This window comes from Clostridium perfringens (assembly GCF_016027375.1).
Taxonomy (GTDB): Bacteria; Bacillota; Clostridia; order Clostridiales; family Clostridiaceae; genus Sarcina; species Sarcina perfringens.
This window is the reverse complement of the sequence record NZ_CP065681.1, coordinates 3,027,373-3,085,043: the sequence shown is the minus strand read 5'-3', so window position 1 is coordinate 3,085,043 and position 57,671 is coordinate 3,027,373. Positions and strand designations below refer to the sequence as shown.

Below are 57,671 nucleotides of genomic sequence, written 5' to 3'. Positions count from 1 at the left end.
AGATAAGGTTTATTATAAGACTTTAGGAGATAGTTCATTAACTTTCAATAAAGATGATTATTATATAAAAATAAAACCAAATAAAGAAGAAAGAACTCTTACAATATCAGATAAAGGTATTGGTATGACAGAAAAGGAACTTGATGAGAATCTAGGGGTTATAGCTAAGAGTGGTTCTTTACAGTTTAAAAAAGAAAATGAAATCAAAGATGGTTTTGATATTATAGGACAATTTGGAGTTGGATTCTATTCAGGATTCTTAGTTGCAGATAAGATAACAGTAATAACAAAAGCTTTTGGAGCAGATAAAGCATATAAGTGGGAATCAGATGGAGTGGATGGATACACAATTTCAGAAGCTGAAAAAGATTCTTTTGGAACTGATATAATTTTACACCTAAAAGCAAATGATGAGGATGAAAATTATGATGAGTTCTTAGAAGAATATAAATTAAAATCATTAATTAAGAAATATTCAGATTTCATAAGATATCCAATTAAACTTGATGTTACTAAATCAAGAGTTAAAGAGGGAACAGAAAATGAGCATGAAGAATATGTAGAAGAAGAAACAGTAAATAGCATGGTTCCTTTATGGAGAAGAAATAAAAATGAACTTACTGATGATGACTACAATAATTTTTATGTTGAAAAGAGATTTGGATTTGATAAGCCTTTAAGACATATGCACATAAGTGTTGATGGTATGATAAGCTATAATTCAATTCTTTATATTCCAGAAAATATACCATATGATTATTACACTAAGGAATATGAAAAAGGATTAGAATTATATTCAAATGGTGTTTTAATAATGGAAAAATGCTCAGAGCTTTTACCAGATTACTTTGGATTTGTAAAAGGTATAGTAGATTCTCAAGATTTATCACTTAATATTTCAAGAGAAATGCTTCAACATGATAGACAATTAAGCCGTATTGCTAAAAATATAAAAACTAAAATCAAAAATGAATTAGAATCTATGATGAAAAATGATAGAGAAAGTTATGAAAAATTCTATAAATCCTTTGGTAGACAGTTAAAATACGGAGTTTATGATGATTTTGGTATGAATAAAGATGAATTAAAAGATTTATTAATGTTCTATTCATCTAAAGAAAAGAAAATGGTAAGCCTAGCTGAATATGTTGAAAGAATGGCTGAAGACCAAAAATATATTTATTATGCTGTTGGTGAATCAAATGAAAGAATAGAGAAAATGCCACAAACTGAAATGGTATTAGACAAAGGTTATGAAATTCTTTATTTCACAGAGGATGTAGATGAATTTGCAATAAAAATGCTTATGAACTACAAAGAAAAAGAATTTAAATCAGTATCTAGTGGTGATTTAGGAATAGAATCAGAAGAAGAAAACAAAAAGGAAAATGAAGAAAACAAGGGTATATTTGAAGCTATGAAGGAAGCTTTAGGAGAAAAAATAAGTGCAGTAAAAGCTTCAAGTAGACTAAAGAATTATCCAGTATGTTTATCTTCAGAAGGTGAAGTTTCAATAGAAATGGAAAAAATATTAAGTGCAATGCCTAATAATCAAGGAGTTAAAGCACAAAAAGTATTAGAAGTTAATACAAATCATGAAGTATTTAACTCATTAAAGGATGCCCTTGAAAATGATAAGGATAAATTTAACCTATATACAAAATTACTTTATAACCAAGCTTTACTTGTTGAAGGATTAAGCATTGAAGATCCTGTAGACTTCACAAATGATATATGTAAACTGATGAAATAATTTTAACTTGAGGTACATCGAAAGGTTTAATATTAACTTTTTGATGTACCTCAATTATTTTTTGATAAATACTCTATGAAATATGTACTTTTATACAATTAAATCACTTTGTAGATTGCAGAAGGATTTTATGGTATATTTTAAAGTGTGAAGGAGTGATTTTGTGAAAGTTACAATTAAAGATGTGGCTAGAGAAGCCAATGTAGCCCCTTCAACTGTTTCAAGAGTTTTATCTGATAGCCCCAAAATTAGTGAAGAAACTAAAATAAAAGTAAATAAGGCTATAAAAAAATTAAATTATAAACCCAACGCAATAGCTAGAAGTCTTGTTAACAATAAAACAAAAATATTAGGGGTAGTTTTACCTAATGAGGCAGATGATTCATTTAAAAATCCTTTTTTCGTAGAAGCAATGAGAGGTATGAGTATGTCAGCAGAGGAAAATGGATACTATATCATGTATGCTTTTAGTAAAAATGATGAGGACGAACTAAAGACTATAAAGGAATTTTCAAGTAATAATCTATTAGAAGGATTATGTTTATTATCTGTTAGAGAAGAGGACAAGACTATAAAATATTTAAAAGACATAAATTTCCCTTTTGTAGTTATTGGAAGACCAGATGAAGAGGATGTTTTATGGGTTGATAATGATAATTTTCAAGCAATGTTTAAATTAGTTGATAAATTTATAAAAGATGGACAAAGTGATATAGCTTTTATTGGGGGAAAGAAAAGTTGGAATGTTTCTAAAGATAGATTAAGTGGATTTAAAGATGCTTTTAAGGCAAATAATTTAAATTATGATAAAACTATGGTTATTGAGGGGATAGATTTTTCAGAAGAATGTGGGTATTTGGCTATGAGGGAGATAATATCAAAAAGAACTCCTAAGATAGTTGTTACAACAGATGATTTACTTGCTTTAGGAGCAAATAAATTTTTAAATGAAGAGGGAATTGAAGGAGTAAAAATAGTAGGTTTTAATAATACACCTATGACTAAATATCAAAATCCACCAATTTCATCTATAGATATTAATGCAAGAGAATTAGGGTATGAGGCAACTAAGCTGCTTATAGATTATTTAAATGGAAATTTAGTAGGTAGAAAAAAATATTGTATAGTAGATACTGAATTAATTGATAGAGGATAGAATTCCTCATGGAATTTGGGCAAACGTTTGCACAAAAATTTGAGTATAGAAGAGAAAATAAAAGATAAATAGAGAAAATAATATAAATTTTCTCTTAAATCAATTTTGTAAAGGATTTAATAATCTGATATTATAAAAATATAAAATGAGACTTAATTCAAAGGAGCCTAGCGAACTTTGAATTTTAGCCGAATTTATCTAGTGCTTAGCAATTCTTGATGACAGCTTGAATAAGCTGGAATCTTAGAATTGATAGCCAATAGGAAAAATAGAGACTTAATTCAAAGGAGCTTAGTGAGCTTTGGATTTTAGCCTTATTTTAAAATCTGTTTTTTAGGTGATTCTAAAAAACAAATTTTTTTGAATTGTGGGCAAACGTTTGCACATAGTTCAAATCTAAAATTCAATCAATATACGTAAACATAAGGAGAAAATATGAATAAAAAGTGGTGGAAAGAATTAATTGCTTACCAGATTTATCCTAAGAGCTTTATGGATTCTAATGGTGATGGTATAGGTGATATTCAAGGTATAATATCTAAATTAGATTATTTAAAAGATTTAGGTATTGATTTAATCTGGCTATGTCCAATGTATAAATCACCAAATCATGATAATGGTTATGACATTAGTGATTATAAAGATATTTTAGATGAATTTGGAACTATGGATGATTTTAATGAATTGCTTAATGAGGTTCATAATAGAGGGATGAAACTTATTATAGATTTAGTAATAAATCATACTAGTCATGAACATCCATGGTTTATAGAATCAAGATCTTCTAGGGATAATCCTAAAAGAGATTGGTATATTTGGAGAGAAGGTAAAGGGGATGAGGAACCAAATAACTGGGAAAGTATATTTAAAGGTTCAGCTTGGGAATTCTGTGAGAATAGTGAAGAGTATTACCTGCATTTATTTGCTAAAGAGCAACCAGATTTAAACTGGGAGAATAAAGAGGTAAGAAATGAACTATATAAAATGATAAACTGGTGGCTTGATAAAGGAATTGATGGATTTAGAGTTGATGCTATAAGTCACATAAAAAAAGAAGAGGGTCTTAAGGATATGGATAATCCAGAGGGACTTAAATATGTTTCATCCTTTGAAAAACATATGAATGTAGAGGGAATAAATTCTCATCTTAAGGAACTAAAAGAAGAAACTTTTTCAAAGTATGATATAGTTACCGTTGGAGAAGCAAATGGAGTTAGTGCCAATGAAGCTGATCACTGGGTAGCTGAAGATGAGGGGACATTTAATATGATATTCCAATTTGAGCATCTTAATCTTTGGAATTATGAAGAGGGACAAGGATTTGATGTGAAGGCATACAAAGATGTTTTAACAAATTGGCAAAATTCTTTAGAAGGTAAAGGATGGAATGCACTTTTCATTGAAAATCATGATATACCTAGAGTTGTTTCAACTTGGGGAAATGACAAGGAATATTTAACTGAATGTGCAAAAGCTTTTGGAGCAATTTATTTCTTACAAAAGGGAACCCCTTTCATATACCAAGGGCAAGAACTTGGTATGACAAATGTTAAATATCATAGCATATCTGAGTATGATGATGTTAAAACCATAAATACTTACAATGAAAGAATTGAAAGTGGTGTTTCAGAGGAAATAGCATTAAAAGAAGCTTGGGTAACTTCAAGAGATAATTCAAGAACACCTATGCAATGGAACGCAAATAAGAATGCAGGATTTACTTGTGGAAAACCTTGGATAGGAGTTAATGAAAATTATAAAACAATAAATGTAGAAGTTGAAGAAAGGGATGAAAATTCAGTTTTAAACTTCTATAAAAAGCTTATAAAACTTAAAAAGTCTAATGAAGCTTTAATCTATGGTGTATATGATTTAATCCTTAAAGAGGATGAAAATATCTTTGCTTACACAAGAACTTTAAATAATGAGAAGTTCTTGATAATGGCTAATTTAACTGGAGAAAATGCCAAGTACATGTATGAGAAAGAAAAACTTAATTCTAAGGATTTAATTCTTAACAATTATGAGGTTTGTGAACATAAAAACTTAACAGAGTTTACATTAAAACCTTATGAATGCAGAGTATATAAGCTTTCTTAAAGAGATTATTATATTTTTATTTATAATAATTCTAAAAATTTAAATTAAAACTTTAGAAATGAATGTAATCTAAGTTTTTTTTAGAGGTTTTTATATTAAATAAAAATAAATATAAAAAGATTAAAATAAACTTAAGGTTGATTTTTAGTTTTGTATTTTAGCTAGATCTATATAAAGAAAAAATTTAATATTTGGAGTTTATATAACCAATAACCTTGGAATGAATGTTATAAGAATAATAAATGGAGGGATTTGAGAATGAAGAAATTTAAATTAGGGTCTTTTGATTTCTGGCAAAAGTTTGGTAAGGCATTATTAGTAGTTGTTGCTGTAATGCCTGCTGCCGGACTTATGATTTCAATAGGTAAAGTAATGGGAATTTACATTGATGTAGATTTCATAAAAACTATAGCGAGAGTTATGGAGGATATAGGTTGGGCAATAATTGGTAACCTAAACTTACTATTTGCCGTTGCAATAGGAGGATCTTGGGCTAAAGAACGTGCTGGGGGAGCTTTTGCAGGTACCATAGCATTTGTTCTTATTAATAGAATCACTGGCGTAATATTTAGCGTAAGCAATGCTATGCTAGCTGGAGATTCAACTGCTACAGTTCAATCTTTTACAGGGCAAACACTTTTAGTTAAAGATTACTTTGTTTCAGTGTTAGGTGCTCCAGCACTTAATATGGGTGTATTTGTTGGTATTATTTCAGGTTTCTTAGGAGCAGCTTTATATAATAAGTACTATAATTATAATAAATTACCTAATGCATTAGCATTCTTCAATGGTAAACGTTTTGTACCTTTCATGGTTATAATAGGCTCAACAATTTCAGCAATAATACTTTCTTTTGTATGGCCATTTGTACAATACGGATTAAATACTTTTGGTCAATGGATAGCTACATCTAAGGATACAGCTCCAATAATAGCACCATTCTTATATGGTACATTAGAGCGTTTATTATTACCATTTGGATTACACCATATGCTTACAGTTCCAGTAAACTATACAGAGCTTGGTGGAGTTTATCATATACTTACAGGTCCAACAGCAGGGCAAGTAGTTGCAGGACAAGATCCATTATGGCTTGCTTGGATAACTGATTTAAATAACTTTAAGCAAGCAGGAGATATAACCTCATACAATCAACTTATAGGGTCAGTGGTACCTGCTCGTTTCAAAGCAGGACAAGTAATACTTTCAAGTGCTTCATTAATAGGTGTAGCATTAGCTATGTATAAAAATGTTGATCCAGATAAGAAGAAAAAATATAAATCAGTATTTTTCTCAGCAGCCATAGCAGTATTCTTAACTGGTGTAACTGAACCAATTGAATTTATGTTTATGTTTATTTCACCAATATTATATGTAGTTTATGCAGTAATTGCAGGTTTAGGATTTGCCATAGCTGATATAATAAACTTAAGGGTTCATGCTTTTGGATTTATAGAGCTTATAACTCGTTCACCACTTATGATAAATGCAGGCTTAACTAAGGATTTAATAAACTTTATAATAGTTGCAGTAGTATTCTTCTTCTTAAATTACTTTGTATTTAGTTTCTTAATTAAGAAATTCAAAATAGCTACACCAGGACGTATGGGTAACTATATTGATAATGAAGATGAAAATGCAAATAAAGCTTCATCAAATAGCAATGCTTCAATGGATGAGTTAGCAGTTAAAGCTATTGAATTACTAGGTGGAAAGGAAAACATAGTAGATGTAGACGCCTGTATGACTCGTCTTCGTGTTACTGTCAAAGATATTGAAAAGGTTGGAGATGAAAAAGCTTGGAAGGATAATAAAGCCTTAGGTCTTATAGTTAAAGATAAAGGGGTTCAAGCTATATATGGTCCTAAAGCAGATGTATTAAAATCAGATATTCAAGATATCTTAGGTATTTAGGAGATTAAAAATGAAATTACTTACTTTAAACTGTCATTCTTGGCTAGAGGAAGAACAATTATACAAAATAAAATACTTAGCAAAAACAATAGTTGAAGAGAAATATGATGTTATAGCTCTTCAAGAGGCTAGTCAAAGTATTAAGGCTAGTATTAAAGAAGGAAATTTAAAAGAAGATAATTATGGATTAGTATTAATTGAAGAAATAAAGAAACTAGGTGGAGAAGAATACCACCTAGTTTGGGATTACTCCCATATTGGATACGATATATATGAGGAAGGTTTGTGTATATTAACTAAGCATAAAGTGGTAAATAGTGAAAGCTTTTATATATCAAAAAGTCACTCTAAAACCTTTTGGAGATCAAGAAAAATAGTAAAAGCAACAATAGATATTAACAATGAAAATATAGATTTTTATTCTTGTCACATGGGATGGTGGCATGATAAAGAGGAAAGCTTCACATTTCAGGTTGAAAACTTACTTGCACATGCTAAGGAAAGCAAAAATAGAGCCTTCTTTATGGGGGATTTCAATAATAATGCCTTTTTAAAGAATGAGGGATATGATTTTCTTAAGAGTAATGGGTTAATTGATACTTATGATTTAGCGGAAAATAAGGATTCTGGTGTTACAGTTAATAAAAATATAGCTGGATGGGAAGATAACACTGGAGAATTAAGAATAGATATAATTTTTACTAATAGAAACACAAAAGTTTATGATAGTAGGGTTATATTTAATGGAAAAAATAAAGAAGTTGTATCAGATCATTTTGGATTAGAAATAGAAACTATGTAAAGTGATTTAAAATTTTAATTGTGGAAAGTAAAATTTGGATTTTAGTATAATAATATAATATTTTGTTGGAAAATATAAATTAAATTATTTCTGTTAATTCTGTTTTAACTATATAATATTGTATTAGAAAATAGTTTTAAGAAAGATAGTACAAGTAATAAAAGTTACTTGTACTATTTTTGTTTTTAAGAGGAACTTTTTATTTTTTTAGAATAATTTTTAGGGGAAAGAAAAAAATTACTAGAATACTTTAGAAATTAAAGAAAGATAAAATAATATTTCTAATTCATAAAATTTATTTTATGTCCTTATAATAATGAGTTTTCTTTGAAAATTTGTATTAAAAATACAAATTTTAATAAAAAATACAAAGATTTTTTATTATTTAAAAATCATACATAATTTCAGAAGTAAAATTTTAAGAAAATAGTACCTTTTTTTAACATATAAATAAATTTGAATTTTTAGTAAATGTTTTCATAACTGTTATAATGAAATTGTAACTAAACATTTAAGACAAAATTAAGTTAGACTAAGAGATGTTGAGAGAAAGTTCAACTTAAAATTATTTAGGTTGAGCTTTATTTATTTTTAGGGAACTATAAACTTCAAATATAATTCCAGTAATAATCGAAAAAGTATAGGAGGAATAACTATGAAAAAAATATTAAACGTAGCACACAGAGGATTAAGTGGATTGTATCCAGAAAATACTATGATAGCTTTTAGGAAGGCAATAGAAGCAGACTGTGATGGTATAGAAATGGATGTTCATCTTACAAGGGATGGAGTTCCAGTTGTAATTCATGATGAAGAAGTTGATAGAACAACTAATGGAAGTGGGTATGTAAAGGACTTTACTTATGAACAATTATGTAACTTAGATGCTGGAATAAAATTTTCTGATGAATTTAAGGGAGAAAAAATACCTACATTAAAAGAGTTTTTTGATTTTATGAAGGATAATGACAAACTTATAAATATAGAGCTTAAAAATAGCATCATACATTATGAAGGTTTAGAAGAAAAGGTTTATAAAGAAATAGAGAATTATGGATTTGAGGATAGAGTTATAATATCATCCTTTGATCATTATTCAATAAGAAAATGTATAAGACTTAATAAAAATATAAAAACAGGAATACTTTATTGGGATTGTATCTTTGAACCATATAATTATTGTAAGGTTGTTGGAGCTTCAGCACTTCATCCTGAATTTAATAGTATAACAGAAGAAATAGTTAGGGATGCCCATGAAGATTTTCAACAAGTAAATGTATACACAGTAAATGAGAAAAAAGATATGGAAAAAATGATAGATTTAAACGTTGATATGATAATAACCAATTATCCTAATATTTTAAAAGAAGTTTTAGAAAATAAAAATAAATAAATATAATAAGGGTTTAATAATTTATTTTTTATAGAGATTTAAGAAATAAAATTTTAACTATGGTAGATGAAATAACAAAAGAGGGGGTAGAAAGGGATGAAAAATAATAATGCTAAAAAATGGATTACTCTTTTAGTTTTATGTGCTGGTGGAGGAATTATTTATAGATTACCTTATTTAAGAGAGGTTTTTTATATACCAATGCAACAAGCTTTTCATTTAACAAATTTTCAAATGGGTTTTTTAACAAGTATGTATGGAATAGTTAACTTTTTACTATATATACCTGGTGGAGTTATAGCAGATAAATTTTCTTATAAGATACTAGTTCCATTTTCTCTTATAGCCACAGGGCTTTTAGGATTTTGGTATGCAACAATACCATCATACACAGTATGTTTAATCATAAATGGAGCTTGGGCAATAACAACAGTATTTACATTTTGGCCAACTATGGTTAAGGCTGTCAGAATGCTTGGAGATAGTTCAGAGCAAGGTAAGTTATTTGGTATTTTAGAAGGGGGTAGAGGAGCAGCTTCTACAGTTGTTTCATTTATAGCCTTAGGAATGCTTGCAAAACTTGGAGAAGGTTTATTAGGAATTAGATCAATAATAATATTTTACTCAGTAGCACTTATAGTTATTGGAATTATAGCTTATTTCTTATTAGATGATTCTAAAGAAGAAAAGGAAATAAATAAACAAACAAGAGGAGATATTGTGCATGGTATAAAGAAGGTTGTAAAAATGCCAGAAGTTTGGTTAGTAGCAGCCTTAGTATTTACAACTTATGCAGCATTTTCAGGACTTGCATTCTTAACACCTTATGTAACTGAAATATTTGGTATGTCAGTAGCCTTAGGAGCATTTATAGGAATAATAAGAAGTTATGTAATTATGATGCTTGCTCCACCTATATCAGGGATTATTGCAGATAAAATGCATTCAACTATTAAATTTATGATAATAGGACTTACTTTATCAATAATATTCACTTTAGTATATGTGTTTATGCCAGGAAAAAGTGCATTTATAATACCTGTACTTATTAATATGTTAATCTTATCAATAATTTTACTTGGAATGAAGGGGGTGTTCTTTGCACCACTTGATGAAGTTAGAGTTCCAAGAGAATATACAGGTATTGCAGCTGGTATAGTTTCATTTATAGGATATGTACCAGATATGTTTATAAACTCTTACTATGGAGGACTTCTTGATTCACATCCAGGAATAAAGGGATATAATCTTATATTCTTATCAATGATAGCACTTTGCGTAATAGGATTAATCTGTGGAATTGTCCTTTATAAATTAGTTTATTCTAAGAAAAAAGAAAGTGTAGGAGAAAAGGAGCTTGAAGTAGCAAAGCTTAATTCATAATAAAAAAGGGGTTGTATCAAAATATAATAAAACTTACAAACATATTCCGAGAATTACTAGATTTCGCTAAGAATTTATAATCATTACTTCGAAAATAATTTAAATTCTAAAGCTCATCTAGATATTCTCTTCATAATGTTTGTAAGTTTTATAAAAAATTATTTTGATACACGCCTTTTTTTTATTTTATTATGGTTTTACATTTTATAAAATTTGTTGTGAAATTTTTGGGATTATTACATTTTTAAAAATATATCAAATATAACAATTGTTCATAGATTTTAATAAATACATAATTATGCCTATAATAAATATAAACTAACCTTTTTATATGTAAGAATATAATTTTATTTATAAAGATTTTTATTTTAAAATTAATAATATATAAATAAAATTTTTAGCTAATTTTATATGGAAAGGAAGGCTATTATGATTAATTTAAATGAAGAGCAACAAAAGGTTGTAAATGAACAAAAAAATAATATTATTTTGCTTGCCTCTGCTGGAACAGGAAAAACTAATACCTTAGCAGAGAGAGTCACTTCCATAATAAAAAATGGAAATTCAAAGCCTTCAGAAATTTTATGTATCACTTTTACTAATAAGGCATGTAAAGAGATGAGTGATAGGGTAATGAAAATAGTTGGGGGAGAGGCTAAGGAGATAACTATAAGAACTTTTCATAGCTTTTGTTTTGATGTAGTTAGAACTTATGCAAAGAGAAATACAGATATTTTTTCAGATTTCACAATATTTGATGAAGATGATTGTAGGGAAGTTATAAGTAAATTAAGTTATTACTATGCTACAAGCAATTTAATGGCTACTAATATGCAATTTCAAAAGGTTATTGATTTTATAAAGGTTGAAAGAGCAAGAATAGAAACTTTAGATGATAGAGTTTTAGATGAATATAAAACTGTAATTGATGAAATTTTTAAATTTAGAGAAGAAAAAATAAATCAAGTTTGTACTAACAAAGGAAACTTAAATTTAAACCTTAAAAATTATATTAAGTTTCATGGTCATGAATTAGTAACACTATATGATTCTAAGCTTAGAGAGGATCATGCTTTAGACTTTAATGATTTAATAATACTTACTAAGGAATTATTTAAGGATGAAAAAGTTGTTAGGGCTCTTAAAAATAAATTTAAGTATATAAATATAGATGAGGTTCAGGATACAAGCATTATAGAGTATTCAATAATTGAGAAGCTTTTTGAAGGAAACAATGTTCTTATATGTGGAGATTTCTTTCAAACCATATATAGTTGGCGTGGATCTGACCCAGAAATGATTTTTAATAAATTTAAAGAGAAATATACTCCTGTAGAAATTGTTTTTTCCAAGAATTATAGAGCCACCAAAAATTTAAATAAGGCTTCCTTAGAATTTTTGAACAATGCTTTTTCTAGCAAAGTTTCTACTATGTATAAGGACGGGATTTTAGCAGAATCAAAAGAAGATGGTGAGAAAATATTATTAAAGGAAACTAGAGGATTAAGAGAAGAGGCTAGGTTTATCTTTGATTATGTAAACAAGCTATGTGAAAAGAGTGAAGATTTAAAAAGAGTATGTGTTCTTACAAGGGATAATAACTATAATATAGGACTTAGTGAAGAGCTTTATCAAATCGGTGGATATGAGGGAGCAGATTTTGAGTTTATACTTGTAGATCAATTTAAGTTTTTTAGGAGACAAGAAGTTAAAGATATATTAGCCTTTTTAAAATTAATAGCTAATAGGTATGATTCTTTAAGTTTAAAGAGAATAGTTAATAGACTTCCAACAGGAATTGGTATGAGAACCTTAGAGGCTATAGAATCTTATAAGTACAAAGAGGTTGGTATAAGATTAGCAGATTATATAGATCCTCTTGTATTAGAATATGGAGAAAAATTTTCTCTACTAATAAATGCGTTTGAAAAAGAGAATATAATAGTTTTTGATGTGGAAAGTACAGGGGTTGATGTTACAGAGGATGAGATAATTCAAATAGCAGCCATAAAATTAAATAAGAAGGGGGAAGTAGTAGATAAGTTTGAAAAGTTTCTAAAGAATAAGAAACCAGTTAAGGATTCTTATTATGTTCATGGTTTTTCAGATGAAATGCTTCAAAGAATTGGAGAGGACAAAGAAAAAGTTTTAAAGGAATTTGTGGAGTATTCTAAGGACTCTATAATAGTAGGGCACAATGTTCAATATGATATAAATATACTATGTAGTGAGCTTGAAAGAAGTAATCTAGGAAAGCCTAAGTTTAAAACTTTTTATGATACTTTAGATATATATAGAAGATTTTATCCTGGAAATATAAATTATAAGCTAGAAAATCTAAGTAATGTTTATGATACTAAACATAAGCCAAGCCATGATGCTATGGATGATATTATTGCTACTGGTGAGCTTCTAGTTAGAGCAATAAATGAAAAGATAAAGGAAACTTCAATGGAAAGAATGGCTTTAATGTCAAAACATTTAAAAGCATTTACGGCTATTAGTAAGAAATTAAATGAGCTTTTTCAAATAGCAGAAAGCAAAAGACCTTACGAATTAGTTGCCTGTGTAATGAATGGTTTTAATATTAAAAGTATGTATGCTGGAGATGAAAACAAAGAAAAATTAAATAGATTAAGAGATTTATATGCTTTATTTAGAGATTTAGATGATAAGAGCAAAGGTAATAGAGATGCCCTGTTAGATATTATAAGAATAACAGGTCTTTCTAATGGAGAGTTAGAATCTTTAATAATAAATAGAACTAAAAAGCCTAGAATACCAATAATAACTGTGCATCAAGCAAAGGGCTTAGAGTTTGATACTGTATTTTTAGCAGGAATTCAAAATAATACATTTCCTTCTTATATGGCTATTAAAGAGGGAAATCTAGCAGAAGAAAAAAGAGTGTTTTATGTGGCAATAACTCGTGCAAAGAAAAGATTAGTTATAACATATAATTCTCAAGGAAAATATGGACATAGAAATGAAATAAGTCAGTTCATAAATTATATTCCAAAGGAGTTCTTTAAAATTATATGAGAAATATTTTAATTAGATATATAGTTTTTATAGGTTAAGAAAAGCTGAAGGTTGATATACTTCATATAAATCTGTATAATAATTCTGAAACTAAAGGATGGAGTGGATTTTAAGATGAGAATGAGAAGAAAGCCTTGGGCTAGACCAGAATTAGAAGCATGTGACTTCTTTGTAGCTAATCCAAAAGAGAATAAAGGTAATTGGAAAAATACTTTTAAAAATACAGAAAACCCAATATATTTAGAATTAGGATGTGGAAAAGGAACATTTATGGCTGTACATGGTTCTGACCATCCAAACATAAATTATATAGCAATAGACATAAAAGATGAAGTTCTTGTTTTAGCTAAAAGAAATATAGAAAAAGCATATGAGGAGAAAAATAAAGCCTTAGATAATGTTAAATTAATGCCTCAAGAGATTGCTTTAATAGATACTATATTAGATAGCAATGACAAGATAGAAAGAATTTATATAAACTTCTGTAATCCATGGCCTAAAGATAGACACAAGAAGAGAAGATTAACTCACACAAGACAGTTAACAAAATATAGAGATTTCTTAGTTGAGGGTGGAGAAATCCATTTTAAAACTGATGATGATGAGCTTTTTGAAGAATCTTTAGAGTATTTTAAAGAGTGTAATTTTGAGATAACTTACATAACTCGTGATCTACATAACAGTGGATATGAATACAATGTAGTAACAGAGCATGAAGAAATGTTCTCAAAACAAGGAATAAAAATAAAGTTCCTAATAGCTAAAAAGCTATAATTTTACTTGAGAGTTTAAATTTATAAATATTAAAAATAAGATATCTAAAAAAGGACCAATGATTTATTGGTCCTTTTATTTTGTTATTTATTAAAATTGTTCTTAAATTAAAGCATAGATTAGTATATTATTTATCTTTTTATTCATTTAAAATCAATCCATATTTCTTCATTAACACTAAGTATATAAATGATAATAAACATCCTGCTAACCCGTATATAGCATCAACAATATCTTTCGTGTTTATAATACTTAAAAATAATTCATATACAAAATTTCCTAAAATTAAACTTATACCTAATGCAATTACATATCGAAATTTAACATCAAATAAGATAATAATATAACCATAAAACAAGTAAAAAAGAATACTTAAGGAAAAGTTTGATATATGTGAAGTAATAGTGTTACTAATGAATACAATATCACTATTAGAACTATTAATCCATCTAATAATAATTAAAATGAGACAAAAACAAACTAGTGAAAGATAACATATATTAAATTCTTTTTTTATATTGTATTTATATTTTAGTTTCATAGTATTTCTCCAATTTATATGTACTTAATAATATAATAAAGTTTTAATTCTATTATAATACAGAAAATCATTTTACTTTACTTGTTTTGGTGTTCTTGTTTAAAAATTGTAATATAGGTTTATTTATAAGTTGTTTATTATGAACTTGTCTAGTTTCTAGATTTAAGTGATAAATTTTAGAAACATAAAGAACTTTAAAAAAGTATATTTATTACAAAGATGAAATGGTATACAATGTATCTGAAGTTGCTTAGGAATTCTATAAAATTAAGTCAACTTTTAGTTAAATAGTAAAGAATAGAATTTAAATAAATTTAGTTTTTAATTAGTGTTGATTAAAAAATTACTTAGGTTTTAATTATAACTTAAGAAGCACATTAAATTAAAATTTAGTTTTAATTTAGGAAATAACTAAATAATAAATATTTGAACTTGGGGGTAAAGAAAATGAGTTTATCAACTAACGAATTAAAAGAGATTGTAAGAAAAATTGGTAAAGATTTATCAGCTAAAATAGAGGACAAGAAGTTACAAGAATTATTTTATAATTGCTTTATAAATACAATGGATACAACTGTAGAGGTTTCAGAGGGAGATGCTTTTGTAATTACTGGTGATATTCCTGCAATGTGGCTTAGAGATTCCACTTCTCAAGTAGAGCATTACTTACCATTTGTTAATGAATATCCAGAATTAAAGGCTATTTTTACTGGATTAATAAATAGACAAATAAAATGTATATTCATAGATCCATATGCAAATGCCTTTAATAAAGAGCCTAATGGACAAAAATGGGACAATGATATAACTAAGGATAGTCCTTGGGTTTGGGAAAGAAAGTATGAAATAGATTCACTATGTTATCCAGTTAGATTAATACATAAGTATTGGAAAGAATCTGGCGATGAAACTTTCTTTAATGATGATATTAAAAAAGCTTTCAATATGATAATAGATCTTTGGAGAGTGGAGCAGTATCATAGAGAAAAATCAGATTATAGCTTCCAAAGATTAAATTGTTCAGTAACTGACACTTTAAGCCATGAAGGATTAGGAACTCCAGTTACTTACACAGGAATGACATGGTCAGGATTTAGACCAAGTGATGATGCTTGTGAATATGGATACTTAATTCCAGCAAATATGTTCGCTGTAGTTGCCTTAAGATATATTTCAGAAATTGCAGAGAAGGTTTATAAGGATGAAGAGCTTAAAGAAAAAGCTGATAGTTTAAGAGAAGAAATAGATAATGCTATAGAAAAACATGGAAAAGTTTATAAAGAAGGATTCGGAGAAGTTTATGCATATGAAACTGATGGCATGGGTAACTATAACTTCATGGATGATGCTAATGTACCAAGCCTTTTATCAATACCTTATTTAGAGTACAAAGGAATTGAAGATGAAGTTTACCAAAATACTAGAAAATTTATTTTAAGCAAAAATAATAGATTCTTCTTTGAAGGAAAAGCTGCTAAAGGAATTGGAAGTCCACATACTCCAGACCAATATATTTGGCACATAGCTTTATCAATGCAAGGGTTAACAACAAATAATCAAGAGGAAATAGATCAGTTAATTAAATTATTAAAAGAAACTGATGCAGGAACTGGATACATGCATGAAGGTTTCCATGTAGATGATCCAGCTAAGTTTACAAGAGATTGGTTTGCATGGTCAAACTCATTATTCTCACATTTTATATATGAGAAAGTTATAAATAAAAAATAATAAATTTGCTTGTTTTAACTTAATTAGTGGTTATTTTAAAGAGTTATACTCTTTAATACTATCTCCAGTGTTGTTTAAAATATAAAATTTTATTACTCTTAATAATCCTCTAATTAAGTTAAATATATATTTATAGATTTTAATAGGCTGTATAAAAATAATTATAAAACTTATAAATAAATTCCGAGAATTACTGAATTTCGCTAAGAATTTATAGCAATTACTTCGAAAATTTTACTAAAGCGAAAAACTCCCTTCGGTCAAACAGTTTCGCTTCTTAACGTAAAATCTTCTACGTAATAGCTTAAATTCTAAAGCTCATTCAGATATTCTCTTCATATTATTTATAAGTTTTATTATAATTTATTTTTATACAGCTTTTTATTATTTTCAGAGTTTTATTGTTTAGGGTTTTATTTGAATAGAGTTTGGAGAAAAAGGTAAAAATATACTGAGGTGAATTTATGAAAAAGGTAAGCCTAATTTTAATAAATATAATCTTAGTATGTAACTTAATAGCTTGTGGAGCACAAGGAAATGAAATTGCCATAAATTTTATTGATAATGAAATTGAAGTTGAAGAAAATGAGAAAAGAGATATAACAATACAATCGAAAGATAAGTATAAGCAGTTTAGAAATAGTAATACGAAAATAAAGAAAGAAGATTTAAAAACTTATTTTCATAATGATAAAACCTTAAAAGATTTTGAAGTTCCAAAGAAGAACATAGAGGAATATGAAAATTGGTTTATAAATATGGCTAGAGATAGAGGTGAAAGTGCTAAAGATATTTCTGATGCCTTTAGGTCAGTAGATATGTTAATAGGAGAGGATATAGTTAAATTCCCAGTTATAATAGATACTGTTATTTTTAATGATAGAGAAGCTTATGCCATAGCTTACTTATGTGAAGAAGGAGAAAATTTAGATATGGAAGCTCAGGAGGCAATGGAATTAAAAAGATTTGATGAAGTATTAATAATTGGAGTATATAAGGATTCTTCTGATATATTTTATAAAGATAAATATAGTTTAAAATAAAATTTGGTTGAAAAATATATTCTACTTAAACATTAATTATTTTGTAGATTTTTATGAAGATATTATACTAATAATTTAAAGATAAAAAACTTTATTATACATAAAAAACTTAATTTTATAATTTAAAAGAGAATATTTATATTAGTGTTATTTCATTATTTACCATAATAATATTTTCTTTTTATGAGAAAAATAAAATTGAATTTAACTAACTAAGGAGGAATATATTTATGCCAAAGGATAGTCAACCAGATAATAAGGTAGCAAGAATGGAGAAATGTAACTTTCAAACTCCAATAACTAGCGAAGAAGGAAAAAATCATAATAGAACAGCAAAAAAACATTCTGTAAAGAGAGAAGGATTCCAAAGTCCTCACATAAACTAACATATAATCTTCTATATTAAAATATGGTTTTAGTCCTATATTAGTTTTGTATAAAACGTTGGTACGACGGGGTTAGCTTGAGAAAACTTGTACCCTTGGGTATATTTACCAAGAATCTCCCACTTCTGTAAGTGGAGAGTAGTTCACTTGTGAAATATAGAAAAGAAAGCTTAAATAAAAAAACTTCCTTTATTTATAGGAATTAGAATCAAAAAATGTTTAATTTTTGAAAAAATACTTGAATAATAAGTAACAGTATGTTAATATAATATTAACAGGTTAAAGCATAAACCTAATTTCCCTATATTTCATATATATATGCATTTGTCCTATAAGTATCCCTTAGCTTATAGGACTTTTTGTTATATATTGAAAATTAATGGAGGCTTTATTATGGTGAATGAAAAGTTTGGCATACTAGCAAAAATATTTTTATTAATTTTAATATTGGTACCTATAACTTTTAGAGTTTATGATCTTTATTATTTAAATTCAAGTTGGGATATAAATTCTAAAGTTGTTAAAAGAGGGAAGGTATATAGAGACTATATTAAGGAAAAGAAATTAACAGGAGTTCCTAATATTTATTATAAATATAATTCTTTAACTCCAGAAGAAATGATGACTTTAGATGTTTTAGCAAATACTAAGGGATATAACATAGAAGAAGTTTTGCCTGAAGTTGAAAAATATGTTTTATCCCAAAATAATGAAAAAAATGGAGCGAAACTTAATGAAGATGAAAAAATAGAAGTAAATCAATGTGTTAAACAGATAAAAGAGGGAGTAAATGAAAACTTAGAGAAAAATTCATCTTATATATATTGGATGAAAATGCTAATGTCAGTATTTACTGCATTAATGCTGGTTTTAAGCATATATGCAATTTATATGACTATTGTTTTTATAAATGAAAAGTAAGATGAAAGTTTTAGAGATGTTTTAAGTTATTGTTGATTTTTAACTAAGTTTATTAATTGAAAATCAACAATAGCTTAAAATAGAGATTTATTTTAAAAATCCAATTCTGTCTTTAGGGTATACAGTAAAAAGAGCTTTCCCATCTAAATTTTTTTTAGGAACATAGGGGTTTTCCCATCTTCTTGCATCTTCTGATCTTGCTCTATTATCACCAAAAAATAGGTAATTTCCTTCAGGAACATAAAAAGTTTTATTCATTGATTCGTTGTTTTTCACATAAGGTTCATCAATAAAAACATCATTTACATATAAAAGCCCATCTTTTACTTCAACTTTTTCGCCAGGAAGACCAACAACTCTTTTTATAAGCAATTCTTCGGAGGATTCATGACTGAATACAAAGATATCCCCTCTATTTATACTAGTGTAAATTTTACTCACAATTACTTCATCTTCTTCCATTATTGTAGGTCTCATAGAACCAGTAGGAATATAAGCTTTGAAAATTAGGTAATTGGTTAAAAAATAAGAGCATAAAAAAACTATTACAGAAAAGAGTATTAAATTTTTTATTTTTAAGTGTGATTTTTTATTTAATGTAGATATATTGCTTTCAGATAATAAATTCATAAATATATTATGTTGCCTTAGGTACTATATTTCATTAAATTTAACTAAATTTGCAACAAGGACACCTCCTATCTTAAGATAATCATACCATAAAAACCAATATTTGGAAATAAAAGAAATAAAAGTAAATAAATTGAGGGGTTTTAATTATATTTTTATATTCATATATAAAATATAAGAGCAAAAATTTAAAGGATTAGTATTCATATGAATGAGATTTCAGATTTGGCAAAGATAACTTCAATTTTAGGAATTGCTGCTACCACTTATTTAGTCTATGAAAATAATAGTATTTTTATAAATGAATATGAATTATTTACTAGAAAAACTCCTAATTCCTTTAGAGGATTTAAGATTTTACATTTAAATAATTTATATGGAAAAACCTTTGGAAGTGAAAATTATAGGCTTATAGAAAAAATAAATTCTTTAAAACCAGATATTATTGTTACAACTGGGAATATGTTAACTTCATCCTTAGATAAGGATTTTGTTTTTTTAGAACTATGCAAAAATTTAAGGAGCTTTTATCCAATTTATTATTCTATAGAAGGATGCAAAAATTTAATTGGGAAAAAGTATGAAAAATATAGAGATTATTTAAAGGGGTTAGTGGATATAGGGGTGATACTTTTAAATAATAGTAAGGTTTCACTTATAAAAAAGGAAGATAAGTTAAATATTTATGGAATTTACATAGAGGATGAAATAAAGTCTTTTTCTCTTAAAGAAGGATTTAAGAAGGAAAAGATATTTTCAAAAGAAGATGTAGTAAATAAATTAGGAAGTCCTAATAGAAGTGAATTTAATATTGTGCTAGCAAATGATGTAATAAATTTTGAGGCCTATGTAAAGTGGGGAAGTGACATTACTTTTTCAGGATATACTAGAGCCATAAATAGATATATATTTAATAACTTAATGGAGAGAAAAAAGGGGATTTTCATAGAAAAAGATTCATCTATGATTTTAAGTAGAGGGCTTGGAAATGATTTTTTAAAAATGAGAATTATGAATAGACCTGAAATAACCTTGATTACAATAAGGTAATATTGCTTAGGTTTAAACAATGTTAATGCTGTGTAAAATTTTATTCAAATATCCATAGACAGTAGAATATAGGGCGTGAAAAGGTGATAGAATTTAAGAAACATAATTAGACGTAATTTAAAATAGCTTTAAAAGGGACTGTATCAAAATAATAAATAAAAATTTATTTTGATACCCCTAAAAATATATGACTTAAAATTTTTCTGCTAAAGAGAGTAAGCTATTAACTCATAAGATGAATGTGAAAGTTTTTAAATCAGAATATTAAGGAGTGCAATATAAATGCTATATTATAAAGTAGTAAATAATAAATATCTCCATAAAGATAAAGAATGGATTCTGATGCTTCATGGAATAGGTGGAAATTTAAATATATTTAAAAAGCAAATAGATGTACTGTCAGAAAATTATAACTTACTTTTAGTAGACCTTCATGGCCATGGAAATTCACAAAATCACACTTTGAAAAACATGAAAAAAACTAAAGGTGAAATATCTTTTAAATATATTTGTGAAGATATTGTAGAGATATTAGATAAGTTAAATATAGAAAAAGTAAACGTATTAGGTATATCCCTTGGTACTATAGTTGGAATGCAATTTGAAAAATATTTCCCTAATAGAGTTTCTTCTATGATATTAGGGGGAGGAATTGTAGGTATGAACTTAAAGTCTAAATTTTTCTTGAATTTAGCCTTAGTTACAAAGAATATTATTCCAAGGGAAATATTTTATAAAATTGTAGCTTATATGTCAATGCCATGTAAAAATCATAAGCTTTCAAGAAATATATTTTTAAAGGCTGCTGAAAAGTTAGATAAAAATGAACGTTTTAGATGGGTTGAGCTTATGAGGGAACATTTAGAGAATTATAAGTATGTAAAGAATAATGTAAAGAAAATCTTTATTATGGGAGATCAAGACCATGTTTTTCTTCCTACTATAAAAAAGTTTGTACCAGAAGAAGATATTGTTGTAATAAAAAATTGTGGACATATATGCAATATTGATTCCTTTAAAACTTTTAATCATCTTACATTAAACTTTTTAATAAATAATCACGGATATATGTTTGGGGCAAAAGAAAGAAGAAAATATGTTTATAAGTATAACTTTACATAAAATATATTCTGTGATATTTTGGAAGGAAAATTAAAGAGAGTGTTTAATTAATAATAAGTAGATATTTAAAGGGGGATTTTAGTATGAGACTAAAAAATATTTGCTTCATGGCTATGGCTACCATATTATGCACCTCAGTATTAACAGGATGTGGTACAAGTAGTGCAAAGGAAGATTCAGATAATGAACTTTATATTATAACAGAAGATAAATCTTCAATATCTTTAAGCAATTCTAAACCAGGTATGTTTGGAGTCACTGAAGATGGAGAAATATTTATGGAAAAAGGATATGAAGGAAAAGTTGCTTATATAGATAAAAAGGGAAAAAAATCTATAGGTTTTAAATTTGATAAAGGTAGTGAGTTTTCTTATGGAATGGCTGGAGTTAAGGAGGGAAATACTTACAAGATAATAAACAAGAAGGGTAAAACCTTGGTAGAAAAAGAAGATGGGGTATTATCACCTTTAAACAATAATCTTATAAGATATGAAAAGTTAGCTAATGAGATTTTAAATAATGAAAATACTACAGAAGCAATTGAAAGCTTAGCTCAATCTGGTAAAACTTTAAAAACTACTGGAATACTAAATACTAAGGGTGAAGTTATTGTAGAACCAGGAAGATATGATGAAATTATAAAGGATATTGGAGAGGGATATATATTAGTTAAAAAGAATAAAATGTATGGTCTTTTAAATGCTGAGGGAAATGAAATAATCCCTTGTGAATACACATCAATAGGAGAAATAAATGAAGGATTCATTCCTGTATCAAAGGGTAATCTTTGTGGAGCACTTAATGAAAAAGGAGAAATTATAGTGCCAATAGAATATTTCTATGTTGGATCTATGAATGAGGGGGTAGCTCCAGCAAGATTAGATGAGTCTGGGATAGGATTTTTAAATAAAGAGGGATCTTGGGCAATAATGCCAGACTTTGATGGAGTAACAGCAATGAATAATGGGGTTGCTTTTGCTAGAAAAGATAATAAGCATATAATAATTGATAAAGATGGGAAAGAAGTAGAAACTAAGATAAACTTTGAGAATAAAGTATCTATAAATGGATTTAGTGATAGTGGCTTAGCAGTAGTTGATATATTAGATGGAGAATCAAAATATATGTCTGTTATAAATACTAAGGGTGAAGAAATTAAAAATCTTGAAAAGAAAGATTACTCAGCCTTAGAGGTTTATCCAAGTGGATTAATAGTTTCTGTGAATCAAGAGGGGAAAAAAGGTTTACTTAAAGAGGACGGAAGTGTAATTTTAGAAGAAGAGTATAATGATATAAGAGTTATATCAAAGGATGTTATTTTAGTAGATAAGGACGGAACATATTCATATATTGATTCAACAGGAAAAACATTATATTAAATATTGGTCTATGTTCTAGGAGAATTTTTATTTTTAGTTAAATGTAGATCTAGAGTAATTTCGAAAATACTTTAAGACATAGAAAAATATTAAAAGTCATATTAAAACTTTTATTTAAGGGTTTTAATATGGCTTATTTTTTATCTAATATATTATTAGTGGATATATTGGATATATATATCTAATATAAGCATTAATGGGGAGAAATGAAGAATAAGTTACTGGAAATATTACAAAAAGAATTCTATAATTTAGTATAAGTAGTTATATAAAATAATATTGTTGTAACTAATAAAATGAAATTATTGGGTAAAATTATAAGAGAAATAGGAATATGCTAAAACCTTAATATAAAGCTTTATAGGGAGGATTGAAAATGGAGAGTAAAGAAAATAGTAAAAAGTCTTCAGAAGCAAAGAATAAACTAGAAAAAATTTATAGTACTTCCCTGCCTGATGGATATAGATTTACTGATTTTAGAATTGGTGATGAGAACAACTGGGCATATATTCAGTATTCAGCAGGTGTTTTTAAAGATTATCAATTAGCAATTAGAATGATTTTTAAAGAGGAAAATAGCTTAAAAGGAAATTTTAAAAATCGTTGCGTATTTCTTGAAAATGAAAATGGAGAGAGAATTGGAACCATAATGATTGTTCCAAGCCTTTCAGAGGAAGCGGGAGTTCAAGAAATTAAATATTTAGCACTTCTTCCTAAATATCAAGAGCAGGGTTTAGGCAAACTTCTTATATCAAAGGCATATAAAATGGTTGATGATGTAGAAGGAGCTACTAGAATTAATTTAGAAGCTTATAATGATAAATCTATAGTTCTTTTTGAGAATTTAGGGTTTGAAAGATCATGATAATTAAAAAAACTCATTCCAAAAAAATCTTAAAAGATTTAGATTGGAATGAGTTTTTTTATTTTTTAAAGAAAACTTGATTAATTATCTTAGCAATTTCTTTAACTGTTTCAACATTAGATTCTATATTCTCTTTAGCAACAATTAAGTCAGCTGTAGTTTCAGTTGCAACATCAGATATATCCTTAATGTTCTGACAAGCATCATTCACATTATTAGCTATTGTAGGTAAATCGTTAATAGTCTTAGTAAGGTTGTCCTTATTTTGATCTAAAAGACTATTTATATTTGATACTAACTTTAAAACTTTGTTTAATGTTAGTATCAAATAAACAATAGCCACACAACCTAATAAAGCTAATAATAGGTAAATAAAATTTAAATCTATATACATAATTATTAGTTAGATTCTTTAACTTCTTCAGTTTCTAAAGAAGTAGCTTCATCTGCAACCTCAACAGGAACATTTAAGTTTTCTTCTACAGCCTCTTCAATGTTTTTACATTTCTTACTATTAAGATATTCTTTTATTTTACTTTTTGCATCAGAAATATTTTCTTTTCCTTTTGCAACTTGTGTATTTAAATTTTCTTTTAACTCAACACTTTTATCATTTAATTTTTGAGCAGCCTTTTTTGAACCCTCTTTTATATCATTTCTTGTTTCTTTTCCAGATTTAGGAGCAAATAGTAAACCACCTAATACTCCTGCTAATGTACCAACGGCAGCTCCAGTTACAGCAACTTTAGCTTTTTTATTTCTTTCAGCTCTAGCTTTAGCTTTTCTTTTTTCGTCTATTAATTTTGCTAAACTCATAATCCATACCTCCCAATAAATTATTCATATCTTTTAATTAAATTATACTATATAGTATAAAAAAATCAATAATAATTATTAGTTAATATATTTATCTTACAGAAACTTATTTTATTTATTTTTGTGAATTTTAGCTTTAAAAGTTGTTTTTGTGTATCTTATGGAATTTAAGATTATATCTTTACTGCAACAACATAAAAGAATCGTTGTTCCAAAAAGAAATTTAAAAAGATTCAAATTTTCTTTCACAATAAATCACCTTACTTAATATTAAAGCTTAAATTTGCCTTCTTTATCATATGTAGAAAAGGTCTTAAAAGTTAAATATTATAGTATTATTTTTCAAATATATGTAATAAATAAGATAAGTGACTTAAATTATTTATTTAGTATAATTTAGGCTAAATTGTGCATATTATATAATTGAATAAAAGGTACCAGTGTGGTATTATGGTCTAAAATTGGTTATCTTATATGACATTTTATTTCAAATTAATCTATAAGATAAAGAAGAAAATTCATTTTTTTAGAGGAGGAGTTAAAGAATGGACCCGAGTCCCAGTATTTTACCAAAAATTATTCTAATATTAGTTCTTATCTTAATTAATGCGTTCTTTGCAGCTGCAGAGATGGCAATGGTATCTGTAAATAAATCTAAGATAAAGATGCTTGCAGAGAAAGGGAACAAAAAAGCCCTTTTATTAAAAAAGGTTTTAAAATCACCTGGCAACTTTTTATCTACTATTCAAATAGGAATAACATTTGCAGGATTTTTTGCCAGTGCATCAGCAGCCACTAGCATTTCAGAAACTCTAGCGCAATTCATGTACAAGCTAAATATTCCTTATGGTAATGAGATATCAGTTATACTTATAACTGTGCTTTTGTCTTATATAACTTTAGTTTTTGGAGAATTACTTCCAAAGAGAATTGCATTACAAAAGCCAGAAGAAATTGCTTTAATGGCTATAAGACCAATCAATGTTATTTCTAAAATATCAACACCATTTGTAAAGATTCTTTCAGCTTCAACAAACTTATTTATAAAAATATTAGGTTTAAATAAGTCTGAAGATAAAGAAACTGTATCTAAGGATGAAATAAAATCCATGATAAGTATTGGACAAGAGAGTGGTGTAATCGATAAAACTGAAAAGGATATGTTAGATAATATATTTGAATTTGATCATAAAGTTGTTAAAGAAGTTATGACTCCTAGGGGAGAAGTCTTTGCTATAAAATCAACAACTCCAAATGAAACAATTGCTAAGAAACTTATAAGTGAGCAATTTTCAAGAGTTCCTGTTTATAATGAAACTAGGGATAATATAGTAGGAATACTTTATTTAAAAGACTTCTTTGAAGCCGTTGTAAAGGTTGGAGTAGATAACATTAAATTAGATCAATTAATACGTCCAGCTTACTTTGTTCTTGAAAATAAAGCTATAGATGATTTATTTAAAGAGCTTCAAGATAGTAAGCAACATATGGCTGTAATAATAGATGAATATGGTGGTTTTTCTGGAATTGTTACTATAGAAGACTTAATTGAAGAAGTTATGGGTGATATATTAGATGAGTATGACGATTCAGAAAACTATATAGATAAAATAGATAATAATACCTATGTAGTTGATGGTTTATTAACATTAGATAAGTTAAATGATTATTTAAACCTAAATCTTGAAAGTCAAAATATAGAGACTATTGGTGGTTTTGTTGTTAACTTAATAGGAAATATTCCGCAAAGTGAAAATCAAATGGTTGAATATGACAATCTTTCTTTCCAAGTTTGTAAAACAAATAAGAAGAGAATTGAAAAACTAAAAATTTATTTAAATAATTCAACTAGTTTCAATTCAGATGTTATATTAAACAATTAAAATTATAAATAATAGGGCAATGAGCTAATAAGTTCATTGCCCTTTAAGTTTATTAAATTTAGAAAGGATATAATGTTAACGAAAAGAGGTGATAATATATATTAAATGAAAATAATTATTTAATAATACTAAAAATCATTGACTTTAAAAATGATAACCGATATCATTATCTTGAGGTTTTTAAATTTATTAAATATACATACAGATAAAGTGAATTTTTTAAGTTGTTATAAAAAATAGCTTAATTATTTGTAAATTTAAGGGGGAAAAGAAAATGTTAAAAAGAAAAAAATTATTAGCCTTAACATTAACTGCTTTAGTATCTATGGGAGTTTTAGCTGGGTGTGGACAAAAAAATCAGGAAGCTAAGGGAGAAGAAACTGGATCAGGAGAGAAAGTTGTCAATGTTTATTCATCAAGACATTATGATATAGATAAGCAATTATTTAAAGATTTTGAATCTGATACAGGGATAAAAGTAAATTTAGTTGATGGAAAAAGTGATGAGCTAATTGAGAGAATGGCAAGAGAAGGAGATAATACATCTGCTGATGTATTTTTAACTGTTGGAGCAGAAAATATAGCTCAACTTAATGAGAAAGATTTAATAAAGGATATATCATCAGAAAAAATAAATGAAAATATACCTTCAGAATATAGAGGGAAAAACTGGGTTGGATTAACTTCAAGAGCAAGAATCATTGTTTATAATAAGGAAAAGGTAAATCCAGAAACAATAAAAACATATAATGATTTAACTAAGGATGAATTTAAAGGAAAAGTATTAACAAGAAGTTCAAGTTCATCATATAATAATGCTTTACTTTCATCTTTCATTCAATTAGATGGGGCTGAAAAGGCAAAAGAATGGGCTCAAGGTATTGTTAATAATTTTGCTAGAACACCAGAAGGAAATGATAGAGATCAGGCTAAAGCTATTATGGCTGGAATAGGTGATGTTGGAATAATGAACTCATACTATATTGCAAAGATGATATCTTCATCAGATGCAGAAGAAGCTAAAGTTGGTAAGGAAATAGGAGTTCTATTCCCAGAAAATACTCATTTAAATTTAAGTTTTGGAGCAGTTACAAAGAATGCTAAAAATGAAGAAAATGCAGTAGCATTATTAGAATATTTAACTGAAGAAAAAGCACAAAAAGCATATGTTGACGAAAATGGAGAGTTTGCTTTAAATACTAAAGTTGGTAAGAGTGAATTACAAAAATCATGGGGAGAATTTACAGTTCAAAATTTAAACTATGAAACTTTAGGAGAAGCAAAACAAGAGGCTACATTAATTTTTGATCAAGTAGGATGGAAATAATGAAAAAAATTAAATTTAATGGGTGGGCACTTTTAAGTACAATCATCAGTTTGATGATTGTACTTCCTAATATAGATATAATTATTCATTTATTTCAAAAACCAAATAAAACTTGGTATCACATAAAAGAATATTTATTAAAGGATTATATAGTTACATCTATAATAGTAGTCTTTTTTACTGTTTTATTAAGCATAATAATAGGGGTAACTTTATCTTGGCTTATATCTGCCTATGATTTTCCATTTAGGAAATTTTTTAGATGGGCTTTAATACTTCCATTAGCTATACCACCATATATAGGGGCATATACATATTCAGGAATGGTTAGTTACACTGGAGTTATACAGAGATTTTTTAGAAATATTTTAGGGGTAGAATTAAATCAAAAATACTTTGATATTATGTCTATTGAGGGAGCTATTTTTATATTTACATTGTTTTTATTCCCATATGTTTATATGGTTACAATGACATTTTTAGAAAAACAATCGGCAGGATTAATAGAAAGTGCAAGAATTTTAGGAAGCAGTGCAATAGGAATATTCTTTAGAGTTATCATACCTGTAAGTAGGGGAGCTATAGTAGCAGGCTCAACCTTAATAGCTTTAGAAGTTTTAAGTGATTATGGAGTTGTATCATATTTAGGTGTACAAACATTTAGTACAGCTATATTTAAAAGTTGGATATCCTTAGGGGATGTAGATTCAGCCATAAGATTAGCAGGAATACTTATGGTAGTAGTATTTATAATTATTTCGTCAGAAAAGGCCTTAAGAGGAAGAAAAAAATATAGTTTTACTAATACAAAGGTTAGACCAATAAAGAGAAAAAATCTTAAAGGCTTTAATAAATTTATAGTTACATTATATGTTTTAATAATATTTTCACTAGGATTTCTTATACCAGTACTTCAAATGATAGCTTGGGCAATTGCTAGCTATAAAAATATCTATTATAGTCAATTTTTAAGTATGATATTTAATTCAGTAATACTTGCCTCTGGATGTAGTTTACTTATAGTTATAATGGCTTTAATAGTAGCAAACTATGTAAGAACTAAAAGTGGATTATTATCAAAAATATATGCAAAAGTAACTTTAATAGGATATTCGATTCCTGGGGCTGTAGTTGCCATAACTATGATCTTATTTTTTGTAGATATTGATAACAAAATAAAAGGATTAGCCTTAAGCACAAGTATAATAATGTTGGTATTTGCGTATGTAATAAGATTTTTAGCAATAGGATATCAAAATATAGAGGGTGGCTTTGAAAAGATAGGTAATAAATTTACTGAAGCTTCAAGAACTTTAGGATATGGGGTTACTAAAACATTCTTTAAAGTGGATATACATATGTTAAAACCTGCTATTTTAGGAGCTTTTGCTTTAACTTTTGTTGATATTATAAAGGAATTACCTTTAGTTTTAACTTTAAGACCATTTAACTTTTATACTTTATCAACAAAGGTATTTGAGTATGCTAATGATGAGATGATACCTGAGTCAGCAATACCATCTCTAATAATAGTTTTTGTTAGTTTTGTGGCTATATATTTCTTATATAAAGTTGCTGACAAGGAGGATTAGTAATGTTTATTGAAATAAAAGAATTATATTTTAAATATCCTAAGTCTAAGAATGATATTATAGATAATTTTAATATGAGCTTAGAAAAGGGAGAGATATTATCTATTCTAGGTGAAAGTGGAAGCGGAAAAAGTACAATACTTAGAATAATTGCTGGTTTAGAAGAGTCATATAAAGGAGAAATTAAAATTGGTGGGAAAATAGTTTTTTCAGATAATAATTTTGTTGAGCCTGAAAAAAGAGGCGTTGGAATGGTCTTTCAAGACTATGCTTTATTTCCTCATATGACTGTGAAAAAAAACATTCAGTTTGGACTAAAGGGCAAAAATAAGGAAGAAAAAGAAAAAATAGCTATGGATATGCTTAAACTTGTTAATTTAGTGGAACATAAAGATAAATATCCTTATGAATTAAGTGGAGGACAGCAGCAAAGGGTAGCCATAGCTAGAGCTATAGCACCAAAGCCATCAGTACTTTTATTAGATGAACCTTTTTCAAACTTAGATGCAGATCTTCAAGAAAAAATAAGAGGGGAAATAAAAGAGATTCTTATAAAAGCTGGAATTACATCTATATTTGTAACTCATGATAGAAGTGATGCAAAGGCTTTAGCAAATAAATTTATAGAGTTAAAAGAAGGAAAAATAATAAAAGCAGCCTCCATTAATGAATTAAGGTGTTAGCTTTATAAATTAAAATAGTATATATGAAGAGATTGGTGAAAAATAAAAGGTGTGAATTAAAAATAAGTTTTATTAAAATTTATTTTCATTCATACCTTTTATTTTTAAATTAATATTAGGTTAGTAAGGGACTATCTAAGATAGTTAAATATATTTTGGAAAACTTTAGTTTTTAATTGATATTATTAGGTTAGTAACCTAAGTTACTTCTGAAAAATATTTTTTAGTGTATACTAAAATTAATTTATAAATTGAAATTTTTACATTTAATATATAGGAGGAAATTTTAAGGATGGATGGTATAGGAATCGGAATACCTAAGATGGTTAGCGGAACTCATTATGGAAACTTACAAAAGGTTAGAGGGGGAAAAAGAACTTTTGGAATAACTCCTCATATTCCAGGAGGATTTATTACTCCAGAGCAATTAGAAAAAATTGCAAAGGTAACTAAAAAGTATAATGGGGTAATTAAAATTACATCAGGTCAAAGGCTCTTAATAACAAATCTTAAGGGAGAAGATTTGCCTGAAATATGGGATGAACTAGGAATGGAGCCTGCTGTTAAAAAACAAAACTCAGTAAAAAATGTGGAAATGTGTCCAGCTGGTTTTTGTAAGAGATCAAAGTTTAATACTATAGGAACAGGGATGAAATTATTAAATAAATATAAGCATATGGATATGCCATGTAGAACTAAAATCGGAGTAGCAGGCTGTAGAAATGCTTGTGGAAGTGTTTATTCAAAGGATGTTGGAGTTATAGCTGATAAAACAGGATTTTTAGTAACTGCAGGAGGGTCAGCAGGTCATAATCCAAGAATGGCAGATATACTTATAAAGGATGTAGATGAAAAGGAAGCTTTAAGAATAGTTGATAAAATCTTTGAGGTTTATAAAGGGGAAGCTGAGGCTGGAGAAAAATTAGGAGATTTTATTGATAGAATAGGAATTGAAGTATTTAAAGAGAAAACCTTAGCATAATAAAGAAATATAGATTTAATTTGATATAATGGCTTTTAAAGATGAAAAATAAAAGAATTTAGCATGTGCAAGAAGAGTTTTTATCTGTTATTATCTATTTAAACAATAAAGATTATTAATTAATAGTAATGATGAATTTAGAGATAAGTAATATATAATATTTAGGTAAAACGAGAGGAGAATTTTATTATGTCAAATGTTTGTTTATGTAAAGGTGTTTCAGAAGAAAAAATAGTTGAGGCAGTAAAGAACGGAGCTCTTTCTTTTGAAGAAGTAGGAGAAAAAACAGGAGCAGGAACTGGTGCTTGTTGTGGTGCTAGATGCAAATGTAAAATCGAAGAATTAATAGAAGAAAATAAATAATTATATAAACCTAAGAGGTGCACATTTATGTGCACCTCTTTTTTTGTCTCTTATTCTAATATCTTAATAGTAAAAACTTTAAATTAATTTTAGCTATGTATTAAAAAGATTTTTTATACGTAGCTTTTATTTTATAAGGTTTTAAGTAAAGATACTTTGAAAAATAAAAAATTAAACAATGAAAATATATTGACACCATATGAAAATAGTGTATATACTGTATATATAGAATATATACAGTATATACACAGAAAGAGGTGAGTTTTTGAATATAGTAGTTTCAAACACTTCAGGGGTACCCATATATGAACAAATAGCTAAAGCTATAAAAAATGAGATTTTATCTGGAGATTTAAAGGAAAATTCAGCATTGCCGTCAATAAGAAGCTTAGCTTCTGAGCTTAGAGTAAGTGTAATCACAACCAAGAGAGCTTATGAAGAACTTGAAAGAGATGGTTTTATATACACTTTACCTGGTAAGGGATCTTATGTTGCAGAGCAAAATAAAGAACTTTTAATGGAAGAAAAGCTTAGAGAAATAGAAGAAAAATTAGGAGAAGCAATTGATATTGCAAATAGCATAGGACTAAATTTTAATGATTTAGTTGGAATGCTTAAAACTTTAAAGGAATTATAAAGATAAGGTATAGGTTTAAGGAGGAAGGTTTATATGGAAAATGTACTTGAAATAAAAAATATAAGTAAAAATTATAAAGGATTTTCTTTGAAAGATGTAAGCTTTAATATTCCTAAAGGTTTTGTAATGGGATTAATAGGGCCAAATGGAGCAGGAAAGACTACAACAATAAAAGCCATAATGAATTTAATAAATTTAGATAGTGGAGAAATATATATTTTTGGTGAAGACATAAAGAAAAATGAAATATCAATAAAAGATAGAATTGGATTTGTTTATGATGATTGTTGTGCTTTTGAAGATTTTACAATAAAAGAAAATAAAAAAATAATATCTAAATTTTATTCAAAATGGGATGAAGAAAAATTTAAGTATTATCTTGAAAAATTTGAGTTAAATGAAAATAAAAAGCTAAAACAATTATCAAAGGGACAAAAAATGAGGTTTTCATTGGCATTAGCTTTATCTCATAAGGCAGAATTTTTAATATTAGATGAGCCAACATCAGGCTTAGATCCTGTTTTTAGAAGTGAACTTTTAGATATTTTATTTGAAATAATAGGTGAGGAAGAAGTATCAATACTTTATTCAACTCACATAACAACGGATCTTGAAAAATTAGCTGATTATATAACCTTTTTAAACAAAGGAAAAGTTGAATTTTCCTTAGAAAAAGACTTGTTATTAGAAGAATACTTTTTAGTTAAAGGGCCTTTAGATATTTTAAATAAGGATTTAGAAAAAGAATTAATAGGATTAAGAAAAACAAGATATAACTTTGAAGGACTAACTAACAATATGAGAAAATTAAAAGAACTTTTCGGTGAAAAAATTATTTTTGAAAAGGCTACTTTAGATGATATAGTTGTTTATTATTCTAAAAAGGATGTGAAGTAGTATGAAAGAATTACTTAAGTTAGATTTTTTTATACAAAAGAAATATATCAAGAGTTCAATTATTGTGTTTCTTTTTTTAGGCATTACTTTTGCGTTAACTCAAGGAATGAATTATTTATATACTATGGGAACTTTTATTGTATTTTATCTGACGATAATACCAATTGAAGTTGAAAGAAAAAGTAAATTTAATATTTACTTAAATTCTTTACCAAATAAAAAATCAAATTATATTTATAGCAAATATCTATCAACATTAATTTATATTATAGTAGTTAATTTATTTTTATATTTATTCTGTACTATTTTAGGAGTAATTTCAGGAAGTGATTTTACATTAACATTAAGAGCAATTCTTCCAAATATAATAGTTCAACTATTTTATGTATCACTGACTTTACCAGTATATATGATTATAAGTCATAAATTTTATAGAGTGGTTAATATAATATTTACTATTTTAATAATGATGATTAGTTCAATATTATTTAATTCTCTTGAAAATGAAAATTTACAAGTATTATTTAATATTACTAATGGAGTTTATGGTTTAGCATTTGGAATACTGGCTCTAATAATATCATTAATAGTGTCTCTAAATATTTATAAAAAAAGTGAGGTGAGTTAATATGAAAAATTTAATTATTAAAGACTTAAAAAATATAAGAGTAATATTTATATTTTATATCCTTACAATGACTTTTGGATATTCTCCTTTTTTTATAGACTTACCGAAAGATAGATATGATTTTTTAATAAATAGTGTTTTCATTTATTTTACCTTGTTAGCTTCAATGATTAGTGTTAATTTTATAATTGCAAAAAATACTAATAAAGGAGCAATGACAAATAAATTATTAAGATCACTGCCAATTGATGCAAGAAGTGTAGTAGGCACATCTTTTATATTACCTATATTAATTTTTTTAATATTTTCTTTACCAAATATATTAGTAGGTATGGGTGTAAGTTTTATGTTAGGAGAAAAAATCATTGTAAATCCATTTAATTTACTTTTAACATTTATAATTTTCTATATATATGCATCAATAACATTTAGTATGGCAATTATATACCCAGAGAGCAGTGTAGTATCTTATTTAAGAAGCGTTCCATTATTTATATTAATAATCGGTCTTGCTTTAGTAGAAAAATTTATGAAAAATATAAATTATGATGTTTCAAATATTTTAAATTCATTACCTCTTGTGGTACTTATATTAGCAGTAATATCAATATTTATATTAATTGTTTTTTACAAGTTTTCCTTAAATAAATTTATAAGAAAAGAATTATAATACTTGTTTTATAAGAATATAGTGTTATTTGAAATTATATAGAGATATGTAAATATACATATGATAATATATAATAAAAAACAAAAAGTATTATTTGAAATATGGAGGTTATGAAATGGCAAGCAAAATGTTACACACATGCATAAGGGTAAAAGATTTAGATAAATCTTTAAAGTTTTATAAGGAAGCTTTAGGACTTATTGAAACAAGAAGAATGGATTATCCAGAATATAAATTTTCTTTAGTGTATCTTTCAGATAAAGAAGATGGATATGAAGTAGAATTAACTTATAACTATGATCAAGAAAAGCCATATGATTTAGGGAATGGCTTTAGTCATATAGCTGTCGGGGTAGAAGATATAGAAGCTGAAAGAGAAAGACATATTTCTTTAGGATATGAGGTTACACCTATGAAAGGTCTTTCAGATGGAGCTGCAACATATTATTTTGTAACAGATCCAGATGGCTATAAAGTAGAGGTAATTAAACTTTAGTTATGATTCTATAAAAATAAGGGCAGATATAAAAATAATTTTATAGAAACTTACAAACATTATGAAAAGAGTATTAGTAATTCTAAGAATAGGTTTGTGAGTTTTGTTTTTATATTTTTATAAAGCCCTTTATTTTCTACTGAATTTGTATGACTTCTCCAGAATACTTTAAGGAATATTGCTTAGGTGTTAACCCAAACTTCTTTTTAAATAATTTTATAAAGTGAGAAATATTTTCATATCCTAAATCATAAGCCACCTCTGTAACTGATGAAAACTTAAGAAGTCTTGCAGCCTCATTAAGTTTTAAGCTTGTAAGGTAATCATTAGGAGTCATTCCCATAGCTTTTTTAAACTTTGAAGAAAAGCTTGGAAGAGACATATTTAGGTCATAAGCAATTTCTGAAACTGTTATATTATTTTTAAGATTTCCTTTCATTATCTGAATAGAACGATTTATTGGATTATTAAAATCACTAGAAATAATATCTTTAGCTCCCTTAGTATTTAATAGGCTATAAGTTATTTCTTGTGCATATAAATCAAGTAAAAATTCTTTATTATTTGTATCTTTAGTAGCAGTCTCTACAATTCTTTTAGTAGTCAATTCTATTAATTCATTATTTTCATTAAAAAATGGTTTTTCTAATATAGATTTATTTAAATCTACATCTAATTCATAAGATAGTTTTTCTGAAACTGTATTTATTAAATCTTCATTTAATTCTAAAACTAAGGCTTTAGTAGGTTTTTCAATTTTCATTTCCACACTTGAGTTTGGTGGAAGAAGCATATATTTAGATGAATCATATATGATATTCTCACCATTATTAATTCTTACATTTTTTTCTCCATCAACTATAGTGCATAGTCTTTTATATTCATAAGACTTATATGTATCTTTGTAATTCTTCTCAAAGGTGTAATATAGAATTCTTAAATATTCAGTTTCTATACCATCTGCCAATTCAAGTTGTCTATCAAATCTATCCATAAAATTCTCACCTCATAATAAATAATATAAAAGCTTATTATAGTATTGTCAATTTCTGTCGATTTAAAAATGAGATATTTTTTAAAAAAATGGATTAGTTAAATTTTTAACGATAAATTAAAATTAAATTATAAAGTGAAAGAAAATATTGAGAATATACTTTAGAGAAAGACTTGGAGGAGAAATATATGAGTTATAAATTTTTTATGCCAGCTATAAGTTTAATGGGAGCAGATTGCTTAAAAGACGCTGGTGATCAAGTTGGAGAATTAGGATTTAAAAAAGCTTTAATAGTAACAGATAAAGTTTTAGGACAAATAGGAATAGTTAAAAAAGTAACAGATGTTTTAGATAATAAGAATATAGAATATGCAATATATGATGAAACTAAACCAAACCCAACAGTTAAAAATGTTAATGATGGTTTAGCATTATTAAAAGAAAAAGAATGTGATTTTGTTATTTCATTAGGTGGAGGCTCAGCTCATGACTGTGCTAAAGGAATAGCTTTATTAGCTACTAATGGTGGAGAAATAAAAGATTATGAGGGAGTAGATAAATCTAAGAAACCTCAATTACCAATGGTAGGTATAAATACAACTGCTGGTACTGGTAGTGAGATGACTTTATTCGCTATTATAACTGATGAAGAAAGACATATAAAAATGGCTTTAGTAGACAAGCATTTAACACCAATAATAGCGGTTAATGACCCTATGTTAATGCTTGCTATGCCAAAATCATTAACAGCGGCTACTGGTATGGATGCCTTAACACACGCTATAGAGGCTTATGTTTCAACTTCTGCCACACCAATAACAGATGCTTGTGCAGAGAAAGCTATAGAACTTATAAGTAATTATTTAGTGAATGCTGTTGAAAATGGACAAGATGTGGAAGCTAGAGATATGATGGCTTATGCTGAATACTTAGCAGGAATGGCATTTAATAATGCTAGCTTAGGATATGTTCACGCTATGGCTCACCAATTAGGTGGATTCTACAACTTACCTCATGGAGTATGTAATGCAATATTATTACCTCATGTTCAAGAATATAACAAAGCTACAAGTGCTTCAAGATTAGCTAAAATTGCTAAAATAATGGGTGGAAACATAGAAGGATTAACTGATGAGCAAGGAGCAGATCTTTGCATAGATATGATAAAATCATTATCACAAACTATAGGAATTCCAGAGGGACTTGGAGTATTAGGAGTAAAAGAAAGTGATTTTGAAACTTTAGCTACTAATGCTTTAAATGATGCTTGTTCATTAACAAATCCAAGAAAAGGAAACTTAGAAGAAGTAATAGCTATATTCAAAAAAGCAATGTAGTTATTAGGAAATAAAAAAGAGTTTTAAAAAATCAGATATATTTAATTTAAAATAAATATAATTACATTGACCACTTTAAATTTCATAATATATGGGCAACAAGGCTTAGGCTTTGTTGCTTTTTTAAGTCTTTATATATAATTTATGATATAATTTCTTTTGTATAAATAGATGGAAGGAATGGTTTTAATGAGTATAGCAATAATGGCATGCAGAAAAGTAATAGGAAAATGTGCTGCATCAGGATGCTTTAAGGCATATAATAATTCAACAGCTGCTTTTAGTATTTATGGAGAAAATAAAGAAGATTTAGCTAGTTTCTTTTATTGCGCTGGTTGCAAAGATACCCTAGTTGAAGGAGAAAATTGGACACATAAAGTAAAGCAATTAAAAAAGAATGGCGTAGAAACAATACATATATCTCACTGCATAGAATCTAAATGTGATGATTTAAAAAAACATGAGAGAATTTTAGAAAAAGAAGGCTTTAAAATAGTTCACGGAACTCATTAATATTGTGATTCTAAGTTAAATTAGCCTTATTTTAGATTTTAGCTTGGAGAAGAATTTGTTAGGGTATTATGAAAAAATAGTTTAATTATTCATGGAATTTAGGGGGAAAATAAATGAATTTAAAGAAGATACATCATGTGGCAATTATTGCTTCAGATTATAAAAAATCAAAAGATTTTTATGTAAACTTATTAGGTTTAAAAATTATAAGAGAAGTTTATAGAGAGGAAAGGGATTCCTATAAGCTTGATTTGGAAATAGGGGATTCACAAATAGAATTATTTTCATTCAAAAATCCGCCTAAAAGACCAAGCTATCCAGAGGCCTGTGGACTTAGACATCTTGCCTTTGAGGTTGAAAATATTGAGAAGCAGGTTAGAGAGCTTAAGGAAAAAGGTATTAAAGTGGAAGAAATAAGAATAGATGAATTTACAGGACGTAAATTTACTTTCTTTAGTGATCCAGATGATTTGCCTATTGAATTATATGAAATCACATGTAACTAAAAGTTACATGTGATTTTTTTGTTAAAATTATTAAATTTATTTAAATAATAAGATTTATATTAATAATTCTTTATTTTTTTATTAAAAAATATTTGAAAATCATTTTCTATTATGAGATAATCTAATCTACCAGAGCAATTCATTTAACTAAATATAAAATTTTTGTACTAAAAAATTATTTGAAATTTATATTTCTATATAATTTTTAGTAAGGTAATGAATTGTAGGACCTCTCTAAAGAGCATAAATATAGATGAACTAATTATAAAAATATTTAATGAACTAATTATAAATTTATATTTAAGGAGTTAAATTAAAAGATGAAAAGAAAAAAATTAAGTATTTTTATACTATCAGCAGCGATAGTAACAAGTTCAGTATCATATGGAATGACAGCGAAAGCTGATGAGGTCAAAGAGACTAAAGGATATAATTACAATGTAAATTTATCAGAGCAAAAAGCTGTAGCTAATAATAAAATTTCAGTGAAAAAAGTTAATGGAGAAATTTTAGGCTATGCAAATCCATTTACTATGTTACAAATATTAAATATGAATGGAAAAACAGTAGAAGTAATTACTCAAAGTGGCTTAAGAGGGTATGTAGATGCTAATGAATTCACTTTAGTAGAATCTGCTGTTAATGATAAATTAATTGAGAAAAATATAGAGGGACATGTTACTAATGTTTCAACAGTATTAAATTTAAGAAAAGAGCCTAGAATAGGTGCTGAAATAATAAATAGATTACTTAATAATACTAAGGTTAACATACTTGGAAAACAAGGTTCTTGGTATAAGATTGAGTTAAACGGACAAAAAGGATATGTTTATGGCATGTTCTTAAATGAAGGAACTATGAAAGAGAATAGTTCAAAGACTATAGCAAACAAAAAATCAGAAGTTAAATCTGAATATAAGAAAGAGAAAAAATCTTCAGTTAAAAAAGAAGCTAAAAAAGAGGTTGTTTCAGGGGCTAAGGCTAAAGTAGCACAAAAGCAAAGAGAAGAAGCTAAAGCTAATATGACTTCAGAAGTAAAACCAGCAATAAACAAAGAAACAAAATCTAATAATAAGGTTGAAGTGAAATCAGAAGTTAAAAAAGAGGCAAAGAATGAAGTTAAAACTGAAATGAATTCAGTTACAAAGGCTGAAACAAACCAAGTAGTAACTTCTGAAATTGTACAAGCAGTAAAATCAGAGAAAAATCCAGAAACTAATCTTCAAGTAAGACCAGAGATTAAATCTGAAGAAAAAACTGAGATGATTTCTAAAGAAAATTTAAATGTGAATCCAGAAGCTAAAAAAGAGGGAATTTCAGAAGAAATAAAGCCTGAGGTTAATACTGAGGTAGAATCTAAGCCTGAAATGAATAAAGAGGTTAAAGTTGAAGAAGCTAAAGTAGAGGAAAAACAAGAACCTAAGCAAGAGGAAGTTCAAGATTCTAAGGCTAAAGAAATGGATGAACTTTTAAAAAGTGAAGAGTATAAATTCTTAAGAATGAGTATATCTTACGGTGAAAGATTAGTTGATAGAAATGATGTATACACAAAAGACTCATTAAAGATTTTAAGAACTGAATTAGCAAAAGCTAAAAAAGTATTCCAAGATAAAGATAATTTAACTATGAAGTTAGTTCAAGATACAAGAGATGATTTAGAAAGAGCTATAGTAGATTTAGTTAAGTTAAGTGATGTTAAGAAGCCAGTTAAATCAAAAGCTAAGGTGGAAGTGAAGAAAGAGTCTAATACTGAGAAAAAAGAAGAAGTTAAACCTGTTGAAGCTTCAGAAGAAAAAGTAGAAGTTAAAGAAGAGCCTGTTAAGGTAGAAGAAAAAGTAGAGGCTAAGAAAGAGGAAGTTCAAGATCCTAAGGCTAAAGAAATGGATGAGCTTTTAAAAAGTGAAGAGTATAAGTTCTTAAGAATGAGTATATCTTACGGTGAAAGATTAGTTGATAGAAATGATGTATACACAAAAGACTCATTAAAGATTTTAAGAACTGAATTAGCAAAAGCTAAAAAAGTATTCCAAGATAAAGATAATTTAACTATGAAGTTAGTTCAAGATACAAGAGATGATTTAGAAAGAGCTATAGTAGATTTAGTTAAGCTAAGTGATGTTAAGAAGCCAGTTAAATCAAAAGCTAAGGTGGAAGCTAAGAAAGAGTCTAATACTGAGAAAAAAGAAGAAGTTAAAGAACAACCAGCTAAGGTTGAAGTAATAGTTCCAGAAGTGAAGGAAAATAAAGAGATTAAGAAAGAGGAGCCAGTTAAAGCTAAAGAAGTAGTTAAAGAGAAGAAATCTAGAGAAGAAGAAATAGAAGAGATTCTAAAAAGTGAAGAATATAGATTTTTATTAAAAGATATAGCTTATGGTGAAAGATTATCTGAGAAAATTACTGTTTACACAAGAGATTCATTAAAAGTATTAAATGCTGCCATAGAAAAAGCTGGAAGAATAGTTAGACAAAAAGAAAAATTAACTGTAAAATTAGTTCAAGATACAAGAGATGATGTAGATAGAGCTATAGTAGATTTAGTTAAAAAAAATAATTAAAGTTAAATTTAATTAAGGGAGTTTTGTGTAAAAACAAAACTCCCTATTTTTTTAGTTATTAAATTTTAGAGAAATTTGCAAATATTATATAGAAGTTTTAAAATCTCATAGCGAAGTTTGTAAATCTTATATAAAAGTTTGTATGAAAAGAAAGTATTTTACGAGCTTAGTATATCTTCTACATTTTAAATTCTCTTTTAAATTAAAATTTGAAATTGGAATTCTTCTTTTGGAAGTGTTGTTAGGACTAAATTTAAAATTGGACCTTTAACTTTAATATTATTTTCTTCAATATAGGATTTTAATTTAAAAATAGCTTTATCACGTTCATTTTCTTTATATGAAAGGCATAAATAGTTACCACTAGGTATAATGAAATTATGTATATTTTCATAATCTTTTAGAAGCATATAAACCTCTGTATTATTATTTTCTAGGTCTTCTAAGCTATGTAAATATAGCCCTTTTTCTAGAGAACGAGGAGGTTCTAAAGTATTTATCTCTGATTTAAACTTTGAAAATACTTGCTCTCTATGGGAAACAACAAAATTTATATTTCTATTTAGGCTTTTCTTTACTACATATCTTTCATTAATATACTTTTTATGAATATAATTTATGTTGCTTAGTTTAAAGTTACATTCAAAGGTATGCTTAATTTCACTTATATCTTCTTTTATCATATTTAAACTTTCAATTTCCTTTTCAATATCCCTTATTTTAAGTTCAAGAAATTTCACAAATTCCTGAGAATCTATATTTTTATTTAGTATTAAATCAATTTCTTTTAAGGGAGTACCAATTTTTCTAAGATATTTTATAATCCTTAATTTTCTAAATTTATTTTCTGAATAATATCTATATCCACTATTAGGATCAATATAAGAAGGTTTTAATAATCCTATTTTGTCATAGTTTCTTAGTCTATCTATGGACAAACCAGTAATTTTTGAAACTTCACCAATTGAAAAATATTTATTCATTAAAATAATCGCTCACTTTCTAAAAAAGACTTTACTCTAGTATTATACTAGACTTTATAATACTTATTATTATAAATTTTATTAATTAAAGATAAGAAGAGTGAAAATTACAATGACAATTAAACAAATGAATATAAAAATATTTAAACTACCTTTAATATTTGCAGTTTTATCTGTAGTATTAATGGGATTATACAAAACAATATTTGGAGTGGAAAACACTATTATAGGATTAATAATAGCAATGGCGTCCTATGCTTTTCTAAGATTAGATTTAACTTCATATCCAATTTATAAGTCTATGATATTTCTCATATTAAATTTATTTTTGGCCATAAGTGCCTATATATCCGCCATAAATCCATTTGTTGGATTAATAATAAACTTTTTAATACTTTTTACAGTATCATTTATATATACAACGGAATTTAAAAATGTTATTTCCTATATCTTTCTATTATTATATGTGTATATGTGGGAATATCCTATTAGTTTGGATGAATTGCCAAGAAGGTTAGTGGCTATGAGGGTAGGTGTTTTCATTATTATTGGAATTCACATATTATTTAATAGAAGAAATTTCAAAAAGAATTCAAATAATATAATCATAAGATCTATAAGAAATATTCAGAAGGAAATCTGTCATATAATAAATGAAAGCTATAGGGAAAAGGAAAATATCTATATAGATAGCGAATTAAGAAAATTATTAATTTTGATTGAAGGAAGAAATAATAATAAATTTATAGAAAATCATAAGGATGATATTTATTTTAATATTGTACTTATATTAGAAAGAATAAATTCAATAATCAATAAAGTTGGCAAAATTAATAATAAATCTAAAGACGTAATAGACTATTTAAATAGTTTAAATCATGATTTAGAAAACATAACTTTATTTTTAGAAAGAAAAGTGGATTGTATTAATGAGGAGAAGGATGATTTAAATAAGGATTCTACCATAAATAATTGGACTGAGAAAGAATATGCTTTTTTAGGGGAATGCACTGAACTTATAAGACTTTTAGAGAAAAATATAAATAATTTATATGAATATAATAGGAAGAAATCAAGGAAGAGAATTAAAGTAAAATTTAATCTTAAGGAGCTACTAATAGGAAATAGTTCTTTAAAAATGAAACATTTAAGGGTAGCTTATTCTTTAAAACTAGCAATAGCAGTTTCTCTAATAATGTTTATAGTAGATTTATTTAAAATACCTCAGGGAAGATGGATTGTTACCAGCGTTTATGTGGTTATACAGCCCTATGAAGAAGAAACCTTAACAAAAGCAATAAAAAGATTCAAAGGGACAATAATAGGAGTGATAATTTACATTTCTATATTTACATTTTTCCCGCATATTATTCCTTTAGAATTACTTCTATTAATATTAATGTTTCTTTACTTTGTCCAAAAGGATTATGAGAAAAAGGTTGTATGCACAGCACTTATGACTCTAAGCTTTGGATTATCTAGAAGTACAGTTGGATACTTAGCCTTTTATAGATTTTTATTTGTAATAATAGGAATAGTAATAGCTTTAGGAATTAACAAGATTATTTTCCCACAGAGCATAAAAAATTCTATATATGATTTAAAGGAAAGGTATTTAGAATTAACAAGTAAACTTCTTTATGAGTTAAAAAGCATATTATATGAAGAGAAATATAATGAAAATACAATTAAACTTCTATTAGATTGTAACCTTATTGAGTGTAAGTTAATGGAAAATAAATTAATTGCTGAAAATTTAGAGCTTAAAGATTTAGTGTATAAACAGAGCATAATTTTAAGCAAGATAAGATGTCTTATATTATTTATAAATTACTCAAATTGGGGAATTTCATCAAAACACATTAATGTAGATAAAAATTTATTAAATGTAATTTTCAATAAAATAGAGGAAGAACTAAGGGAGATTTATTAAGAATAAAAAAGTATATAAAAATCAGTTTACCTAAAATTTTAGAAGTTAAAAATAAGTCCTTTTAAGATTACTAACTAAAATCAAAAAATATTAAGAAACTCTTTAGAAAATCTTTAGATTTATCTGAGGAGTTTCTTTATTTTTAAAGTTTATTATAAGAGTGTAGCAAATGAGAAGAAAGCAATTAACAATTTAGATAATAGAAATTCCCTTGAAAATTAAGTTAGATTAGGAGGGGAAGTTAAAATCAAAAATTAATAAAAATATAGATTAAATAAAATTTTAAAATTGAAAGGTAAGGGGTATGGATTTTGGAACTATAACAAACTATTTTTCAGAGTACGGGCTTTTATTTTTATTTGTGATTATTCTTTTAGAATATATGAATTTACCGGGGCTTCCTGCAGGAATAATAATGCCCGCAGTTGGAGTTTTAGTTTCTAAAAGTGAAATGAGTCTTATAACAGCACTTTTGGTATCTGTAATAGCAGGTCTAATAGGAAGTTGGATACTTTATTGCATAGGAAGATTTGGAGGAGAATTAATTCTTAAAAAATATCTAAATAAATTTCCAAGTCACGAAAGCTTTGTAAATAGCAAAATTGATTATTTAAGAGAAAAGGGTTATACAGGAATTTTAATAAGCAAACTAATTCCAATGGCTAGGACAGTAATATCAATACCAGCAGGAGTTTTGAAATTAAATTTTCTTAAGTATAGTGTTTATGCAACTTTAGGCATTTTTATATGGAATACAGTTTTAATATCATCAGGATATTTCTTGGGAGAGGAATTATTAAAATTTTTAGGATAGAAATTGGAGGTGTTTTTGAAAATCTATAAATAGAATAAAGGCTAGGGGGATAATTAAATTGAAGGCAGTAGTTAAGCGCGTTTACAATGGATATTTAAACTTTGTACTAAAGACAAGTACAGTAAGTTTTGAAAATTTTTATGAGATAGATGATGAGATTATAGATAATTGTATTTTAGGGTTTTGGCAGGAAAATAGTTATTCTATGAATCTTCTATTAAAAAAATTAAATAGATATTATAAAGTTAAAAAAAATCAAGACTTAGATGTAAATGTAGTGATTGCGGATGACTCTAGAGGGGAGTATATAGAATATATTCTTAATTCTTATGGAGCCAATGCTCTTAAGATGCCAGATGATGTTCATAAGAAAGAATTTATTAAGGAATTAAGAGAAAAAAGCAAGGAAGATTCCTTAGTGGCTTTAGCTTTAGATGGTCCAGTAGGTCCATTACACGAGCCAAAGAAAATAGCATTTTCCTTGGCCCAATATTCAAATAAACCTTTTGTAGGAATAAAGGTTGAACATTCAAAGAAGTTAAAATTTAAAAATAAAAATGATAACTATGGCATACCACTTCCTTTTACAAAAATACAGTTTTCAGCAGATGTTTTTGGAAATATAGATAATGATGTATTAACAAACTTTAAAGAATATAAGGAAATAGTTAAGGAAAGGCTATGTTTCTAACAGTGAAAAAGCTTTCTATGATATTATTATATTGAAATTATTGGATAAATTATAATGTTAAAGAAAAATTCTAGTTTAAATTTATGAAATTATGTAGTGCTTATCAAAGTGTTAAAATCAATACTAATTAAATTAAGATTAAAATTTAAAAAGCACACAGATAAAGTTAAGCTAGATATTTATATGCATCTAATAAAAATATAGTAATAAAAAAGGGAGTAATAAAGAGATGGAAAAGTATAATATTTTAGTTGTTGAAGACGAAAAGGAAATAGCAGAGGCTATTGAAATATATCTAAAAAATCAAGGGTACAATGTATTTAAAGGAAGTAATGGTTTAGAAGGATTAGAAATAGTTGAAAAAGAAGAGATTCATCTAGCTGTTGTTGACATAATGATGCCTAAAATGGATGGGGCAACAATGGTAATGAAAATTAGAGAAAGTTATGACTTTCCTATAATAATGTTATCAGCAAAATCAGAGGATATGGATAAAATTTTAGGACTTAATATTGGAGCTGATGATTATGTGACAAAACCATTTAATCCATTAGAGCTTCTTGCAAGGGTTAATTCTCAATTAAGAAGATATTCTAAATACTTAAACATGGTAAAGAAGGATGAGAAGAAAACAAATTCTTATACCATAGGTGGATTAGAAGTTAATAGTGATAGAAAAGAAGTAATATTAGATGGAGAGATAATAAGAGTAACTCCTATAGAATTTAAGATACTTCAATTACTTATTAAAAGTCCAGGAAGAGTTTTTTCGGCAGAGGAAATATATGAAAGAGTATGGAATGAAAATGCAGTAAACACAGACACTGTAATGGTCCATGTAAGAAATATAAGAGAAAAAATAGAGATAGATCCAAAAAATCCAAAATATTTAAAGGTGGTGTGGGGAGTTGGCTATAAAATCGAAAAGCAATAAGGAGAACTTACAAGTTAATAAAGAAAATAGAACTAATAAAACAAATTGGATTCTTACAATAATAACCTTAACGTTAATAGGAATTATATCTATATGTTTATTATTATCATATCCTATAATAAAGAAAAATGCTCCAAACTATATTACAAGTTATAGTTTACTTGATAATTATAATTTTAGAGAAAAAATAATAAATACAAACTATGGAATTTACTATGATTATTTAGAGAAAAAAGCTGAGGAAAATGATAAAGAACTAAATCCTATAGAGGATTTATTCACTTTAAAAAGGGAAAATATATCTAATAGTGAAGAGAGTCCAGAATATAACTTAAATGAAGATAAGAGAGAGTTAAATTCCCATATTAAAGAACTTATAAATAAAGTACATTCTTTAGGAAACTTAAGAGTATATGCTATGGATGAAGAGGGGAATACAGTATATGAAACCAAAGGAGATCAAAAGTGGTTGCTTGAAGCCTTAGCAAAGGGTTCATATATTGAAAATGGTGATTTAGAAAATTATTATAGATTTTATATGGTACTTAAGTATAACAATAGAGGCAAGGTTTCTTTAGAAAAAATTTATGGGGAGGACAGCCCAAGGGTAAGCAATTTATTATTAGATATGGATTCACAGTATTTTGCATATCACAATGAGTATGAAGCAAAACCAATAGAAAATATGACCTATGTGTATGCAGTACCAAAAACTTTAGAATATCAAGATAACTTATATTATAGTGAAATGAATCATAAGATTATGGCACTTGGGAGTGCTAGCGCTCCTTTCATCATGATTGGAATAATAGTTACTTGTTTACTTGCCTTACTTATTCCATTTAAATATACAAGAGAGGTTTTAGGTTTTAATAAGTTTTTAAAGATTCCTTTTGAGATTAACTTTATAATAGCTTCAATTATGCTAGCATTCACAATTGAAAGTGGAAGACTTATAATAATTCCAACACTTCAAGGAGGATTAAGTGAAGCTCTAAAAATGACTAGCTTACCACATTTAGATATAGTTACTAATATAATTAATGTGCTTTATTGGATGATCATATATGGCTTTGTATTCTTTGAAGTAATCTATGTAAAATATATTTTTAATATTGGATTTAAAAATTATATAAGAAAGCATTTATTAGTTTATAAAGTAAAAGACGTTATATTTTTTATATTAAGAAAATTCATAAACTATATTAAAGGAATAGATTTAAATAAGAATAGTGATAAGGTTCTTTTAATAATTTTAGGAATAAACTTTGTCATTGTCTCAATCCTTTGTTCAGTTTGGTTCTTTGGAATATTTGGAGTAGTAATATATTCAGGAATTTTATTCTACTTTGGTAGAAAATATATAGATAAGTGGAAAAAGGACTATAACAAAATTTTAGAAAAGACCAAGGAAATATCAAATGGAAACTTAGACTCTAAGGATGATGAGGATTGTGGCTTCTTTAATCCAATGAGAGATGAATTAAATAATATTCAAAAGGGGTTCAAGGCAGCAGTTGAAGAAGAAGTTAAGAGCCAAAGAATGAAAACAGAGCTTATATCAAATGTTTCTCATGATTTAAAAACTCCATTAACATCAATAATTGCTTATGTTGATCTATTAAAAGGAGAAGAAGATGAGGAAAAAAGGAAAGCTTACTTAGAAACTTTAGAGAGAAAATCACAAAGGTTAAAACACTTAATAGAAGATTTATTTGAAGTAAGTAAAGCTACTACTGGAAATATTAATTTAAATATAATGGATGTGGACATTTCATATCTTATGAAACAAGTAGTTTTAGAATTAGATGATAAAATAAATGAAGTTGGTTTAGATATGAGACTTTCATTGCCAGAGGAAAAAGTAATCTTACCACTAGATGGACAAAGAACTTACAGAGTATTCGAAAATTTAATAATTAATGTGGTGAAATACGCTCTTCCTAATTCAAGGGTGTATATAGATATTAAAGAGGGAAGAGAAAATATTGATGTTATCATAAAAAACATTTCAGCAGATGAAATAACATTTAATATTAATGAAATTTCAGATAGGTTTGTAAGAGGAGATAAATCTCGTAACACAGAGGGTTCAGGATTAGGTCTTGCAATAGTTAAGAGCTTCGTTGAACTTCAAGGTGGAAAATTCCATATAGAAGTAGATGGTGATTTATTCAAAGCCATAATAAGCTTTAAGAAAAAGTAGTTTAAAGAGTTACACATATTTAATTAATTTCATAGGGGATTTTTACAGGGGGCTTTGATTAATTTTAATTTTTCATTGTTCCCTGTTTTGTTCAATCTAAAGTTCCTCGTAAAGTTCCATGTAAAATATAAAATTTTAGGTGTAACAAAATGACTTTTTAATTTCATTGTGTTACACCTTTTGTTACCATTCAAATTGATTTTAATTGAAATCTTTTTTATCAAAATAATTTAAAAATTTTATAAAATCTATAATTTTATAAATAGCTGAAAATAATAAATAAATTAATCCAATAAATTTAAATTTAGCACTTTTAATAATAAATATAGAAATTAAAAAAACAGGAATAAGCTTTGATAAAAAATAAAAGTAAAAATTATATTTTTTATAATCTTCATTGAATTTAATATTATTAATTTTAAAAAATATAAAGTTTAAAGATATAAATAATCCAATAGAAAGAAAATAATCTATTGCTATAAATGAGATAAATGTAAATATGTTTTTCATAGTTTTTATTTATAAGAAAAATGAATCTATTATATCAATAATTAAATCAGCTACACGAGGATTAAATCCAACAGAAACCATAACTTTTCTCATATCTGATTCATTTAAATTATATTTAAGTGAAATATCTGAAATGATTTTTTTTGAAATTGCACTGCTATTTAAATTCTTAAGTGTCTTAGCAGAAGTAATTGTTGGTGCTATAGCACTAGTAGAAACAGTTAAAGTTAAAGCTAAAATAGATAATTTAGAAACTAATTTTTTATTCATCTTTTATTCCCTCCCAAATTCCATTATATATACAAGTAAATTATAAAAATTAAATAAAAAAAGTTAAATATCAGATGCAAAACTGGTTAAATTTTAAACATAAATGGGTGAAAAAATAGGACTAAAAATATTTTGGGTCTTATTTTTATTAATTAAAATTTGAATTTTTATCTAAATTATGAGTTGTTTCTAACCCTCTAAATAATCTATTTTTATATAATAGTTTGGTGTAAGTTGTAAAAAAGTTTTTTAAAGACACTAGATATATTAATAAAGTAAGAAAGAAGGATTCAAAGTAATAAAAAAATGCTTTGAACTCTAATTTTTTACCTAAAAAACTTATTTCACTAAAATTTATAAATGTGGTATAATGCTCGACAGAAGAAATGACTAGATGGAAAAGAGGAATAGAGAGAATGATAAAAAGTATAAAAAAGAATTTAAAACCTAAGATTCTTATAAGTAATTTAATCTTGATAATTGGTATAGTTATCTTTGTTACTTTATATGGAGCTGTCTTTGGAAGTGCTAATAGTCTTATAGGGGTATGCGCCATAACTGCAATGCTTATGTTTGTAGATGTTCATTTAAGTTTGAAATTAAATGAGGCTATTATAACTACAGTATTATCCTTTGTTCTTATGGGAGTTTCAAGTCAAATAGCTTCAATAAATCCATTTTTAGGATTTGTAGTAAATTTCATAAGCATATTTGTAGTTTCATATTTAGTTACTAATGCTATGGAAACAAAGGCATATTTACCTTTTATACTTTGTTATGTATTTATAGAAGGAACTCCTATTACATGGAGTGAATTGCCAAGAAGACTTATAGCATTATTTGTTGGAGGAGCATTAATAGCTTTAGTTTATTATTTCAGTCATAGAAAAAAAGATGACTCTGATCATATGAATATAAGTGAAATGATAAAAACTATGAATAAAAATACCCTTCAATTTAACTTTTCACTAAGAATGGCACTGGCTGTATCCATAGCTATGTTACTTGGAAGCATACTTGGTTTTCAAAAATCAATGTGGATAAGCATTACTGCAATGTCAATAACTCAACCACATTTTGATGATACTAAGACTAGGGTTAAGGAAAGATTTTTTGGTACTTTAATAGGATCAGCAATATTTGTATTAATATTTGTTTATCTTGTACCACAACAGTTTAGTAGTATAGTTTTACTTATTCTAAGTTATATTTACACATTCATCAAGGAATATAAAATAAAGATGATATTCATAACCATGAGTTCTTTAGGGGCTGCAATGATTTTATTCCAACCAGGAGTTTCAGTACCTATGAGAATAGCTTTTATAGTAATGGGAATAGGTATAGCTTTAGTAGTAAATAAAGTTATCTATGGAAGATTAAAATTAGAGGAAAGCAATGAAGAATTAGATGAGACTATTAAAGATATAGATAAAGTAAATGATGAATTTTAGAGTAAATATACTATGTTATAATTAGAGCTTTATAGAATCAATTAAAGAGTATAAAGTTTAACTTTAGAAGAAGTATATCGTATTGATTAAAGTATATAAAATTAGCTTTTAAGAAAAGCTTATTAAATATGATTAAGCTAAATATCCATAATAATTAAAAATATATATTAAATTATTAAGAGGCTTGTACCAAAGTTACTCCTTAATAAAATTTATAGATTCCTAAAGAGAGATAATATATCACTTTTTATATTTCAAAATAATATAGAAGGTTTTATATTAATTAGTTTAAGGAAGAGGTTTATAAGTTTTATAGTGAGTTTTGGTACAAGCCATTTTTTATTAGATTTTTAATAATATATATAAGATTTAAATAAGGTTTTAAATAATAACAATAGAGCTTTAAAAAAAGTTTTAGAGATATAGTTAAATGAAAAGGTTGAATTTAAAGGAAGTTATAATATTTTTTATATAATTTATAAATAAAAAATTTCTACAGTATTAAAGATTTAAACTAAATATAAACTTTATTTAAAAAGTCTAGTGTAATTTAAAAAATAAAATGAAAAAGTTAAATTTAAGTATAAACATGTTGTAAATTGTAAAACGAATTAAATTTACCTAAATATTATGATTTGATAATATGAAAATATATTTCAATAGGGAATAAAATATATGAAATAAAAATAAGATTAAGTGTATTTAAAAGGAAAGGTTATTAGAAAGCAAGATGTTTTCAATAAAATAATATTGATAGTAGGTGGAATTATGAGTTTATGTAAAGGAACAGTTAAAATTGGGAAAAAAAATCTTAAAAGGGGAACTAATAAGTATTTTTTTAAGAGATATTTAAAAAAGAACTATGAGTTTACAGTTTCAGAGTTTAAGGATAGAAATAAATTTGAACTTTTAGAACCTGTTAATGTAGAGGGGTTAGATTTTTTTGTTGATGTGGAGTTTAGGGGAATTAGACCAAAGGAAATAGATCTTAGAAGTATTGATAACTTAGAAAAATATCAATTTGAGAGATATGAACAGTGGGTTTCTAATAATTTAGGACTTTCCTTAGAAAATAGTAAGTGGAAAAACAGAAAGTTTAATTGGGGAAATTTAAATGTTAAGCTTTCAAAGACCGTAAAAGAGGATTTAGGCTGTATAACAATAAAACTTGTATATAAGTAATGCTTTTAGCACTATGATTTAAATTAATAATACTTATTTTATAAATAAATATAATAAAATGCTTTAAGTGTTATAAAAAAAAGTTAACAAAAAGTTCATAAATGTGAGTATTTGTTGAAAAAAGTCAAATGTATTATTTGTAAAAATGTGATTTTATAAGAAATAAGTAGAATTATTTGGGAATGAAAACTTTTTATTTTGAAAAAAATGTTATTTTTAAGAAGAAATAAGCTATATTTTTCAATATAACTAATTTACAAATAAAGTATATACAAATTTAAACATTTTTTTGAGAATTATTTTAATTATTTTTAAAAATGTAAAGGATATTTATTGAAAAATAATTCATTAAAATAGGAAAAAAAGAAAAAATAGAAATTACAGGGGGCTTTATGAAAGAAGGATTTTAGTATATTATAGTTAGGTGAGATTAATTTGTTAAAATAAAAAAACTAAATAGAGTAATAGGAGGGTTCATGGAAGAAAATACTATAAGCTTACAAGAAATTGCTTACGCTTTAAAGAAGAGATGGAAACTAATTGTACTAATAACTATAGCGGCTACCTTAGTTTCAGCAATATTAAGTTTTTTTGTTATAAAACCACAATATGAGGCAAAAACTAAGCTTTTCATTGGTAAGCAAGAAACAAGTCAAAATACAGCAAACTATGATAATAATGATATTATGATGTATCAAAAACTTATGAAGACTTATGCAGAGCTTGTGAAGACTTCAGACTTAGTTACTAAGGCAGTTAAAAATGCTAATTTAAATTACAATCAGAATGAAATAAAAGGGATTTTAAATAATCTTACTGCTAATCCAAGTGCTGATACTCAAATATTAGATTTAAGCTTTAAGGGAGGAAATCCTAAGGAAGTTTTAAAGGTAACAGAGGCCATAACAAATGAATTTATTTCAGAATCTAAGGAGCTTATTCCAAATGGAAATGTACAAGTTATACAAAAACCGCAACTTCCAGAACATCCAGTAAGTCCAAATAAGAAACTTAACATACTTATTGCTTTTGTTTTAGGATTTGTGGTTGGAGTAGCAGTAGTACTTATACTGGAATATTTAGATAATACATTTAAATCAAGAGAAGAACTGGAAAAAACTTTAGATTTACCTATAATAGGAGCTATTCCAGATTACAATAATATGGAGAAATAAGGGGGACAGTAGATGCTAATATTAGAAAACAATCCGAAATCAGTGGCAGCTGAAAGTTATAGAACCTTAAGAACAAACATACAATACTCTTCCTTTGATAATCCAGTAAAATCTATTGTTATTACTAGCTCTGAGCCTGGAGAAGGAAAGTCAACAACAAGTGCTAACTTAGCTCTTTCTTTTGCGCAAGATGGAAAAAAAGTAATTCTTATAGATTGTGATTTAAGAAAACCAATTTTACATAAAGAATTTCAAATTAGTAATTCTAGAGGATTATCAGAATTTTTAATTGGAAATGTTGAATTTTCTAAGGTGGTTTATAAACATGAATCAGGACTTCATGTACTACCTTCAGGATTAGTTCCTCCAAATCCAGCTGAGATGTTAGCTTCAAGAGCTATGGAGCATCTTTTAACTCAATTAGAAGAAAAGTATGATTACATAATATTAGATACTCATCCAGTTAATGCAGTAACAGATTCAAAAATACTTTCAACAAAGGTTGATGGAACAATACTTGTTGTAAAGTATGGATATACAAAGAAGGATGCTGTAATAGAAGCTGTAAAGGGACTAAGAGCAGTTAAGGCTAATATAATAGGAACTGTATTTAATGGAGAGGAAAATCAAAGGGGAAAATACTATCACTATTATAAGAAAGATTAATATTTAAAATAAAACAACTTAACACTCCTAAAAAAGGAGTGTAAGTTGTCAATTTTGATGTAAAAAAACTGAAAAAAAGTAATAATATTTTAAGAGTTAAAGTGTTTACTTTATATAGATAAAAATAATTAAAGTAGTTAGTTAAGAAAATAATTTGGTTAAGGGGGAGTTAAGGAACGTGTCCAAAATAAGTAAAGTAAAAGGAATTTTATTAGTACTAATAGATATACTCCTTATAAATATAGCTTATATTTTTAGTATGCTTGTTAGATTTGCCTTTAATGGACCAGTGTTAGGAGATATACCAGCAGAGCAATGGAGTTTATATTTAAGATGGATGCCTCTTATAGCAATAATATATGTTGTTCTATTTGCATTTTTTAAAATGTATAAAAGTCTTTGGAGTTTTGCAGGCTTAGATGAAGTAATGAAAGGCGTTGCAGCTTGCATAGCAGGATGTTTAATAAATGTTATTATTATGCTTTTCTTAAATCCTAGGATTCCTATGATGGTAACTTTATCAGCAGGAATATTAACAATGGTACTTACTATTGGATTTAGACTTTCCTTTAGAATGTACAGAAGGCTTGTAATCTATGGAACATTAAAGGGGATTGAATCACAAAAAAATGTTTTAATAGTTGGAGCAGGTTCTTGTGGTAGGTTAGTTATTAATGAAATGAAAAGAGAAACAGGAGCGGGATTTAAGCCTATAGGAGTTATAGATGATGATAGAAGTAAGCTTGGAACTTATATAAATGGAGTAAAAGTTTTAGGAAATAGAAATAATATAAAAAATATTGTTGAAAATAAAAAAGTTGATTTGATTTTAATAGCTATAGCATCAATAACTTCTGATGAAAAGAAAAAAATAATAGAAGCCTGCCATGAAACTAAGGTTAAAGTTAAAATAATGCCTGGAGTTTATGAAATGATAGGTGGTAAGGTTAACCTAACTAAAATGAGAGATGTTGACTTAAGAGATCTTTTAGGTAGAGAAGAGGTTAAGCTTAGCAAGGATGAAATAGCTAATTACATAAACAATAAAAGAGTTTTAGTAACTGGTGGAGGGGGATCTATTGGTTCAGAACTTTGTAGACAAATAGCTAATTTTAATCCAAAGGAATTAATGATTTTAGATATTTATGAAAATAATGCTTATGATTTAGAGATGGAATTAAATAGAACACATCCAGAACTTAAGAAGCAAGTAATCATAGCTTCAGTGAGGGATAAGGAAAAGTTAGATTCTATTTTTAGAAATTTTAAACCACAAGTAGTATTCCATGCAGCGGCTCATAAACATGTTCCTTTAATGGAGACAAGCCCTGGAGAGGCAATAAAAAACAATGCTGGTGGAACTTTAAATACTGCGGAGTGTGCAGATAAGTATGGGGTAGAAAAGTTTGTATTAATTTCTACAGATAAGGCTGTTAACCCAACTAATGTAATGGGAGCAACTAAGAGAATGTGTGAAATGATAATACAAGCTATAAATAAAAAAAGTAAAACAGAATTTGTGGCTGTTAGATTTGGAAATGTTCTTGGAAGTAATGGATCTGTAATTCCTTTATTTAAAAAGCAGATAGCAGAAGGTGGACCAATTACCTTAACTAATAAGTATATAACAAGATATTTTATGCTTATTCCTGAGGCGGCTCAGTTAGTTCTTCAAGCAGGTGCCTATGCTAAGGGAGGAGAAATATTTGTCTTAGATATGGGTAAACCAGTTAAAATATATGATTTAGCAAAGAATCTAATAAAGCTTTCAGGATATGAACCTTTTGAAGATATAGATATCAAAATAGTTGGATTAAGACCTGGAGAAAAGCTTTATGAAGAACTTCTTATGGATGAAGAAGGATTAACTGAAACAAAGCATGAGAAGATTTTTATAGGAAAACCTGGAGATTTTGATTTTGAGGATATAAAAACAAATATAGAAGAACTTATTAATATAAGTAGATTTGGAACAGGTGATGATATAAGAGATAAAATAGAAGAATTTGTTCCAACATACAATAGATTAGATAAAAAAGAAGTAAACAATGATTTTGAAGAAATAAAATCGAAAGCTGCTATAACCATAGTTTAAAATATAAGCTTATAGCAATAAATTGAATAGTATAAAAATACTAGATAAGAGGTTTGTATAGTAAAAATATAACTAATAAAAATTAAGGGAGGCTTAATAATGAAAATAAATTTTTCACCACCAGATATTACTGATTTAGAAATACAAAATGTTATTGAAGTTTTAAAATCAGGTTGGATAACAACAGGACCGAAGACCAAAGAATTTGAAAGAAGGATAGCTGAATATTGTAATACAGAAAAAGCAGTATGTTTAAATTCTGCTACAGCGGCTATGGAAATGACTTTGAGACTTCTAGGAATAGGTGAAGGAGATGAAGTTATTACATCTGCGTATACATATACAGCGTCTGCAAGTGTTATACATCATGTTGGAGCAAAAATAGTATTAGTTGATACAGTTAAAGATTCGTATCAAATGGATCTAAGAAAGTTAGAAGAAGCAATTACAGATAAGACAAAAGCAATAATTCCTGTTGATTTAGCAGGGGTGATGTGTGATTATGATAGTATATTAGATATTGTTAATAAAAAGAAGGAAATATTCATTCCAAATAATGATATACAAAGTGCGATTGGTAGAGTGGTAGTAGTAGCTGATGGAGCACATTCATTTGGAGCAACTTATAAAGGAAAAATGGCTGGAGAGGTAGCAGATTTCACAAGTTTTTCATTCCATGCAGTTAAAAATCTTACAACTGCTGAAGGGGGAGCTATTACGTGGAGAAATATAGACGGTGTAGATAATGAAGAAATATATAAAAGATATATGATTTTATCTTTACACGGACAAACCAAAGATGCATTATCAAAGACTAAAATAGGATCATGGGAATACGACATATTAGAACCAACTTATAAATGTAATATGACAGATATAATGTCAGCAATAGGTTTGGCACAATTAGATAGGTATAAAGAAATACTTGAACGTAGAAAAAATTTAATAGAAATGTATGATGAAGCACTAGTATCAAATAAAAATCTTCAGATTTTAAGGCATTATACAGAAGATTCAAAATCTAGTGGTCATTTATATTTAGTAAGAGTTTTAGGAATAACAGAAGAAGAAAGAAATAAATTAATAATAAAAATGGCAGAATGTGGGATAGCTACTAATGTGCATTATAAACCATTACCAATGCTAACTGCTTATAAAAATTTAGGATTTGATATAAAAGACTATCCCAATGCATTTGATATGTATAAAAATGAAATTACGTTACCACTAAATACACTATTATCTAAAGATGAAATAGTATATGTAATTAAAACATTTAATGAAGTTTTAAGAGGAATTAAGAATGTATAAAAAGTTTGGTAAAAGATTAGTAGATATTTTATTATCAATACCTGGATTAATATTATTAGGAATATTAATTATTCCAATATCAATATTAATATATTTAGAAGATAAAGGACCTATATTTTATAATGGAGCTAGGTTGGGAAAAAATGGGGATATATTTTATATGTATAAATTCCGTTCAATGAAAGTAAATGCACCTGACATAAGGCAGGCTGATGGATCAACTTTTAATTCGGAGGATGATCCTAGATTAACTAAAGTTGGCAAATTTTTAAGAAAAACAAGTCTTGATGAAGCACCACAAGTTTTAAATGTATTTAAAGGCGATATGAGTGTAATTGGACCTAGACCAGATTTGCCAGAGCATAAAGCAATATATGTTGGAAATGAAAGTAGGAAGCTAGAAATAAAGCCAGGAATATCAGGGTATTCACAAGCCTATTTTAGAAATTCAATTCCTTGGAAAGAAAAAATACAAAATGATATTTACTATATAGACAATATGTCATTTACTTTAGATGTAAAAATATTCATTAAAACTGCATTTGGAGTTTTAAAAAGTGAAGGTATTTTTATAGAACAAAAG

The 57,671-nt window shown here is 26.8% G+C and carries 50 protein-coding genes (2 of these 50 only partly in view); 44 read left to right on the top strand and 6 right to left on the bottom strand.

Annotation, left to right across the window (positions count from 1 at the left end):
* From htpG to I6G60_RS14230, 13 genes are all read left to right on the top strand, one after another.
* Positions 1–1,753 carry the 3' portion of a molecular chaperone HtpG gene (gene htpG / locus I6G60_RS14290; RefSeq protein WP_003455303.1) on the top strand. The gene continues 119 nt to the left of window position 1, outside the view, so only the last 1,753 of its 1,872 coding nucleotides appear in the window; its start codon lies off the left edge, out of view; its stop codon occupies positions 1,751–1,753.
* A gap of 163 nt (positions 1,754–1,916) precedes the next feature.
* Positions 1,917–2,909, top strand: a complete 993-nt coding sequence (locus tag I6G60_RS14285; protein WP_003450264.1) for a LacI family DNA-binding transcriptional regulator — start codon at positions 1,917–1,919, stop codon at positions 2,907–2,909.
* 435 nt (positions 2,910–3,344) lie between these two features.
* Positions 3,345–5,009 (top strand): glycoside hydrolase family 13 protein, encoded by a 1,665-nt coding sequence (locus tag I6G60_RS14280; RefSeq protein WP_003455496.1) that lies wholly within the window; start codon positions 3,345–3,347, stop codon positions 5,007–5,009.
* Between the two features lie 258 nt (positions 5,010–5,267).
* Complete coding sequence (locus I6G60_RS14275; protein WP_003480115.1) at positions 5,268–6,923, top strand: PTS transporter subunit IIBC; 1,656 nt, start codon at positions 5,268–5,270, stop codon at positions 6,921–6,923.
* A gap of 10 nt (positions 6,924–6,933) precedes the next feature.
* Positions 6,934–7,725, top strand: a complete 792-nt coding sequence (locus I6G60_RS14270; RefSeq protein ID WP_096071694.1) for an endonuclease/exonuclease/phosphatase family protein — start codon at positions 6,934–6,936, stop codon at positions 7,723–7,725.
* 655 nt (positions 7,726–8,380) lie between these two features.
* Positions 8,381–9,118: a glycerophosphodiester phosphodiesterase gene (locus I6G60_RS14265; protein ID WP_096071693.1), complete on the top strand. Its 738-nt coding sequence runs from the start codon at positions 8,381–8,383 to the stop codon at positions 9,116–9,118.
* A 96-nt stretch (positions 9,119–9,214) separates the two neighbouring features.
* Positions 9,215–10,501 (top strand): MFS transporter, encoded by a 1,287-nt coding sequence (locus tag I6G60_RS14260; protein ID WP_096071692.1) that lies wholly within the window; start codon positions 9,215–9,217, stop codon positions 10,499–10,501.
* Between the two features lie 429 nt (positions 10,502–10,930).
* Positions 10,931–13,543 (top strand): 3'-5' exonuclease, encoded by a 2,613-nt coding sequence (locus tag I6G60_RS14255; RefSeq protein ID WP_096071691.1) that lies wholly within the window; start codon positions 10,931–10,933, stop codon positions 13,541–13,543.
* A gap of 114 nt (positions 13,544–13,657) precedes the next feature.
* The gene (gene trmB, locus I6G60_RS14250; RefSeq protein WP_003478877.1) at positions 13,658–14,317 is read left to right on the top strand and encodes a tRNA (guanosine(46)-N7)-methyltransferase TrmB; all 660 of its coding nucleotides are present in this window, start codon (positions 13,658–13,660) and stop codon (positions 14,315–14,317) included.
* A 988-nt stretch (positions 14,318–15,305) separates the two neighbouring features.
* Positions 15,306–16,589, top strand: coding sequence for a glycoside hydrolase family 125 protein (locus tag I6G60_RS14245; protein WP_111744023.1), 1,284 nt, complete (start codon positions 15,306–15,308; stop codon positions 16,587–16,589).
* Between the two features lie 464 nt (positions 16,590–17,053).
* Positions 17,054–17,632: a hypothetical protein gene (locus tag I6G60_RS14240; protein WP_110003141.1), complete on the top strand. Its 579-nt coding sequence runs from the start codon at positions 17,054–17,056 to the stop codon at positions 17,630–17,632.
* Positions 17,633–17,862: 230 nt separating this feature from the next.
* The gene (locus tag I6G60_RS14235) at positions 17,863–18,018 is read left to right on the top strand and encodes a hypothetical protein (protein WP_003450198.1); all 156 of its coding nucleotides are present in this window, start codon (positions 17,863–17,865) and stop codon (positions 18,016–18,018) included.
* Between the two features lie 393 nt (positions 18,019–18,411).
* Positions 18,412–18,939, top strand: coding sequence for a hypothetical protein (locus I6G60_RS14230; RefSeq protein ID WP_003455572.1), 528 nt, complete (start codon positions 18,412–18,414; stop codon positions 18,937–18,939).
* Positions 18,940–19,026: 87 nt separating this feature from the next.
* Here I6G60_RS14230 and lepB read toward each other — a convergent pair whose 3' ends face one another.
* Positions 19,027–19,569: a signal peptidase I gene (lepB, locus tag I6G60_RS14225; RefSeq protein ID WP_057230671.1), complete on the bottom strand. Its 543-nt coding sequence runs from the start codon at positions 19,567–19,569 to the stop codon at positions 19,027–19,029.
* Between the two features lie 207 nt (positions 19,570–19,776).
* Here lepB and I6G60_RS14220 point away from each other — a divergent pair, with 207 nt between their 5' ends.
* The 4 genes from I6G60_RS14220 (at position 19,777) to I6G60_RS14205 (ending at position 23,985) form a co-directional block, all read left to right on the top strand.
* Complete coding sequence (locus I6G60_RS14220) at positions 19,777–20,619, top strand: metallophosphoesterase (protein WP_011590192.1); 843 nt, start codon at positions 19,777–19,779, stop codon at positions 20,617–20,619.
* A gap of 282 nt (positions 20,620–20,901) precedes the next feature.
* The gene (locus I6G60_RS14215; protein WP_197925492.1) at positions 20,902–21,741 is read left to right on the top strand and encodes an alpha/beta fold hydrolase; all 840 of its coding nucleotides are present in this window, start codon (positions 20,902–20,904) and stop codon (positions 21,739–21,741) included.
* Positions 21,742–21,824: 83 nt separating this feature from the next.
* Positions 21,825–23,120 (top strand): WG repeat-containing protein, encoded by a 1,296-nt coding sequence (locus I6G60_RS14210; RefSeq protein ID WP_197925490.1) that lies wholly within the window; start codon positions 21,825–21,827, stop codon positions 23,118–23,120.
* A 376-nt stretch (positions 23,121–23,496) separates the two neighbouring features.
* Complete coding sequence (locus tag I6G60_RS14205) at positions 23,497–23,985, top strand: GNAT family N-acetyltransferase (protein WP_003455413.1); 489 nt, start codon at positions 23,497–23,499, stop codon at positions 23,983–23,985.
* A 58-nt stretch (positions 23,986–24,043) separates the two neighbouring features.
* Here the strand turns inward: I6G60_RS14205 and I6G60_RS14200 are convergent, their stop codons facing one another.
* Together I6G60_RS14200 and I6G60_RS14195 are read right to left on the bottom strand one after the other, a co-directional pair.
* Positions 24,044–24,313: a hypothetical protein gene (locus tag I6G60_RS14200; protein ID WP_003455310.1), complete on the bottom strand. Its 270-nt coding sequence runs from the start codon at positions 24,311–24,313 to the stop codon at positions 24,044–24,046.
* A gap of 71 nt (positions 24,314–24,384) precedes the next feature.
* Positions 24,385–24,801 carry a YtxH domain-containing protein gene (locus I6G60_RS14195; RefSeq protein ID WP_003449994.1) on the bottom strand — a complete coding sequence of 139 codons (417 nt, stop codon included), beginning with the start codon at positions 24,799–24,801 and terminating at the stop codon, positions 24,385–24,387.
* A gap of 545 nt (positions 24,802–25,346) precedes the next feature.
* On the opposite strand from I6G60_RS14195, the gene I6G60_RS14190 reads away from it, so the two are divergent.
* The 11 genes from I6G60_RS14190 to gloA all read left to right on the top strand — a co-directional run bounded on the left by I6G60_RS14190 (position 25,347) and on the right by gloA (position 34,959).
* On the top strand, positions 25,347–26,684 hold the full coding sequence (locus tag I6G60_RS14190) for a hemolysin family protein (protein ID WP_003455347.1): 1,338 nt from the start codon (positions 25,347–25,349) through the stop codon (positions 26,682–26,684).
* Positions 26,685–26,958: 274 nt separating this feature from the next.
* Positions 26,959–28,011 carry a Fe(3+) ABC transporter substrate-binding protein gene (locus I6G60_RS14185; RefSeq protein WP_197925488.1) on the top strand — a complete coding sequence of 351 codons (1,053 nt, stop codon included), beginning with the start codon at positions 26,959–26,961 and terminating at the stop codon, positions 28,009–28,011.
* Entirely contained in the window at positions 28,011–29,603 is a 1,593-nt protein-coding gene (locus tag I6G60_RS14180) for an ABC transporter permease (RefSeq protein WP_142710765.1), read from the top strand. Before I6G60_RS14185 ends, I6G60_RS14180 begins: the two co-directional genes overlap by 1 nt.
* A 2-nt stretch (positions 29,604–29,605) precedes the next feature.
* Complete coding sequence (locus tag I6G60_RS14175) at positions 29,606–30,286, top strand: ABC transporter ATP-binding protein (RefSeq protein WP_003471458.1); 681 nt, start codon at positions 29,606–29,608, stop codon at positions 30,284–30,286.
* A gap of 292 nt (positions 30,287–30,578) precedes the next feature.
* Complete coding sequence (locus tag I6G60_RS14170; protein ID WP_003455338.1) at positions 30,579–31,268, top strand: nitrite/sulfite reductase domain-containing protein; 690 nt, start codon at positions 30,579–30,581, stop codon at positions 31,266–31,268.
* A 189-nt stretch (positions 31,269–31,457) separates the two neighbouring features.
* Complete coding sequence (locus I6G60_RS14165; RefSeq protein ID WP_003449944.1) at positions 31,458–31,631, top strand: (2Fe-2S)-binding protein; 174 nt, start codon at positions 31,458–31,460, stop codon at positions 31,629–31,631.
* A 265-nt stretch (positions 31,632–31,896) separates the two neighbouring features.
* Entirely contained in the window at positions 31,897–32,268 is a 372-nt protein-coding gene (locus I6G60_RS14160) for a GntR family transcriptional regulator (protein ID WP_003455483.1), read from the top strand.
* 33 nt (positions 32,269–32,301) lie between these two features.
* Positions 32,302–33,165: an ABC transporter ATP-binding protein gene (locus tag I6G60_RS14155; RefSeq protein ID WP_011590196.1), complete on the top strand. Its 864-nt coding sequence runs from the start codon at positions 32,302–32,304 to the stop codon at positions 33,163–33,165.
* A 1-nt stretch (position 33,166) separates the two neighbouring features.
* Positions 33,167–33,793, top strand: coding sequence for an ABC-2 transporter permease (locus tag I6G60_RS14150; RefSeq protein WP_003455605.1), 627 nt, complete (start codon positions 33,167–33,169; stop codon positions 33,791–33,793).
* Between the two features lies 1 nt (position 33,794).
* Positions 33,795–34,463: an ABC-2 transporter permease gene (locus tag I6G60_RS14145; protein ID WP_003455536.1), complete on the top strand. Its 669-nt coding sequence runs from the start codon at positions 33,795–33,797 to the stop codon at positions 34,461–34,463.
* Between the two features lie 115 nt (positions 34,464–34,578).
* Positions 34,579–34,959, top strand: a complete 381-nt coding sequence (gene gloA / locus I6G60_RS14140; RefSeq protein ID WP_003455401.1) for a lactoylglutathione lyase — start codon at positions 34,579–34,581, stop codon at positions 34,957–34,959.
* A 136-nt stretch (positions 34,960–35,095) separates the two neighbouring features.
* Here the strand turns inward: gloA and I6G60_RS14135 are convergent, their stop codons facing one another.
* Entirely contained in the window at positions 35,096–35,953 is an 858-nt protein-coding gene (locus I6G60_RS14135) for an AraC family transcriptional regulator (protein WP_003450023.1), read from the bottom strand.
* A 188-nt stretch (positions 35,954–36,141) separates the two neighbouring features.
* Between I6G60_RS14135 and yiaY the strand changes: the two genes are divergently transcribed.
* The 4 genes from yiaY (at position 36,142) to I6G60_RS14115 (ending at position 40,864) form a co-directional block, all read left to right on the top strand.
* Positions 36,142–37,290: an L-threonine dehydrogenase gene (gene yiaY, locus I6G60_RS14130; protein ID WP_003455491.1), complete on the top strand. Its 1,149-nt coding sequence runs from the start codon at positions 36,142–36,144 to the stop codon at positions 37,288–37,290.
* Positions 37,291–37,479: 189 nt separating this feature from the next.
* Complete coding sequence (locus tag I6G60_RS14125; protein WP_003455301.1) at positions 37,480–37,803, top strand: CGGC domain-containing protein; 324 nt, start codon at positions 37,480–37,482, stop codon at positions 37,801–37,803.
* Positions 37,804–37,916: 113 nt separating this feature from the next.
* Positions 37,917–38,309, top strand: coding sequence for an SMU1112c/YaeR family gloxylase I-like metalloprotein (gene gloA2, locus I6G60_RS14120; protein WP_003455372.1), 393 nt, complete (start codon positions 37,917–37,919; stop codon positions 38,307–38,309).
* Positions 38,310–38,629: 320 nt separating this feature from the next.
* Positions 38,630–40,864, top strand: coding sequence for an SH3 domain-containing protein (locus tag I6G60_RS14115; protein WP_011590198.1), 2,235 nt, complete (start codon positions 38,630–38,632; stop codon positions 40,862–40,864).
* A gap of 197 nt (positions 40,865–41,061) precedes the next feature.
* Here the strand turns inward: I6G60_RS14115 and I6G60_RS14110 are convergent, their stop codons facing one another.
* Positions 41,062–41,847: a MerR family transcriptional regulator gene (locus I6G60_RS14110; protein ID WP_003455350.1), complete on the bottom strand. Its 786-nt coding sequence runs from the start codon at positions 41,845–41,847 to the stop codon at positions 41,062–41,064.
* A gap of 112 nt (positions 41,848–41,959) precedes the next feature.
* Here I6G60_RS14110 and I6G60_RS14105 point away from each other — a divergent pair, with 112 nt between their 5' ends.
* The 5 genes from I6G60_RS14105 to I6G60_RS14085 all read left to right on the top strand — a co-directional run bounded on the left by I6G60_RS14105 (position 41,960) and on the right by I6G60_RS14085 (position 48,425).
* On the top strand, positions 41,960–43,780 hold the full coding sequence (locus I6G60_RS14105) for an FUSC family protein (RefSeq protein ID WP_197925486.1): 1,821 nt from the start codon (positions 41,960–41,962) through the stop codon (positions 43,778–43,780).
* A 304-nt stretch (positions 43,781–44,084) separates the two neighbouring features.
* Entirely contained in the window at positions 44,085–44,594 is a 510-nt protein-coding gene (locus I6G60_RS14100) for a DedA family protein (RefSeq protein WP_003455400.1), read from the top strand.
* Positions 44,595–44,652: 58 nt separating this feature from the next.
* On the top strand, positions 44,653–45,285 hold the full coding sequence (locus tag I6G60_RS14095; RefSeq protein WP_197925484.1) for a lysophospholipid acyltransferase family protein: 633 nt from the start codon (positions 44,653–44,655) through the stop codon (positions 45,283–45,285).
* Between the two features lie 229 nt (positions 45,286–45,514).
* Positions 45,515–46,219: a response regulator transcription factor gene (locus I6G60_RS14090; protein ID WP_197925483.1), complete on the top strand. Its 705-nt coding sequence runs from the start codon at positions 45,515–45,517 to the stop codon at positions 46,217–46,219.
* On the top strand, positions 46,194–48,425 hold the full coding sequence (locus I6G60_RS14085; protein WP_197925481.1) for a sensor histidine kinase: 2,232 nt from the start codon (positions 46,194–46,196) through the stop codon (positions 48,423–48,425). Before I6G60_RS14090 ends, I6G60_RS14085 begins: the two co-directional genes overlap by 26 nt.
* Positions 48,426–48,944: 519 nt before the next feature.
* On the opposite strand, the gene I6G60_RS14080 is transcribed toward I6G60_RS14085, so the two are convergent.
* Positions 48,945–49,205, bottom strand: coding sequence for a hypothetical protein (locus I6G60_RS14080; protein WP_197925479.1), 261 nt, complete (start codon positions 49,203–49,205; stop codon positions 48,945–48,947).
* A 416-nt stretch (positions 49,206–49,621) separates the two neighbouring features.
* On the opposite strand from I6G60_RS14080, the gene I6G60_RS14075 reads away from it, so the two are divergent.
* From I6G60_RS14075 to I6G60_RS14045, 7 genes are all read left to right on the top strand, one after another.
* Positions 49,622–50,659: an FUSC family protein gene (locus tag I6G60_RS14075; RefSeq protein ID WP_164788898.1), complete on the top strand. Its 1,038-nt coding sequence runs from the start codon at positions 49,622–49,624 to the stop codon at positions 50,657–50,659.
* A gap of 768 nt (positions 50,660–51,427) precedes the next feature.
* The gene (locus I6G60_RS14070; protein ID WP_197925477.1) at positions 51,428–51,841 is read left to right on the top strand and encodes a hypothetical protein; all 414 of its coding nucleotides are present in this window, start codon (positions 51,428–51,430) and stop codon (positions 51,839–51,841) included.
* A gap of 476 nt (positions 51,842–52,317) precedes the next feature.
* Positions 52,318–53,016, top strand: a complete 699-nt coding sequence (locus tag I6G60_RS14065) for a YveK family protein (protein ID WP_197925475.1) — start codon at positions 52,318–52,320, stop codon at positions 53,014–53,016.
* 12 nt (positions 53,017–53,028) lie between these two features.
* On the top strand, positions 53,029–53,682 hold the full coding sequence (locus I6G60_RS14060; protein ID WP_197925473.1) for a CpsD/CapB family tyrosine-protein kinase: 654 nt from the start codon (positions 53,029–53,031) through the stop codon (positions 53,680–53,682).
* A 178-nt stretch (positions 53,683–53,860) separates the two neighbouring features.
* Positions 53,861–55,777, top strand: coding sequence for a polysaccharide biosynthesis protein (locus I6G60_RS14055; protein WP_197925471.1), 1,917 nt, complete (start codon positions 53,861–53,863; stop codon positions 55,775–55,777).
* A gap of 99 nt (positions 55,778–55,876) precedes the next feature.
* The gene (locus I6G60_RS14050; RefSeq protein ID WP_197925469.1) at positions 55,877–57,088 is read left to right on the top strand and encodes a DegT/DnrJ/EryC1/StrS family aminotransferase; all 1,212 of its coding nucleotides are present in this window, start codon (positions 55,877–55,879) and stop codon (positions 57,086–57,088) included.
* Positions 57,081–57,671: the 5' portion of a sugar transferase gene (locus I6G60_RS14045; protein WP_197925467.1), read on the top strand. It continues 36 nt past the right edge of the window; 591 of the gene's 627 nt are visible here — the first part of the coding sequence; it begins with the start codon at positions 57,081–57,083; its stop codon lies beyond the right edge, outside the window. Before I6G60_RS14050 ends, I6G60_RS14045 begins: the two co-directional genes overlap by 8 nt.

Excerpts from the sequence above, each read along its gene's own strand:
- I6G60_RS14190 (WP_003455347.1), top strand. The coding sequence starts at position 25,347 with ATGGACCCGAGTCCCAGTATTTTACCAAAAATTATTCTAATATTAGTT.
- I6G60_RS14115 (WP_011590198.1), top strand. The coding sequence starts at position 38,630 with ATGAAAAGAAAAAAATTAAGTATTTTTATACTATCAGCAGCGATAGTA.
- I6G60_RS14070 (WP_197925477.1), top strand. The coding sequence starts at position 51,428 with ATGAGTTTATGTAAAGGAACAGTTAAAATTGGGAAAAAAAATCTTAAA.
- I6G60_RS14275 (WP_003480115.1), top strand. The coding sequence starts at position 5,268 with ATGAAGAAATTTAAATTAGGGTCTTTTGATTTCTGGCAAAAGTTTGGT.
- I6G60_RS14155 (WP_011590196.1), top strand. The coding sequence starts at position 32,302 with ATGGAAAATGTACTTGAAATAAAAAATATAAGTAAAAATTATAAAGGA.
- I6G60_RS14185 (WP_197925488.1), top strand. The coding sequence starts at position 26,959 with ATGTTAAAAAGAAAAAAATTATTAGCCTTAACATTAACTGCTTTAGTA.
- I6G60_RS14065 (WP_197925475.1), top strand. The coding sequence starts at position 52,318 with ATGGAAGAAAATACTATAAGCTTACAAGAAATTGCTTACGCTTTAAAG.
- I6G60_RS14215 (WP_197925492.1), top strand. The coding sequence starts at position 20,902 with ATGCTATATTATAAAGTAGTAAATAATAAATATCTCCATAAAGATAAA.
- I6G60_RS14105 (WP_197925486.1), top strand. The coding sequence starts at position 41,960 with ATGACAATTAAACAAATGAATATAAAAATATTTAAACTACCTTTAATA.
- I6G60_RS14180 (WP_142710765.1), top strand. The coding sequence starts at position 28,011 with ATGAAAAAAATTAAATTTAATGGGTGGGCACTTTTAAGTACAATCATC.
- I6G60_RS14090 (WP_197925483.1), top strand. The coding sequence starts at position 45,515 with ATGGAAAAGTATAATATTTTAGTTGTTGAAGACGAAAAGGAAATAGCA.
- I6G60_RS14125 (WP_003455301.1), top strand. The coding sequence starts at position 37,480 with ATGAGTATAGCAATAATGGCATGCAGAAAAGTAATAGGAAAATGTGCT.
- lepB (WP_057230671.1), bottom strand. The coding sequence starts at position 19,569 with ATGAATTTATTATCTGAAAGCAATATATCTACATTAAATAAAAAATCA.
- I6G60_RS14235 (WP_003450198.1), top strand. The coding sequence starts at position 17,863 with ATGCCAAAGGATAGTCAACCAGATAATAAGGTAGCAAGAATGGAGAAA.
- I6G60_RS14210 (WP_197925490.1), top strand. The coding sequence starts at position 21,825 with ATGAGACTAAAAAATATTTGCTTCATGGCTATGGCTACCATATTATGC.
- I6G60_RS14145 (WP_003455536.1), top strand. The coding sequence starts at position 33,795 with ATGAAAAATTTAATTATTAAAGACTTAAAAAATATAAGAGTAATATTT.
- I6G60_RS14230 (WP_003455572.1), top strand. The coding sequence starts at position 18,412 with ATGGTGAATGAAAAGTTTGGCATACTAGCAAAAATATTTTTATTAATT.
- I6G60_RS14270 (WP_096071694.1), top strand. The coding sequence starts at position 6,934 with ATGAAATTACTTACTTTAAACTGTCATTCTTGGCTAGAGGAAGAACAA.
- I6G60_RS14265 (WP_096071693.1), top strand. The coding sequence starts at position 8,381 with ATGAAAAAAATATTAAACGTAGCACACAGAGGATTAAGTGGATTGTAT.
- I6G60_RS14060 (WP_197925473.1), top strand. The coding sequence starts at position 53,029 with ATGCTAATATTAGAAAACAATCCGAAATCAGTGGCAGCTGAAAGTTAT.
- I6G60_RS14260 (WP_096071692.1), top strand. The coding sequence starts at position 9,215 with ATGAAAAATAATAATGCTAAAAAATGGATTACTCTTTTAGTTTTATGT.
- I6G60_RS14110 (WP_003455350.1), bottom strand. The coding sequence starts at position 41,847 with ATGAATAAATATTTTTCAATTGGTGAAGTTTCAAAAATTACTGGTTTG.
- I6G60_RS14170 (WP_003455338.1), top strand. The coding sequence starts at position 30,579 with ATGGATGGTATAGGAATCGGAATACCTAAGATGGTTAGCGGAACTCAT.
- trmB (WP_003478877.1), top strand. The coding sequence starts at position 13,658 with ATGAGAATGAGAAGAAAGCCTTGGGCTAGACCAGAATTAGAAGCATGT.
- yiaY (WP_003455491.1), top strand. The coding sequence starts at position 36,142 with ATGAGTTATAAATTTTTTATGCCAGCTATAAGTTTAATGGGAGCAGAT.
- I6G60_RS14050 (WP_197925469.1), top strand. The coding sequence starts at position 55,877 with ATGAAAATAAATTTTTCACCACCAGATATTACTGATTTAGAAATACAA.
- I6G60_RS14165 (WP_003449944.1), top strand. The coding sequence starts at position 31,458 with ATGTCAAATGTTTGTTTATGTAAAGGTGTTTCAGAAGAAAAAATAGTT.
- I6G60_RS14075 (WP_164788898.1), top strand. The coding sequence starts at position 49,622 with ATGATAAAAAGTATAAAAAAGAATTTAAAACCTAAGATTCTTATAAGT.
- I6G60_RS14220 (WP_011590192.1), top strand. The coding sequence starts at position 19,777 with ATGAATGAGATTTCAGATTTGGCAAAGATAACTTCAATTTTAGGAATT.
- I6G60_RS14240 (WP_110003141.1), top strand. The coding sequence starts at position 17,054 with ATGAAAAAGGTAAGCCTAATTTTAATAAATATAATCTTAGTATGTAAC.
- I6G60_RS14195 (WP_003449994.1), bottom strand. The coding sequence starts at position 24,801 with ATGAGTTTAGCAAAATTAATAGACGAAAAAAGAAAAGCTAAAGCTAGA.
- gloA (WP_003455401.1), top strand. The coding sequence starts at position 34,579 with ATGGCAAGCAAAATGTTACACACATGCATAAGGGTAAAAGATTTAGAT.
- I6G60_RS14205 (WP_003455413.1), top strand. The coding sequence starts at position 23,497 with ATGGAGAGTAAAGAAAATAGTAAAAAGTCTTCAGAAGCAAAGAATAAA.
- I6G60_RS14135 (WP_003450023.1), bottom strand. The coding sequence starts at position 35,953 with ATGGATAGATTTGATAGACAACTTGAATTGGCAGATGGTATAGAAACT.
- I6G60_RS14100 (WP_003455400.1), top strand. The coding sequence starts at position 44,085 with ATGGATTTTGGAACTATAACAAACTATTTTTCAGAGTACGGGCTTTTA.
- I6G60_RS14175 (WP_003471458.1), top strand. The coding sequence starts at position 29,606 with ATGTTTATTGAAATAAAAGAATTATATTTTAAATATCCTAAGTCTAAG.
- gloA2 (WP_003455372.1), top strand. The coding sequence starts at position 37,917 with ATGAATTTAAAGAAGATACATCATGTGGCAATTATTGCTTCAGATTAT.
- I6G60_RS14150 (WP_003455605.1), top strand. The coding sequence starts at position 33,167 with ATGAAAGAATTACTTAAGTTAGATTTTTTTATACAAAAGAAATATATC.
- I6G60_RS14280 (WP_003455496.1), top strand. The coding sequence starts at position 3,345 with ATGAATAAAAAGTGGTGGAAAGAATTAATTGCTTACCAGATTTATCCT.
- I6G60_RS14245 (WP_111744023.1), top strand. The coding sequence starts at position 15,306 with ATGAGTTTATCAACTAACGAATTAAAAGAGATTGTAAGAAAAATTGGT.
- I6G60_RS14080 (WP_197925479.1), bottom strand. The coding sequence starts at position 49,205 with ATGAATAAAAAATTAGTTTCTAAATTATCTATTTTAGCTTTAACTTTA.
- I6G60_RS14255 (WP_096071691.1), top strand. The coding sequence starts at position 10,931 with ATGATTAATTTAAATGAAGAGCAACAAAAGGTTGTAAATGAACAAAAA.